This window comes from Companilactobacillus sp. HBUAS59699, from assembly GCF_036913575.1.
Taxonomy (GTDB): domain Bacteria; phylum Bacillota; class Bacilli; order Lactobacillales; family Lactobacillaceae; genus Companilactobacillus.
Genome location: NZ_JAYKTV010000004.1, coordinates 173015 through 230685 on the forward strand (window position 1 = coordinate 173015; position 57671 = coordinate 230685).

Genomic DNA, 57671 nt, shown 5'->3' on the forward strand with positions numbered 1-57671 from the left:
CGAACTCACCAACTTCCAAATCATCCATCGAAAAGGCGGGAGCTAACAATGCAGCAAGTGAGCCGTCAAACTTGTCATAGTATTCCTTTTTCTTAGTATCATAATATCTTTGAAATCTAGTCAGCCATGACTTAGTTGTAATTTCAAAGTCGTGATTCTCAAGACCACTTATAATAGAAGAAACATAACGCTGATTTACATCTCCAGAGCCTGTACCTCCTTTAACAGTAGCGAATGCACCACTTCCATAAAGTGCAATTTTTTTATTGTATAACGGTAAAACTTTATTATTATTTTGCAGCAAGACCATACCATCTTGAGCTGCTTTTTTGGATAATTCTAAATTTTTAATTTCTCGCTGTGACATATTTTGTTCCATCACTGATCACTCCTTCGGTGAAACATCTCAAGTACAATTTTACACTTCTATTTAGTCTTATTCTTAAAAATTCTTCTCAAAACGAATCTATTTAGTAAATAAATCAAAACTATTATAATTATGGCAATAATTATTTCACTAAAAATAAAACTTATCCCAAATGAGTTTTGTAAAAATTGTAGTAACGGATTATTCACAAAAATAATCAACAAAATAGCGACAATTATATCAATAGTTGCTTTATTCATAATTCCTCCTATATAACATTCATTATAATGCAGTGAAACAATGTATAATATAGTATGAAAGAATATGAGGTGACTGTATGTTAAAAGGGAAACACATTACACTTTACGTAACTGGCGGAATTGCCGTCTATAAATCTTTGAATATTGTTCGTGAATTGATCAAAAATCAAGCTGAGGTTCAAGTAGTGATGACTAAAGCCGCACAAGAATTCGTTACACCATTGACCTTTGCGACTTTGAGTCAAAGACCAGTTTTGACCGATAATTTTGTTGCACAATCGGCGCAAGACGACTTCATTCCTCACATCAAACTTGCCCGCTGGACGGATCTAGCAGTGGTGATTCCAGCAACAGCCAATATCATCGCTAAGATGGCTAATGGGATTTCTGACGACTTAGCCTCGACTACTCTACTTGCAACTGACGCACCTAAGCTAGTCTTTCCAGCTATGAATACGACTATGTGGAACAATCCGGCAGTTCAAACTAACATCAGAACCCTCGCTTTGATGGACATTAGATTAGTCGAACCTGATTCTGGCTTCCTTGCTGAAGGTGAATCAGGCAAAGGACGTTTGCCTGACTTACCTACTATTATGGTAGAGATCTTCAAAGCCTTTACTAGACCAGTGCTCGCTGGTACCAATGTCGTTGTAACGGCAGGCGGAACTAAAGAAGCCATCGACCCCGTTAGATTCATCGGTAATAATTCATCCGGAAAAATGGGGATTGCTATGGCTAATGTTGCTGCTGACATGGGGGCACACGTTACTTTAATCACTACTGTTCACGACCAACTCAGTTCACCTAACTTGAATGAAGTTAAAGTGTCTACTGCGCTGGAAATGCAAAAAGAACTTGAGAATCATTTTGACAATACCAATGTCTTAGTTATGGCAGCTGCTGTTTCCGATTTTCGTCCTGTTCATAAAGCTGATCAAAAGATCAAAAAAGATGATGATCAAGACTTATACACAATTCAGCTTAAGAAAAATCCTGATATTTTGAAGGAAATCACTAAAAAAAGAGATAAGCAATTCGTTGTAGGCTTCGCCGCTGAAACTGAAAATCTCATCCCTTATGCTAAGAAAAAATTATACGATAAAAATGTTGATATGATCTTAGCTAACGATGTTTCCAAAGCTAATACCGGCTTCAATGTCGATACTAACCAGATCACCTTGATCCAACGTGATCAAGAACCAATAACTTGGCCGCTAATGTCTAAGAATGATATTGCTGCTAAGTTTTGGGAATATTATCAAAATAATATTAAATAAGTTTAGATCGGTTGGTTGTTAATGGATGCCGCTGGTGATGGTCAACAATTCCTTCTGCCGTGGACCGGCTTAAGTCTTCGTCTTAAGCCTCGCTTGGAAGCCTGTAGTCTTCCAAGTCGTCCTGTGTTCTAAGCGATAAATCGCTAAGAACACTTTTACGGCGGATTCCATTGTTGACCATCGCCAGCTGAGGTTGTATTACTTCTATATTAGTACTCCCCTAGATCCATACTATTTTGATAGTATGTTAATTGACAATCATTATACTTTACCAAGGCAAAAAAATGCGCATCACGAAATTTTATCGTGATGCGCTATTTTTATGTACTAATCAAATGAGCTGGAGGTCAGCAGTAATGGAATCAATAGCGATTGTGGTGTTAATGCGGGTTCTTTCCGCATTTACAGCACGGACGTCTTTCTTGATTTGCGGTTTATGCAAAGCAAGAAAGCGAAGTTCGAGACCGCTCTTTGGCTCGAACTGGTCCCGCTACAGATGGAATTACTGCTGACCGGAAGCAACACCCCACCAATATTACAATCATTGAGGCTTCTCACTATCACTATAATAAATCGGATCAGGCGCATTAAAATCAAAATTACTCAGCCAATTTAGAATTTGCTTGCCCAAATCACTTGCCATACTTCCAGAAACCATAATTTGTTTCTTAGAAATATGATTTACATGTACACCAGCGGTAATCGTACAACTGCCCGGCAATTGCGATTGAATCATTTGCCCAATTCGACGCGCTAACACATCGTCCTTGTGTAGACGTCCATCGTGACTTGGAAAACGCACCGTCTGCATTTCAGTGTTAGCAGTTAGAGTCGTAACGGTTCCAATATGAGGATTATCTCCACCAGTGATCTCAATCACGATATCCTTGCCAATTACTGATACATTTGCTTTCATAGTGTAATTCTCTTTGGTTGTTACAAATTGAGCCATTAGATTCCCTCCCAACGTCCATCTGAATCATTGTCAATTCTCAAAGCATCCAGTATCTTCATTGTTTGATGATCGACCAGATCTTGAATTGTCTGGGGATGATTATAAAAAGCTGGAATTGGTGGGATCATCTGAACTCCCATTCTTGATAACTTAGTCATGTTTTCCAAGTGAATTGTATTCAAAGGGGTTTCGCGTGGAACCATGATTAGTTTTCGTTGTTCCTTCAAAGTAACATCAGCTGCACGTGAGATCAAATTATCACCAATACCAACGGAGATGCTGGCAACGGTCTTCATACTGGCTGGTACGATCACCATACCATCAGTCAAAAATGAACCACTGGCAATAGTGGCACCAAGATCACCATCGTTATAATAAAAATCAAGCATGTTACGAACTTGTTCAAGTGAATAGTCTGTTTCAAGCTGTAAATTTTTCTTAGCCCAAGCGCTAAAGACACCGTGAGTCTCAACATTAGGGATCTTTTGTAATTTCTTGATCAAGTCTATCGCATAAATAGTACCCGAAGCACCAGTTACTCCAATGACAATTTTTTTCTTACGTTCAACCATTAACGTTACTTCCTTTTACTTAAGATATTTTTCCCAGTCGTCAATTTTTTTGAAGCTAGCACGTTTAAATTGATCCTTCATATCAAATGGTACGGTGCCGTCAAAAATTGTCTTTGAACTCATACCACGAAAACGAATTGACTTAGGATCATATTCCGGTCTCTCTGATGGATCTAGCGGATGATTTCTCATTCCAGGCAAGACCATAATATCCTTATCACCTTGGAACCTTGTGTTTAAAGTCCAGATAACATCATTCATATCGAAGATATCCACATCTTCATCAACCAAAATAACTGTCTTCAATTCCTTAAAGGCTGACAAAGCTAAAATTGCGGCTTGTTTTTGAATACCTTCATCCGCTTCAGTTTCCTTGTGGATCTGCATAATGGTCATGAACTTACCACCACCTGCAGGTGGATTGTAGACATTGACGACCTTACCAGGAATTGCACGATCAACTAGTTCTAGAATACTTGCTTCTGTGGGAATACCAGCCATTGAAACGTGCTCTTCACTAGGTCCGATTGTGGTCTGCATAATTGGATTATCTTTTCGATGAGTAATTGCTTTAACTTTGACTACATTAACAGCAGGATTAGCATCCCCATCATATCCAGGGAATTCTGGCATAGCCTTACCAGTATTAGTATTAATATCTTCTTGCATTGTCTGGTTAGGCATGATTTCTGCTTCTACAACGTATTCTGCCCGAGCAATAGCATTTTCATTAACCGCCACACCATCAACGATTTGAACTGGTTGTTGACGCAGTGCACCAGCAACCCATAATTCGTTGTAGCCTAGTGGGGTTGTAGGTGGCTCAAATGTAGCTCCAATAGTGATGGCCGGATCGAGTCCAATATTAATTGTAATGGGCATTGGTTTATTCAGTTTTTCAAATTGCTTTTGGAAATGTCCAATATGACGTCCGCCGGGCATGATGTACATTCCGATGGTATCTTTGTCCTCTAGCACCATTCGATGAATCGTAACATCACTCATTGTCTTGTCAGGGTCCGATCCGAAAACCACTCCCATTGTGATGTAAGGACCAGCATCGTATTCAGTGTTAGTTGGTGCTGGCAAAATTTTTCTGATATCAAAATCTTTATCAGTTGCTAAATGAACCACTTCTTGTGCTGGAGCTTGATCTTTTGAAACCTTAACAGGTTTAACTGGATTTTCAACTGAGTCTTTTAATAGTCTGCCCAAGGTTTTGTAATCATGATGTAGAATCATACCATCACGTTTGCGACTCGCCATAGCACCGATAAGTACTCGCGTACCAGGGAAACCTTTGACATTGTTAAACATCATGGCTGGACCTTCCTTAGTAGGTCTTTCAACTGTACCACCCGCACCAATATAACGGTAAACACCTGATAATTCAGCGTTAGGATCGACCTCTACATCTGTTTCATGGTATTGTCCTGGTTGTTCTTTTAATTCCTCAATAACTCTTCTCAAATCATATGGTTGTTCAGTCATTAAATTACCTCCTTTGAAATTACAAGACAATTATAGGCTGAAATTTGTATGCGAACAATTCAAATTACTAAAAATACCATTCCAAAATGGAATGGTATTAGTTATGCTTCTTAACAAAATTCCAAAACATGTCATTAGCTTCAGAATGCTTGCCCTTCTTACGAAAAAAACTCAGCTTGTTCTCAATATTACTAGTCAATGGAACCAAGACCGTATTTTTATTGCTGAACCCCTTGGCCGTCTTCGCCATCATCAACGATATACCCATATTATTAGCCACCATCTGCACAACTAAATCAACACGGGAACCTTCATAAGTTATCTTCGGTTTAAATCCAGCTTTGTGACACAGATCTAACACTGGTTGATACAAGTTCGTCGTTCGCCCAAGAATCAAAAAATTATCATCTTTTAATTGACCCACATCGATTTTCTTAGCCTTAGCCAATTTATGATGCTTAGGCAACACTGCCACAAAATTATCGCTCTCCATAGATATGTGCTCAAGTTCATCATCATTGAACGAAAAAGTTCTGGCAAAAATTATTTCACACTTATCAGACTTTAGAGCTGTGAATAAATTATTACTCTCTTCTTCTTTCAACTGCATATGAACTTCTGGGTGACGTTTTAGAAATTTAGTAATATACCCAAAGCTGGAATAATTAGGCATGGTGGGAATTGTATACATTTCAACGGTTAGATTCTTAGCATCTTCGTAATCAGCCAGTGTGTGTTGCATCTCAAGATTATCTTGAATTATCTTCTTTGCATATGGAAGAATTAATTTGCCTTCATCACTTAATACGATTGTTCGATGCTCACGTTTAAACAGTGAAACGGACAGTTCTTTTTCCAGTGACAATATTTGTTTGGAGATATTACCTTGAGTGGTGTAAAGATTCTCAGCTGTTTCGGTATAATTAAGAGTTTTTGATAGATCTACAAATATTTCTAAGCGATGAATATTCAAAGTAGTATCCCTCTCATTCCATTTTAAAATAATTATAACCCATTGCCTAATTTTGTGAGTGGATATGTATGGTGGTTGTTCGATGCCGCTGGTGATGGTCAACAATTCCATCTGCCGTGGACCGGCTTAAGTCTTCGTCTTAAGCCTCGCTTTGAAGCCTGTAGTCTTCAAAGTCGTCCAGTGTTCTAAGCGATAAATCGCTAAGAACACTTTTACGGCGGATTCCATTGTTGACCATCGCCAGCTAGGTTTGTATTACTTCATCAGTACTCCTCCTAGACCCATACTATTTTGATAGTACGTTAATTGACAATCATTATATTTTACCAAGGCAAAAAAATGCGCATCACGATAAAATTTCGCGATGCGCTATTTTTATTCTTATGTACTAATCAAATTAGCTGGAGGTCAGCAGTAATGGAATCAGTAGCGATTGTGGTGTTAATGCGGGTGATTTTCCCGCATTTACAGCACGGACGTCTTTCTTGATTTGCGGTTTATGCAAAGCAAGAAAGCGAAGTTCAAGACCGCTCTTTGGCTTGAACTGGTCCCGCTACAGATGGAATTACTGCTGACCGGAAGCGGAAATATCAATCAGTGGCCGGTTTCTTTTCATCTTTTGAGCCACTAGCTGATTTTTTCTTTTTATTTTTCTTAGGCTTTCTAACTCTATGGATTCTCTTCTCATGCCACATCATCAAACTGATCAATGACGATAAGGTCAACGGAAGAATAATTACTAAGATTATCAATCCAAAGATAACACCTAATGCTACCTGAATCAAAGTTGTGACACCTGATGGCATTAAGGCAGCGAATGTACCACTTAGAATAATTGCGGCGGAAATAACAACCGCACCAATTGCTGTGGCAGCATTCAGCATTCTATCCTTTAGATCAGGCATCTGTTCGTCCTTGAATCTGACCATCAAGAAGATACTGTAATCAACTCCAAGTGCCATTAGCATGATGAAGGTAAAGAATGGAGTATTCCAACTCAGCATCGGATCACCTAGAACAAGTTTGGAAACAATTCTAGTAATTCCCAATGAAACCTCATATGCCAACAACAATGTACCGATAATAGTCATTGGTTGCAAAATTGATTCAGTAACAACTATCAAGGCAATACCGATACCAATTGTCATGATCAAAGCAGTTCGACCGAAGTCTCCGTTAGCTAATGTTCTCAAATCATTATTTTGAGAAGTTTCGCCACCAACAGCAACTTTGGCATTCTTCAAAGCTCCATGCTTTAATCTAGCTTTCATATCAGTTTGAATAGTCTTCAATTGCTTGGAAGTTGTTTCACTATTAGGATCACCCTTGAAGACGATCGTTATTTCGGCAATCTTACGATTACTGTCCATATATGCATTTAGAGCTGGTTTGAATTCACTACTCTTAATTGTTTGCTTAGGAAGATAGAACGTATCACCAACGTATGACTTGCGTAATCCATCTAAGTAAGTCTTCATAGTCTTATTACCAGAAGCTAATGAATCCAATCCATCGCTAGCTGAGGACAAACCTGATTCTAGTTGTGTAACTTCAGAACTCATTTGCTTAAGTTGTGTATTCATCTGTTGCACACCACTGTTAACAGTTGCTGCACCACTGGCAACGGTTTGACCGCCACTATTAAGTGTTGAACTAGTTGCATTCAGCGTACTTGTTCCACTTGCCAAGGTCGACATACCAGACGTTAAAGTTGGAATTTGACCTTGTAATTGGCTCATACCTGAAGAAATAGCAGATGATCCACTACTTAGTTGACTGATCGAGCTTTGCAATTGAGATATTTCAGCCGCTGCGGTTGAAGTATCCTGTCCACTGCTTTGCATCAAGGCTAATAATTGACTTGCCTGTGAAGAGATGGAACTTACTTGTGTTTGTAATTGAGATAATCCCGATGACAATTGTTGTGAACTACTTGTCAGTGTGGAAACTCCGCTAGTTAAAGCTGGCATTTGTCCACTGGCACTTTGTAAACCACTATTAACACTCGAAACACCATTAGTATATTGGCTAATACCACTAGATAATTGCTGTGCACCTGATTGTAATTCACTAGTACCATTAGCTAATTCTTGAACCTGTGCTGTACTACCACTAATATTTGCACTCTGAAGTTGTGAACTGGCAGAGCTCAAACCCTTTTTGATTTTCTCGAGACCTTTAGTTGAGGTGGTCAATCCATCAGTAATACTTGTTAATTGATTCTTCAAATACATACTCTTGATCTTACTACCACCTGGTTGAGTGGCAGAAGCAACAGTCTTAACACCTGGTTCTTGTTTTAGATATTGTGTTAGATCATCGACCGCAGCTAGTTTAGCTTGAGTATTTATCTTGGAACTATCTTGAATATAAACTGTGGCTGGAGCAGACATTCCTTTACTGAAATGATCCTGAATAACTTCATAACCTTTTTTGGCTTGATAAGTATTAGGAACTTCATCAGCATTGTTAAAGTTCAATGTCGAATTGGTATTAACTAAGAATGGAACTGCAACGATACCAATAATTGCTAAAATCACAACTGGATATGCCAAACCAGCTCTTGATAATCCATACCACATTCTGCTCTTACCACGACCAGCAGTGACTTTGCTTGGCCAGAACATTTTTGCTCCTAGCGTCTCCATAAAGAACATATTCAAGGTTAAAAGAACTGCCAAAAGTACTAGTACACCAATAGCAACTCCGACCGCGCTTTGATAGAAGGAGAACTTAGCTAACAATAAAACTGAGAAACCAATCAATACTGAAAGACCACTATATAAAATAGTTCTACCACCGTGTCTCTGAGCATCATGAGCAGCTTCAACTGCCGACATTCCCCGAGCAAGCGCTCCTTTGAAGTAATTATATAGTAAGATATTGTAATCAGTTCCGATACCAAATAGAACAACAACTAAGAATACTTGTGTAAAGTTAGAGATTGGAAAATCAAACTTATTGGCAAGATTCATAATGATACTTAACGATGTGACAAAAGCAACACCAACATTAAGTAACGATACTAGAGGAACGATCGGTGAACGGAAGACCAAAATCAAAACAATGAAAATAAATATTACAGCAATAACTTCTGTCTTCTGAATTCCTCTTTCAGTAACTGTTGAGAATTCATCATTCAAAGCATCTGATCCGGTAACATATGTCTTGATCCCCGACATCTTTAATTGTCGTTTAAGTTCATTAACTTGTGGTCCAACTGATCCATTATTTTTAACCGTTATTTGGGCCAATTGTGTGGACTTATCCTTGGCAATCAACTGTTTCTTTGTTTCAGCATTGTCACTCGGACCCATAATTTTTTCGATCTTCAGTGAATTCTTATTTTCCAAATTATTAAGTTTACGAGTAATCTTTCTATTTTGGGAAGCCGTAAACTTATTATCACCATTGTTATTAAAGACTGCAGTATAAGTACGAACCGCCTTGTTGCCATTAGCCTTCTTTTCCATCTTCGAAGCTTTCTGGCTTTCAGTATAACTTGGTAAAGTTATATTTCCCTTATCCCTAACTAATTGCGATACATTAGGCATTGCAATTAATGCAATTACCACAACAATTATCCATCCAATTAGAGCAGGCACATATTTTTTTGTGATCTGCTTCATATTGACATCTCCTCAACTCGTCACGTTTTGTATAATAATTGACAACTGTCAAAATACAACGATAATAATAAAATTAAAGGCAAAATTAGACAAGAGACAATTTATATATATATGTTTTAATTTAGACAGATAAATGGTAAATGTCTAAAAATGTAATGAAAATCATCTATTTTGAATGAAAAAGCCAAGTATACTTGAAAATATAGTTGATTTTCATTGCATTGCTGCACCGTAGTTTTGCACTTGCAAAAATCTATACTTATGTTAATGTCGAATAGATGGGATTATATTTGGGGGCAATGAAATGAAGATCGACGTAACTCAACACCTGACATTAGGTGCTAAGCGAACTCTAAAAGCATTTCGCTTAGCAATGTTCGAATCATTAAGTGAAAAAGAATTCGATAAAATAACCGTTAATGATATTTGTAAAAAAAGCGAATATCCACGCGCTACCTTCTACAATTATTTCGATGATAAATTTGATCTACTACAGTATTTATGGTCATACATCGGTAAGGATATTTTGGATAAGATTCCTAGAGATGGGGACGGAGAAACTGGCATCGTGAAGATATTCAATCTACTATTAGAATTCTTCAATGATCACCAAGAATTACTGGCAAATATTACCAAAAACAATGGTGCCGATTCACACCTTTGGCACAGTATGTCTGGATATTTACGCCACGAAGCTGATATTTTGGTATTCGAATACTGTAAAGAAAACGACCAGGTCAAAGTACCGGTTAAGCTTCTTGCACGTTTTTACAGTGATTTAATTATTGCTGTGTTAGAGTGGTGCTTATTTGAACAACCAGAGATCAACTCGGAGACTGCTGACGAGTATTTGATCAGTTTATTGAATGGTGGATTTAACGTTTAATTTGTGGTTCTATTCCGCTGATGATGCTCAACAATTCCATCTGCCGAAGGACCGGCTTAAGTCTTCGTCTTAAGCCTCGCTCGGAAGCCTGTAGTCTTCCGAGTCGTCCAGTGTACTAAGCGATAAATCGCTAAGTACACTATCACGGCTGATTCCATTGTTGGGAATCATCAGCTAAATATGTGCTACTTCGAATTTAGTGACTGCTTGGCAGTAATATAAAAATTAAATTTCATATTTTAATAAACGAAAACAGCATATCATGACAAGTGGATAGATAATATATCCAAATCGTCATAATATGCTGTTTTTTGTAATAAATATATTTAGCTGGAGGTCAGCAGTAATGGAATCAGTGGCAAAAGTGGTGTTAATGTGGTGGTTTTCCCACATTTACAGCACTGGACGCTTTTCTTGATTTGCGATTTATGCAAAGCAAGAAAGCGAAGTCCTAGACCGCTTTTTGGCTAGGGCTGGTCCCAATTATTGCTAACCGGAAGCGGCATAGGAACTGCAAATTCTAAAATTTAATCAGGTTGCTCCATCAGTAACCACAATACTAAATAAACAATGATCCCTGGAAATGCAGGTGTTAATGATAAAACAACATACAACACTCTACCAACAGCTGGATTCCAGCCATATTTTTCACAGAAACCTGCGATGACTCCTCCGATAACTTGATTAGTTCTTGAACGTTTGATTGGAATATGCATTATTCTTCACCCTCTGTATTATTATTCTGGATTCTCCATTAGTAACCACAATACTAAGTAAGCAATGATACCCGAGATAGGCGTGAAGCTTATGATGACCCATAGGATTCTCGCAATCGCTGGATTCCAGTTGAAATGTTCTGATAGACCACCAACTACCCCAGCCAAAATTTTATTATTACTTGATCGTTTAATTGGAATATGCATAAATGACTCCCCCTTATCTTTACTAATATAATAAAATATTAATGTTTTTTAGTACATTCAAATTACTTACATCCAACTTACAATTTTGTCACTTTACTTAGTATCCACTGAAACTTGGCCAGTATTGCTGTTTATGATCAATTGAGTTGCATGGTTATCATTGTATGAGTTACTTTTTTTAGTACCATTTAATTTGAATGCTCCAGTTTTGACCTTAACTTTTAATCCGGGAATATTCACCTTATCTAATTCAGTTTTTCCATTTTTCTTATTAATTGTTCCGCCATTCTTTAATTTCAAATTATTAATAATGGTAGATCCATTCACATGATCGATTTTCATATTATCAACATTGAGCTTGTGCAGGTTCAATGTACCATTTAGTTGATTGATCTTAATTGAATTCAAGTTTTGCTTCACTCTAATAATAATAACTGGCGACTTACCGATTTCTAATTGATGCTTGTTACTATTTTCTTGTGAGATCTTCAAACTACTTTGGTCATTATCCACAGTTACTTCATGAGAAGTTACGTTTTCTAACGTAACAGAATTAGTATCAGCTTCTTCAATGACGATCTTCGCTGTTCTAACGTTCAAATCAATATTGTTCAGTTCATCCAATTTAATGTTTTTACTTGTTAATTTACTAATCGACATTTGATTGACATTAAATCTCTGATTTGAATTATTGATCCAAAAGATTCCTCCGCCGATCACGCAGGCTAGAATCAAAATAACGACTAAACTCATTAATAATGTATTTTTCATTTTTATTTCTCCTTTTATGAATGAATATTTCAACAATTCATTCATTATTTGACTTAAAAAAATAACTCAATTAACTGAGTTACTTCAAACAGATGGCTAATATACCAGCAATCAAATCATTCAATAATTGAAAATAATCATCTGTTACAATTTCTTTTTGATGAATATCAACTACCGATAAAGCATTGAACATACTGATAATTCGACCTTTTTTGATTCCATCTTTAATTCGATTTTCCTGGTCCCACTTATCGATCAACTTGTTCAAAGTAGCATAGACGACACTGTTCTCAGCCGCATGAGCATTGGCTTTTACAATAATCGAATTGATCTTGGAATTAGAAAACCACTCTTGCAAAATCTGATTATCATTCGTATATGCAAAGATTTGTTTTAAAATTTCACTAATCAAAGCATTAGGTTCCTGATTCATATCGATACTATTAATAATTTGTTGTTTAACAGTTTCATTCTCAAAATTATAAACTTTAACAAAAATATCTTCCTTCGAATCAAAGTAACGATAAAAAGTCCCGACTGCCACGCCAGCTCTCTTTGCAATGCTAGAAATATTAGTTTCCTTAAATCCTTGCTCCAAGAATAAGTCATGCGCTGAATCAAATAATCTTTGTTCCTTATCTTCCATTTTGCACCACCATTTTTATCAATGAATGAATATTATAATAATTCATTCATTTTGTCAAATTAAAATTGCCACTCACTTAATCGCAAAAAAATAACGTATCACGACACAATTGTCGAAATACGTTAATAAATTAATTATTTATTTTTAGATCATCCTATCTAATAGGACATGCTCCACTCTCACAATCAGATTGATCAACAAGTTCAATATCTTTCTTATCGTGATTATCATTCATATCAGCAAATACCTTGGCAACATTGCCACTGATCATCGATTCACGTTCTGTATAAATCTTCTTGTTGATAGGTTCCTTAGGAGCTTGCTTCAACTCACCACCACTATATGGCAACAATGAAGTTGACTTAGTTGTATGTCTGTATTGGTACATCAATGGTGCAATTTCTTTAGCCTCGTCTGGTTGGAATGTTACGGTACAACTTACCGCATTATCTGACCAATATGTTTGTAAGAATGCTTGTGTAGCAAATTGTTCAGCAATTGAAACATTACCAGCTGATGCAAAGTTAGGATTATCTGCATTAACAGCCTTAACTGGGAATTCAACACACATCGTATGCTTTGTATAAATATCAGGTTCAATCTTGTAACCACAGGCCTTCAAGGCTGGAAGCAATGGATCACTATCTTGGAATCTGATTCTTTGAATCAAGTAACCTGCATAGTGGAAGTGCATCCCTTCAGAAACACCTGCCAACTTAGCAACTGTACCTGATGGCTTAACAGTCGTATGTTTGATAGAAGTATTGCAGTTCAATTCATCAGAATAACTTTCATCCGCTTTGACAACTGAATGATACAAATCATCAAATCTCTTAACGATTCTTTGATCATAGATAGGTTTCTTGATGGCAACGCCATCTTGATCCTTGGTATCTTCAAATCCAGTAACAACACGGTTACCAAAAGTGTTTAAGATCCAGTCTTGAATACCTGACATTGAAACACCGATACGACGGTTCTTTTGGATAGCTTTACGTGAAACTTCCCAATCGTAGTTGCTGAATGTAACACGCTTAGTATATCTGGCAGCTAGATTAAAGGCTTCTTCCAACTTCCAGCCTTGTTTTTCGGCAATAACTGGGAAGACCTCGAACAAGTTACATGGTTCACCGTTGCTCAAAGAAATTTCTCCACAAGGATTAGTTCCTTCAACAGCATCATCGATACCAGGTTGATAACCATCGGCAATACGTCCATAGTTACGTGACAATTCCAAGTTAACGATACCTGGCTCACCGTTATGAACGATCGAATCAGCAATTGGTTGATACTTAGTGAATTTAGAATCAACAGAAACACTATTATTAGAAGCCCAACGGTGGTGATACAACTTCTCTTGATCTTGTTTCATAGTAATGAAGTCATTGTCTGTTGCTCCACCAAGAGCTAATTCAGCTGAACGACGAACATTACCAGCAACGACTGTTTTACCGATCAAGTTACCCATATCTGTACAATCAACTGATGTTAGTTGCTTGCCAACAGCGTTGTTCAAAACTTCGTTAATATCAAAAAACATTTCGATCAATGGGACAGGACCTGAGGCAGTACCACCGAATCCCTTGATCTTAGCACCTTTAGGACGAATATCAGTAATATCCAAAACAACATCATTAACGCCTTCAGCATTAGTTGAAGCAAAATGGGCATCAACCATGTTGGCATTACCAATTACCCAACCTTCACGAGTATCAGGAAGCTTGTAAAAACGAACGTCATCAGTGCTGTGGTCTTTTAAGTAATCTTCACGGTCAATTGCACCTGCCGCAATAGAATCTTTGTAAGAAGCGCTAGATTTGCTGATTAGGACCGTTAAATTGATCTTCTTATCAACAACAGGCATCTTCTTCATATTATCAGGAACAACTGAAAAACCAACGCCGCCACCCTTCATCAATTGATCGAACATAAATGAAAATGGCATTGATACAGCAACTTGGTCTTCTGTTAAATAACTAGGAAGAATATGACTGTCACCGTATTTTTGTGGTCTAATGGCAATAAACCAACAATTGTTCAAGGCATCACCGTTACGATCTTGATACTCAGTACCAGAGATCCAGAGATTTCTACCTGATGGAGTAGCTGCTAATCCATAGACTAACTTATATAATTCTTTAGCTTCATTGACTAGTCCTTGATATTGTTCTTCAGTCAATGAATCATCTTTCAAACGAGGGTCAAGATTGATGTTACCTTCGACTACACGTTTAACTGTTTCAGACCAGTTTTCGGTACGTCCTAGTTCTGGAATCCAACGTGCATATGTCCGCTTGTAAGTAACCCAGCCTAGTTCTCCCCAATGTGGTTTAATAGTTTCTTTTACTTCATCTATAAATTCATCGTCTAATTTGATTTTTCTTAATAAGTTCATCATATTGCTTCACTCCATTTATTAATAAATAACACTATATATGGTATCTCAAGTCGAATTATATAACAAGATGTGGTGTTTGTTAAATAAATAAGTGAACCTGATTTTGGCAACGGGAAGCACCGTCAATTACGGTGTTTATAAATTTGCTTACATAAAAAATTTTTTTTGGAATTAAATTTTGATATAACTTAATTCAATTGAGTCATTTTAAATCCGCAACTACCATTCTAATATGCTTATCGCATGATAAGCAATGATAATTTTAATTAGACCTTTTTGACAAATTTCAAGTACTTGACACGAAATTTTTCCAACAAAAAAAGATGAAATCATCTTGACTTCATCTTCCATTATCTGTTATTAGTACTTAACAATTTTAAACTGGTGCAGCATCGCTTACACAAACATATTCATCAGTAGCAACTCTGAAATAACTTATTCCACCAAGGTTGACTACTCTGTCGGTGCGCCAATATGTGCCTGGTGCTAAGGCACGTCCAGTTATTTTTGCACCATCTCTAGTATAAATTGCAGCTGGTTCGGTAGAACTTAAGACACGAACTGTGCCGTCATATGGCGTGTAGGAATAATTTTCGGATTTACCGGCAATATACTCGTCAGTGCCAACTCCAAAGTAATATTTACCACTTATAGGAATGGCTTTTCCTAAACGCCATGAGGTACCAACTGCCAAATATCTTCCTGTTAATTCACCTTGTCGATTATAAATTGGCTCTGGTGACCCGTAAACCGTCATACACTTAACATTTTCTTCAGGATTGATCTCGGCAGCACTAGCTGTGACAGTCCCCAATGAGCTTATTCCCATCAACAATGCTGGAGATAAACCCATCAAACCTATACTTATTGTTTTTAGAAGATTTTTTTTCATTTTTTTATTAGCCTCGGAATCTATTATTTGATTCACGGCTAAAATAGCACCGTGCCAATCTAGGTACAAATATTCAGGGACATATCACATAGACAAAAAGTATAAAAAATAAAATACTACAAAACGTTCGTTTACGAAATAATTACGAAATAACAAGGACACTATGCTACTATATAACAGTAATTCTTTAATAGATTTACAAATGGGGAAAATAAAACAGCTTTATTTTTAAGGCAATTTTAGGGGGAAAATCATCACTAAATTTCAAAATTTTATAAGCAAGTCTATTTTGTCATGTGTAGTAATATTCACTAGTATTGTTTTTTTACTAATGTTGCTAGTTTTTAAACAAAACTACCTTGCTCAAAATTCTGTAAGAAATATCATTATTCTAGTCATAGCTCTTATACTCGTTATAATTGCGGGATACGTCTTAATGACGATCAGAACTGACAATAAGAAGATAAACAATACGGTACTTATTTCGTTATTAATGATCTTCACCATTGTTGCTTTAATGTGGGTCTTGAATGTTCCAAATATCCAATGGAGTGACTTTGGTAACTTTTGGAGTCGTGCACCAGGATATTTTAAAGGTGACAAATTGTATTACTCCGAAGAGGATTATTTTGCTAAGTATGCCTACCAAACAGGATTCATGTTGTACATACTTGGTATCGTCAAGATTTTTGGATATCATGTTTTCGTCATGCAATTTTTAAACATAATTTATCAAGTGCTGACACTTTTTATCACTTACTTAATAGTAAACAAACTATTTAATAACATTAAAATAGCTCGCCTTTCAGTCCTATTATTAATGATCGATCTTGATTGGTTTGCATTAAATAGTCAAGCTGATAATCAATATCTTGGCTCACTATTATATTTGATAACATTTTATCTGCTATTCAAGAACAAGCTTTGGAGCTACATTCTTGCAGGAATAACACTCACTGCCGGATGTCTAATTAGACCGATTGGTCCAGTCATTATTGCGGGAATAATTGTGTTCGCCTTGATCTATGTTTTAATGAAGAAACGTGACTTCAAGGCCTCATCACTATTCTTGTTAACTTTAGTAATTTATTTTGTATTATTCAGTCTTACAGGGGTCGGTCTTAAGGCTTCAGGTATCAACGAACATGGCCTGAGTAATAACGATACAGAATGGAAGTTCTTAACGGGACTACATTATGAATCTAGTGGAACATACTCTAATGATCTAAACGACTTGATCGACTCAAACAAGACTCGTGAACAAAACAGAACTGTTGAGAAAGCAAAAATACGTAGTGAGATAAAATTCTTAAACAAAAATCACGCCTGGCTATCACTGTTCCTTAGTAAAACCAAAATACTTTGGTCTGGTAGAACTATGGCTACTGATTTTACTAACTATTCAAATAATCACTCGCAAAAGACGGTTAATATTGTAAATTATCTGGCATACATTGGTTCAATTATCCTGATCATCTTTTCATGGATCGGATCGATATTATTATTCAAGACCAAATTTGACGATAACTTTTATTTATTATTACTACCACTAATGGCATTTGCGGTTGCTAATTTAATAATTGAGGTACAAGGTCGTTATCGTATTGAATTCTTACCAATCATAGCGATTATGGCCGGATTAGGAGTTTATAAAACTATTAATTGGATCAGCGATATCCGAACTAAAAAATAAAAGAGTACTTATGATGATTTCACATCATGAGTACTCTTTTTTGCTATCAATTAAATCACATAGGTAGAAGCAACCCACTCATTTGTGGCAACTCTGCGATATGTAACACCATTGTATTGTTTGACCTTATCAGTTTGCCAATCGGTATTATTCATCAAGGCACGATTGGTTACTCTGGCAAATGTACCATCATTTCTCATTGCCATAATTGGAACATAAGAACCATTAGGATTATTTACACGTAAGACATTAGCTGAGCTTGCGTTATTACCAGAATTAGTGCTTCCTCCAGTAATATAAACATCACCATATAGTTTTAAGTTGTGGTAAAAAGTTGAGACTAAATCATTGAACTGATCCATATTGTAGCCCATTGAAGCAAAGAAGCCCGTTGGATCAGTATGAGTTGTTTCACCATACATTTTACTTACTTGATAATGTGAAACAACTGTTTGTCCAGGAACATCTGGCAAACCGTATTGTATCAATTTTGCGGCTACATAATAGGCATCATTAGTAACTGATCTAGCAAATGCATCCCGAGTATGTGTTTCACACAATTCAACTTGAATATATTTATTATTGGCAGTTGGACCAGCACCCCAAACACCGTAATCAGCACTGTGAATATTAATGATCTCATTATTATCTACAAATGCATGAACATAGCTTTGAATTGTAGGCCACTCACGATTAAAGAAAGCCACTTCGTTTTCTGCCGTTGCACTATAGTCAGCTGTTTCATGAACAACTACACCTTCAGGCTTGCCGACACCATTTTCATATCCAAACCATTGATTAAAAGTACCTTCACGATATTGAATGGAAACTGGTCTAATCTTATTGTTAATAATATATTCATTGACTGTTTCTGCCTTGACTTCTGTGGAATTAGAAATAACCAACATTCCAAAGAGAATTGAGACTAAACTCAATAAACAGATTACTCCCCTATTTAATTTTGTACGCATGTATCATCATTCCCCCTAGTTTCTCTCGTATCAACTATAAACCCATTAAATGATACATAACACAAAAAAATAGTTACATTTTGGTTACAAAAAAAACAGGCATCTTTCGATGTCTGTTTTTTAAAATCATTACTTGTTGATATATGATTCAACAAGCTTCTTGTTATCTTCATTTGTGATTGATTCGTTAACTGCACGATCAGCTAATTCTTTAAGATCAGCTGTGCTCAACTTCTTCATCAAACTTCTTACACGAAGTACAGATGTAGCAGACATTGAGTATTCATCAAGACCCATACCAAGTAGTAATGGAACCATGATGTTATCACCAGCAGCTTCACCACACATACCGGCCCATTTGCCTTCTGCGTGAGCTGAGTCAATAACATGTTTAACTAATCTCAAGATTGAAGGGTTATATGGTTGGTATAGATATGAAACATGTTCGTTACCACGATCAGCAGCCATTGTGTATTGGATCAAATCATTTGTACCAATACTGAAGAAGTCAACTTCCTTAGCAAATTGGTCTGCTAGAACAGCAGCAGCAGGAACTTCCATCATCATTCCTAATTGAATGTGATCAGAAACTTCTACACCCTTTTCAACTAACTTAGCTTTTTCTTCTTCGAAGATCTTCTTAGCTGATCTGAATTCTGCCAATGTACCGATCATAGGGAACATGATACGTAATTGACCGAATGCTGAGGCACGTAACAAGGCTCTAAGTTGTGTTCTGAAGATTTCTTGTCTATCCAAACTGATACGAATAGCACGGTAACCTAAGAATGGGTTCATTTCTTCTGGAAGTGGTAGGTATGGCAAATGCTTGTCACCACCAATATCCATTGTACGAACAACAACTGGCTTACCTTTCATACCTTCAAGAACTTTCTTGTATGCTTCAAATTGATCATCTTCTGTTGGAAGTTCATCTGATTGCATATACAAGAATTCTGTACGGTAAAGTCCGATACCTTCAGCACCATTGGCAATAACGCCATCTAGGTCATCTGGTGTACCGATATTAGCGGCAATATCAAAGTGTTTGCCATCAGCAGTAACTGTGGCTTCATTCTTTAATTTTTCCCATTCTGCTTTTTGAGCAGCAAAGTCTTTTGCCATCTTGTCATATTTCTTGATATCTTCATCTGAAGGGTCGATAATAGCAGCACCGTTAAGTCCATCAAGGATTACGGTTTGACCATCTTTAACGTCTCCAGTGATTGTGTTAGTACCAACAACAGCTGGTAGTTCCAAAGAACGAGCCATGATAGCTGAGTGAGCAGTACGTCCACCGATATCAGTAACGAAACCTTTAACATACTTCTTATTTAATTGAGCAGTATCACTAGGTGTCAAATCATGAGCAACGATAATTACTTCATGATCGATTAGTGAAGGATTAGGTAATTCAACACCAAGTAAGTGTGCCATTACACGTTTTGTGACATCGCGTACATCGGCAGCACGTTCTTGCATGTAAGGATTGTCTGTCATTCCTTCAAAAATTGCGATAAAGTTCTTTGAAACATCGTCAAGTGCTTGTTCAGCATTAACGGTTTGATCTTTAATTTCTTGTTCGATTGCACCTGTGAATTCTGGATCAGCCAAAATCATTTTGTGTGCATCAAAAACTTGAGCTTCTTCCTCACCAAGTGATTCTTTAGCTACGTCTCTGATTTTTGTTAGTTCAGCATCTGATGTTGCGATTGCATCCTTTAGACGACTAACTTCAGCGTCAGCGTCAGAAATGCTCTTTTTATCGAAAGACAAATCTGGTTGAACTAAAAGGTATGCTTCAGCTGTAGCGATACCGTCACTAGCTGCAATCCCTTTGATAGTTTTAACCATTATTCAGCAAGACCTTCCTTTGTCATTGTGTCTGAAATAGCAACGATAGCTTCGGCAGCGTCATCACCATCGGCTGTGATTGTAACATCAGCACCTTGGCCAACACCTAGTGACATAACACCCATGATTGACTTAAGGTTAACTGACTTGCCATTGAATTCAATGTTGATATCTGAAGCAAACTTGCTAGCAGCTTGTACTAACATAGTAGCTGGACGTGCGTGGATTCCTGTTTCTGCAATAATGTGAAATTCTTTCTTTTCCATAATATAAATACCTCACCATATTTTTAAAATTATTGTAGTATTCTACAAATATTCACTAACTAATTTACCATTATATAGTTTCTTTCACAAGAGTTTTACATAAAAACCTCTCAATGAACCCTTTTATAATAAGCCATGCACCGCTTACATGCAAGCGATTTGAAAACGTATTACTTTTCTCGATAAATTTCTTAATAATTTACATGAGATTTTCAAGACTTAGCACTTGCATTATGCGAGTGCTAATTATATACTACCGTTGTATCCTGTATATGAGACAGAAAGGTGGGGTGTCAGTGCTTTGTCAAAATTGTCACAAAAATGAAGCAACAATTCATTTGTATACAAGTGTTAATGGTCAACGTACAGAAATAAACCTCTGTCAGAATTGCTATCAACAACTACGAAATCAAGCTAACGAAGGTATGAATAATATGGCAGAAAATCCATACGGTTTTTCAAGTTTTGAAGACTTGTTCAATGCCTTGAACAATGGTGGCGCACAAGCTGCTAATGGCATTGGTCAACAAGGTCCACAAACACAGACTGGTGGTAACGGTGGAAACAACCGTGGCCGCAATCGTGGAAATGGTGTGTTAGATCAATATGGTGTTGATTTAACAGAATTGGCTAAAAAAGGCCAAATCGACCCTGTTATCGGTCGTGATAAAGAAATTAACCGTGTAATTGAAATTTTAAATAGAAGAACAAAGAACAATCCCGTCTTAATCGGTGAAGCTGGTGTTGGTAAAACAGCTGTCGTCGAAGGTCTTGCACAAAAGATCGTTGATGGAGATGTTCCAGAAAAACTACAAAACAAACGTGTCGTTCGTCTAGACGTTGTGTCACTAGTTCAGGGAACTGGTGTCCGTGGTCAATTCGAACAACGTATGCAACAATTGATCCAAGAATTACAAAAGAGTAAGGAAATCATCCTATTTATAGATGAGATCCATGAAATCGTCGGTGCTGGTAACGCTGAAGGTGGAATGGACGCTGGTAACGTCTTGAAACCTGCCCTAGCCCGTGGTGATCTTCAATTAGTTGGTGCTACTACTTTGAATGAATACAGAACTATCGAAAAGGACTCAGCTCTAGAACGTCGTCTACAACCTGTTCAAGTTGATGAACCTTCAGTAGAAGAAACTGTTCAAATTCTAAAAGGTATCCAACCTAAGTACGAAGACTATCATCATGTAAAATATTCAAATGAAGCTATCAAGGCAGCTGCAGAATTATCTGCACGTTATATCCAAGATAGATTCTTGCCTGATAAGGCTATCGACTTGATCGATGAAGCTGGCTCTAAGAAGAACCTCCAAATCAATCACGTTGACATGGCTGACTTAGACAATAAGATCTCTGATGCTGAAGTTCAAAAGCAAGCCGCTCTACGTAATGAAGATTACGAAAAGGCTGCTTACTATCGTGATCAAGTAACTAAGTTCCAAGATATGAAGGACAGTGCCAAAGAAAAACCATCTGATGAGAGTGTTATCACCGAAAAGAACATTCAACAAATCGTTGAAGAAAAGACAAACATCCCTGTCGGTGAACTTCAATCAAACGAACAAGTTCAATTGAAGAACTTGGGACCCGACTTGAAGAGTCACGTTATTGGACAAGACGAAGCTGTCGATCAAGTTGCTAAAGCAATTCGTCGTAACAGAGTTGGATTCAATAAGTCTGGTCGTCCAATCGGTAGTTTCCTATTTGTTGGACCTACTGGTGTTGGTAAGACTGAACTTGCTAAACAATTAGCACGTGAGCTATTCGGTACTGAAGATTCAATGATTCGTTTCGATATGTCTGAGTACATGGAGAAACACAGTGTGTCTAAGCTTATCGGTTCACCTCCAGGGTATGTTGGTTACGAAGAAGCTGGTCAATTGACTGAACAAGTTCGTCGTAATCCATACAGTTTGATCCTATTAGATGAAATCGAAAAAGCTCATCCTGACGTAATGCACATGTTCTTACAGATTCTTGATGACGGACGTTTGACAGATTCTCAAGGACGTACAGTCAGCTTCAAAGATACGATCATTATCATGACTTCTAATGCCGGACAAGGTTTGCAAGAAGCAAATGTTGGTTTCGGTGCTGAAGCAAGTGGTCACACACATTCAATCATCAATCGTCTATCAGAATTCTTCAAACCTGAATTCTTGAACAGATTCGACGGTATCGTTGAATTCAATTCATTAACTAAGGCTAACTTGATGAAGATCGTCGACTTGATGCTTGATGATACTAACTCAATGATTGCCGATCAAGGCTTGAGTATTCACGTTACAAGAGATGCTAAGGAAAAGCTTGTTGATCTTGGCTTCAATCCTAAGATGGGTGCTCGTCCATTGAGAAGAGTTATCGAAGAACAAATCGAAGACAAAGTTGCCGATTACTTCTTAGACAACGCTCAAGAAAAAGATCTAGAAGCTAAAATCGTCGATGGTAAGATTACAATTGGTAAGTACAACAGCTCATCAAGTGATCTACCGGCTGACAATTCGTCTACAGAAAACAAATAACTTATTATAATAGGTAAAGATAAATCGAGATGATTACAATCTCGGTTTATTTTTTTGCCCAAATCTACCCCACTCTGTATAATCCTTAAAATTTTCTTTAGTCTTCTTTATATTTCATTTAAATTATCCCCCTAACGGCTTGAGAGCAACTTTTATACTACTTTACTATGTTAGAATTACAATAATTAAAAAGTACATTGAAGGGGTCTAACTATGGGGAAAATAAGAAAAAGAACCAGTTCCCCTAAACACGGGGACATGCATATGAATAATAATTTAGTTTCTTCCAAAGTAAAAAAAATAACTCGTAATGATATAGAGATTACAATCAACTACATTGACTCAGTAGGTAATCAAATTGCCGAACCAGTCACTCTTCAAGGCCATTATATGGACGCACTTGATATGCCTTGGAAAACCATCCCGGGCTATGTTTTATCCTCTGTTCAAAACTTCCAACAGTCATTTATTCCTAATCCAGACGGAATTTATTTGATTTACTTCAAGCAAATTGCTGCTCCAGTTGTTATTTACCATCGTAATACGAACGGTGAACTGATTTCTGATCCGCAATTTTTATATGGTGAATTGAATAAAGATTACCAAGCAAGACCATTAGCTGAAGCTGAGAGATTCTTAGTAGACTATCCTAAAAAAGCCAAGGGGCATTTTTCTAACCAAGTTCAAGAATATGAGTTTGTCTACAATACTATTCCACTAGTTACATACAAAATAGACAAAAACTTATTCATCAAGACCAAAGATAACGTCAATGTCTTCGAAGAACCCGGTAGTAAAACACCTCTGCAACTACCGATCCCCCACGACTCAACTTGGCGTGTCTACAAAGCTTTGAAAGAAACATACAGTAATGTTATTTGGTACAACCTCGGTGGTAGTACTTGGATTCCAAGTTCTGAAAAAATCACACCAGTTATCTTGAAGGAATACACTACTAAACAGATCGAACAACAAAGACAACTGAATAATCCATTGAATGCGACCGCCAATAACATTAGCTATATTTACCAAGTTATCGACAGTCGTGATATCAATCGAACTTCTAAGATTCTTTATTATGAGGATCAAAACGTAACTGCCTGGGAAACACCTTATGGAACGATGGATAACAAACGCTACTACGGTGGACAAGAAGTCTTCGTAACTCGCTTGATCCAACTAGATAATTACAGTGTTTGGGCTGAATTAAAAGACGGTTATTACATTGAAAGCAAATATTTGAACTTATAAAAAACTTCACTCCAATAAAGGGGTGAAGTTTTTTAATTATGTTTTGTCATTAAAGTATGACAATTAAGAATCTACAATACCATCCCACCGACGGCAAACACCAATGGAATAGTAATTAAACTAAGTATCGTGGAAATACTCATCAACGAAATAGCCGGCCCAGCATCCCCGTGCGCTTGTAGTGTAAACAACACGACAATCCCTGCTACTGGACAAGCTGTCATAATTATAGTCGTGTAATAAGCGATCCCAGTTACTCCCAAAAATTTAAGCATAAAGATCATTAAAATCGGAAAAATTAAATTTCTTAATATCAATGTCAAACCTAGGTTCTTGTTCAACATATCCTTGCTCAACTTAATATTAGCAAGACTGTTACCAATAACGATCATCGACAAAGGCGTGTTGATCGATCCGACGTACTTAACAACTTGATTCAAGGTACCTGGTAACCTCAATGAGAACAAGAACATTATCAAACCAATGACAATGGCAAACAAATTAGGATTCAACAAAACTTGCTTATAATCGATCCGTTCCTCATCACTTCTAAACAGTGAAACGCCATGGGTCCAACTAAAAATATTAAAACCCGCTAAGGAAACAACCGCAAAGAAGACACCTGTTGATCCAAACAAGGCGCTAGTCAAGGGAATACCCATGAAGCCAGCATTCGAATAAACACTACCATATTGCGTGATCCGCCGCAGGTTATCATTCTTCAAGCGTCCAAATATCAGTTTTGAAACTATAATGGCGACAATATAAAAAATAAGTATACCGATTGCTACTAAGATAAATTGTTTGATTCGGCTGCTTGAATACTTCTGTTCAAAAGCATTGATGATCAAGCACGGTGATACTACGTAAAGTAATATATTAGTCAAATCATTGGAAGTCTGTGCATGCATGAATTTGAACTTGTTGATAACGACACCAACTAACATCAAGCAAAACATCAAAACTATCTGATTGGTTATTTGTCCTATATTCATATAAGGATTTCCTTCCTCAAAATAAAAAAAGAGTGATCAATTTCACCCTTAATGATTACTATATATTAAATTACGTAATTCTACATGATTTATTTTTAATTAATTCAAAAATCTTGTCTAATATTTTTACCAACCTTGGCAATTTGTTCGAGCGTGATCGTTCCTTCATATAATCCTTTACCAATAATAACATCTGTCAGCCCAAAAGCTTTGAGATGGTGCAAGTCGCGTAAATCACGAATCCCCCCATTGGCAATGAAATTAATTTGTGGCATATCTTGCTTCAATTTGAATAACAAATCTAAATTAGGGCCGGTCATGGTTCCATCACGAGAAACATCGGTAACAATAAAATGTTTAGCACCACTTTCAGCCATAACCTTGATCAGGCTCTCCATTTCAACATTCAATTGTTCTAACCAGCCATTCACCGCAACTTTGCCATTTACACCATCGACACTGATGACGATTCGATCACTACCATATTCTCTCAACAGTGATTTAACAAAAGCAGGTTCCTCGATTGCTGCTGACCCGATAATAATTCGATCTATGCCTAATTCAAGATAATTCTGAGCGGTTTGATAGTTACGAATTCCTCCGCCGGCTTCAATGAAACCAGAAAAATTCTGCCGAATTTCTTTGATTATTTGATAATTTTGCGGTTTTCCGAGTTTAGCGCCATCCAAATCAACAATGTGTAATTGGTTTACCTCATATGAAGCAATTTTTTTGACCTGCTCTAATGGGTCCTTATTGATCAAGGTAACCTGTTTATAATTTCCCTTAAATAAACGAACACTTTGACCGTTGTGTAAATCGATTGCTGGAAAAATCATCCTTCCACCACTCCCTTATTATCCTGAAAAAAATCCTCCTAACAAAACTGTTAAGAGGGCATATTTAATCGCATCAGATTTTATAATTAAAGTAAAATTAATTTCTCTAATAATTATTTAATCTAAAATTAATAATAGGAGTTAGAGACCGCCATGTCAAGCTAAATCAATCGTTTTAACTAAATGTTGTCCTCTCCCAACAGCTTTGATATCGTGAGCATCTGAACCATAGATCATTGGTATTTCTAATCTTTTAGCAATATCAAAAATTTGCTTTCCAGGGTAAAAGTCGTTGCACAATGGCTTATAGAGTCCTGAAAGGTTTAAATCTAATTCTCGATGCTGTTGCTTAACCTCTTGAAGAATGGACGTAATCAATTCAACATTATCTTGGTCCAGATCTTCCGTCAGACCAAAATAGTCCTGAAACTTTCTGATCAAACTCATATGACCGATTCGTTGAGGACGATATGTCCCTAAATCAGCTTCCACGGATTTTTTAACGGTTTGATAATACTGTTTAAAAATACGTTGGGGATCATCCAAGAACTGTTCAAAGCCTTCTTGATAAGTTGCGGTATCAAAATCAATACACCATTGCCTCTGATCCTTCCCCTGCATAAAGTGAACTGACAAAATGCTTTCTTGAGTCTGTGGACCATACTCATTCAAAAAATCTCTAGTAAAGTCCTCAAAGCCTTCCAAATAATCAACTTCAAAACCGATCGAAATCTCTAAATCAGACTGATACTTCTTCTGCAGTCTTTGTGCCTCTTTCAAATAAGCCGGTAAGTCGGTCAAGTCCATAGCTCCTGTACTGAACCCTGACGGATTTCCAGCATAAACATTTTTAAAGTCAGCTGGTAAAGGTGCATGTTCAGTAATACAATATTTTTTCATCCCCAATTGAATAGCACGTAAAACCATTTTTTCCATTGGTTCGCCACTACCATGCTGACAAAATTCCGAATGTGTATGTCCGTCCAAAAGCATTTTATCACCCCTATTTTTTGTTTAAAATTTATCACAAATCAAAAATTTAAACAAAATAAAATTTTCCCTTGACGTGGAACGCGTTCCACACTTTAAGATGCACTTGTAAGATCAATAAAGCAAAAGTGTACCGACGTCGTGACACTCGCTTAATAAGGAGTGTTCTATTATGAAAATCTCAAACGAAAATGTATTCACAAATGTTTATCTACCAAATACCAATGAAATCGATGTACTATCGATCATCTCTAAAGCTATTGCCGGAAAAATAAATATTGATGAGCAGGAAATCAAGAGTGGCTTTTTATCACGTGAAGCCTTGGGTAGTACTGCACTAGGTGGCAAAGTTGCGATTCCTCACGCTAATTCAAGTGATGTCAATGAGATCCAAACTTTCGTCTTTACCTTTGACAATCAAATCGACTGGCGCTCTGAAGATGGCGAACCAGTAAATATCGTAATTGCCTTGATCATGCCTAGAAATAATCATCAAGAGGATTATCAAGAAATTGTTGATGATCTTAGAAATGATCTTAAGGATAATATTTTAGTTGATAAACTGCAAAGCAGTCTCGATGATCCTGATTCTCTGGTAGAATTATTAAGTGAGACAACTGTACAAAAATAGATTCTTTGAGGGGTTAAGATGATCAAGCATATTTTTTCTGACATGGACGGAACGTTACTAAATGATCAAGGTGTTGTTAGTAACGGTAATATTGAAGTAATCAAAAATTGTGGTATACCTTTTACATTGGTCTCAGCTCGTGCGCCAATGGAAATGTTCGATACGATCGACAAATTAGGTTTAACTAGTATTCAAATTGCCTTCAACGGTGGTTTGATCTACAAGCGAGACGGAGATTCAATCGATAAAATATCTGAACATTACCTTGAAATAGGCACTGTTAAAAATATCACTTCTCAAATTCGCAAAATAATGCCGGCTATCAGTATGAGTTTCTATACTGCAAATGATTGGTATACTGACAAAATCGACTATGGAACACGTCTAGAGACTAGTTTGACTGGTCTCAATGCCAAAACTATCAATTATGACAATTGGTTGAACGAGACTAAAGATAATATTTTTAAAATCATGTTTATTGCTCAAAATGACGACCAGTTGGAAAAATTGATCCAGAATCTCAACGATCTCAAACTGTCTAATGTCAGTATTCAACGCTCTGGCAATAACTATCTAGAGATAACCAGTGACAAGGCTAAGAAGTCACACGGAATTCGTTATATTCAAGAGATCAATTCACTCAATAAGTCTGAAATGGCTGCCTTTGGTGATGGTCACAATGACATTCCCATGTTGGAAATGGTCGACACTGCTATCATCATGGACAACGCCATGGAAGAAGTAAAAAAATATGCCACACATCTAACTAAAACTAACGTTGAAGACGGTGTTGCTTACGGTATTAAGAAATTTCTCGAGGTGTAATTATGAATATTCATGATATTGCTAAGATCAGTGGTTATTCTTCATCAACTGTTTCACGCGTTATCAATAATCGTAATTATGTATCTGACAAAGCTCGCCAAGATATTCAAAAAGTCATCAAGGATTTCGATTATGTCCCTAATGACGTAGCGCGTGATCTCAGTAAAGGTAAAACACATAATATCGGTGTCGTCCTACCTCACACCAAACATCCCTACTATACTCAATTAGTCGAAGGAATAATGAGTGCTGCCTTTCCAGCTGGTTATCGAATCGTAATGTTGCCATCAAAGTTCGATGCGGATGTTGAGATGAACTACCTCAATCGCTTGCGCCGTAAAGCATACGATGCCATTATTTTCACCTCGCACGGTATCTCACTAAAAGAACTTTTAAAATACCAAAAATACGGTTCGATTGTTATTTGTCATAATCCTGGTGAATTAAACATTGCCGCTGCTTATACTCATCGGGAAGAATCATACATCGACGCATACAAATGGATCAAATCACAAAATTACCAAAGGATTTCTATCTTATTAAGTCGTGATTATCAAATAAGTGCTACGGCCCAAAAAACAATTCAAGCTTATCGCAAGACGTTTGGTTCAGAACCTGATCACAGGTTACTCAATACTGACGTTACGACTTTTGATGATGGCTATAACGCCGCTGCACAATTCCATCATAATCAGTACGAACCAGATATTTACTTCACCAATGGTGACGATATCGCCGCCGGGGTTAGACAATTTTATTTAGACAATGATCTGAAACTTCCTATGCTAGTAGGTCAGGAAAATCAATTGTCTGGTCGTATTTTAAACATTCCGACTATCAATCATCACTTTCATGAGGTTGGAAAGCTTGCTTGTGAACTGGCAATTAACAATGAAATCAAACAGCTATCGGTTGAATCGGAATTTATATTAAGATGATTCTTTCTCTGTGTTGCTGTTGGCTGTTGAATGCCGCTGGTGGTGATCAACAGCTAGATTTTATTACTCCTCTACTAAATAGATATTAGCCTAATTTAGAAATTGATTCTTCTTCCACAAAACAAAAAGGTACGCTACGACAATTCTGCCGTAACGTACCCTTTTTGCTGTTATGTCTACTTGATAGTTTAGCTGGAGGTCAGCAGTAATGGAATCAGTAGCGATTGTGGTGTTAATGCGGGCGATTTTCCCGCATTTACAGCACGGACGTCTTGACTGATTTGCGTTTTGTGCAAAGCAGGCAAGCGAGTCATGAGACCGGTTTGTGGCTCATACCGGTCCCGCTACAGATGGAATTACTGCTGACCAGAAGCGAACACGACCTCTATCTAAATCATACGATTATTTTTACGCTTACCAGCTGTTGGAATCCCCAATTGCTCACGATATTTAGCAACGGTTCTTCTAGCAACTTTCGAACCATTCTCACCCAATAAATCAGAAATCTTCTGATCACTCAAAGGCTTGTCTTCTTTTTCAATCATTTCCTTGATCTGTTGCTTAACTTGATCAACTGAACGACTCTTAATCCCATCGGCCACTTTACTACGTCTGGAGAAGAAATGCTTCAATGGAAACAAACCAAAGTCAGTTTGGATATACTTGCCATTGATCGCACGACTGACTGTCGATTCACTTAATTGCAATTTTTGTGCAACGTCACGCAGTAACAGTGGCTCAAGGCTATCTGACTCTTGAGTGAAGAACTTGTATTGCTTCTTTACAATTACTCTACCGATCATAGAGATTGTCTTGATACGGCGCTCCAAATTGTATTCTAGAGTTTGATACTGATCATACTTTTGTTTGATGTATTTTTTCACATCATCATCGACCGTCTTAGATAATAAACCGTATGTTTCTTCAGCAAAAATCAATTGTGGTTGACCATATCTTGTCATAGCAAGACTCAATTTACCACCGTTATTTTTGACCTGCAATTCAGGAACAACATATTGCAAATCACTACCGTTATAACGCTCTCCCGGTGCTCCAGACAATGACTTGATATAATCGATATTATTTTCTAAAGTCTCTTGATCAATGTCGAGTTTATGCATGATTTTTTTCCAATCATGAGCTGCGACGAGGTCAAAATACTTATCTAAAATCTCCTCAGCGTATTCTGGTGCATCAGGATCAGCTTGAGCTTGCAAGAATAAACATTCTCGTAGATCATGGGCTCCGACCCCCGGTGGATCCAGTTGTTGTAACAAAGTCTTAGCATCTAATAGTGATATTTTATCAACTTTTAATTCATCCAATATTTCCTTATCGGTCAATGGCAAATAACCATTCGGATCCAATTGTTCAACTAAATAGATAACCAAATCACGAAGCGGTGTCTTTCTCATTGTTAATTGAACTTGATCCAACAAATATTCAAATAACGATTGGTCATTATCCCTTAATTGATAGGATTGATTGTCCCTCGTTCCTTGCATAAATGGGACATCTAAATTGGTATGTACATCGAATAACGGATTTTCCAAACTAATGTCTTTTAAGTATTCACTTAAGTCAATTGCATCTGATTGAAGCATTAAAATAGACTGACGCATCCCTTGAGTCAGTGATAATTTTTGCTCTTGCCTCTGACTCAATCGCTGTCCTTGTGTGAGTTGCATAATAAATTGCCCTCCTTTCGGGTTAAAAATCTTTGCTTTTGAGCTGTCTTCAAAATTAATGATAGCGCTTTTCATTCATTTTGTAATTATCTAATTAAAAATTCACAAACTATTATTACGATTGATGAAAGTCTGTAAACCTGATTTATCCAAACGGATTATTCTGTCCTTGAATTCGTCACGGCTCATTGTCACGTCAGCATTGAATCTTAATCTAAATAACATCATTGTATTGCGGATCATAAAACTAGAACTTATCAACGCATCAGCTTTGCTGACTCGATACGATTCGCTGATTGCTTGTGCTAAAGCTGCAGAAATTTTTGTTTCTACTTTTCGCGATAAAAAACTATATTCATCCGATGTGATCATAAAAGTATAGAACTCACGCGACTTCTCGAAGAAATCAAAAACTTTATCAAAAATAATTCCTGGTTGTGACAGTGTCTTATTCATTGGTCTGACAACTACTATCTTGATCAATTGATCAGCTAATTCATCAACAAATGTATTAGCGAAATCATCGATCGATTCATAATGTAGATAAAATGTCTTTCGGTTAACATCAGCTTTTTTGGTCAATGCTTGCACTGTAATATCGTGATACCTTGTGTCCCTTGCCATTTCACGGAACGCATCTTTCAAAGCAGTAGTTGTTTTTCTAACTCTACGATCTTCACCCATAATAGTTATGCCTCACTAACATCAATTATGTGTATTAATACTCAGATGAGGTCAATTTGGTGTAGTAATCAAAATACTTAAACGTTATTCTTTCTACACAAGTGAGTATTAAATTTACTCACAGTATAATACTTTTTATGAAGTGTGGGTGTAGTTATGTTAAAAGCTGAATGGCAATACATTATAAAACACAAATTTTTATTGGCAGTTCTAATAGTCATCATGTTCATTCCTTCGATTTACTCAGTTACCTTTTTGAAGTCGATGTGGAATCCCTACCAAGAACTGAATAAAATTCCAGTAGCAGTAGTCAATGAAGATAAGTCGGTGAAATATCAAGGAACCGACCTAGCAGTTGGTCACAATCTAACTAATAACTTAAAAAAATCTTCAGCCATGGATTTTCATATTTTAAATAATGAATCCTCTGCGAAAAAAGGACTCAAGAATGGCAAGTACTACATGGTCGTAACGATTCCTAGCAACTTCTCCAAAAACGCGACAACACTATTGAATAAGCAACCACAAAAAATGGTTTTAAAATACGAAACTAGTGCTGGCCACAACTACACGGCTTCTAAAATGACTGCAACTGCGGCCAAACAAGTAACTCAAGAAGTCTCTCAACAAGTCACTAAGACTTACTCTAAGACTATGTTCACCGATATAAAAAAGCTAGGCGACGGTATGAAGACCGCCTCTAATGGTGGTGCAAAATTAGTCACTGGTGATCAGAAACTATCTACTGCCAACCAGACGATTACGACCGGTCTAAATCAATTGGCATCCAGTTCATTAACCCTTTCGAACGGAGCTACAACCTTGAACCAGGGTTTAAACACTTATATTGAAGGCGTCAATCAGCTGGCTAGCGGCAGTAAGAATTTATCTAGTGGAATCGATCAATTGTCGAATAAGTCAACTGGTCTAGTCAGCGGTGTCAGTCAATTAGCCACTGGTTCTTCCAGATTGAACACCAGTATTCAATCATACAAAAATGGTGTTTCACAGCTAGATTCTTCAACTAAAACACTAAGCAGTGGTTCCAATTCTCTCGCCAATGGAACTACTAACTTAAGTAAGAGTTCTAACGAACTTAATTCCGGTATGGGTCAGATCTACTCAGCCAGTTCACAGCTTTCTAGTCAATTGCAAAAAGTCAGTGACGGACTGAACAGCAATTCAACTGACATGAGTAAACTTAATTCATCATTATCTGATCTCAAGAATTCTTTGGCAGACAACACTCAAACATCAACTATCAAAAATGATATTGAATCTCTGCAACAAAGCATCAATAACGACAATACTAATTTGCAAGCCAAATTGTCGAGTGTCGCCGACGAACAAGGCTTGACCGCCGATCAAAAGTCGGCTATTCTGTCCGCCGCTAATGATGCTGATTCTTCAACCATCACTCAGGCAGCCACAACGCTTAATAAAGATCTAGATGGTATTTTAGAAGTTCAAAATAACACCGTTAACAGTATCAGTAGTATTCAAAACAATTTATCATCGAGTTCTCAAACAAATCTTAATACCGTGATTGGCCAATTAGTAGCTGGTTCTCAACAGTTAACTACAAGTATTGGCGCCGCTACATCAGGCATGAATCAACTAAACAGTGGCATTGGACGGTTATCCAATAGTTCCACAGCACTAGCTTCAGGAGCTGATCAACTTGCTTCAGGCACTAATCATTTGGCAAGCAACAGCACTTCACTTATTTCAGGATCAAGTACTCTAACTAATGGTATCAACTCAATGAATGACCAAATGCCTGCCCTACAAAGTGGAATCTCACAACTCAATAGTGGATCTTCTCAATTGAATTCTGGATTTTCCAAGTTGACAAACAATAGCGCTACACTCGTCGATGGATCAAATAAACTAGCAAGCGGTGCTACACAGATTGCTAGTGGGTCCTCAACTCTAGCCTCAGGATCATCACAATTAGGTAACGGTATTTCACAAGTTACATCAGGTGATAGTACCTTAACCACACAATTAGCCAACGGAGCCAAGAAAGCTCAGGTCAATCCAACTGGCTTAACCTATAATCAAATTGCCAAACCCGCTACAACTAAACATACTGAACGTGATGATGCTCCAAACAACGGAACCGGTATGGCACCTTACATGCTATCTGTTTCATTATTTGTCGGGGCACTAGCCTTCAATATGATGTTCGATACTTACTCACCTAGAAAATATCCACGCAATGGGGTCAATTGGTGGTTCAGCAAGGCTTCAGTACAATTAGTCTTCGCTACTTGCGAAACCATAATCGTCTTTGGACTGTTATGTGCGATCGACGGCCTAGCACCGATTCATCTAGGCGCAACTTTCGTCATGATTCTCTGCACTGCATTGGTCTTCATGGCGATAGTTGGATGGTTAAATCTAGTCCTTGGTAAAGTTGGAGCGTTCTTCAGTATGATTCTTCTAGTGCTACAACTAGGTGGATCGGCTGGAACTTATCCAATTCAACTATCGAATGGCTTTTTCAATGCTATTCATCCTTGGCTTCCTATGTCATACAGTGTTGCTGGACTACGTGAAACTTTGATGATCGGCAATTCAGCTATTCCTGATATGTTGGTCTTATTAGGACTAACGGCAGTATTTTCCGGGATGAGCATTCTCTTCTTCATTCGTCGTAGATCAAGAATCAACAAGATTGATTTTACTAAAGAAGCAGCTGAGAACTCTTTAACTTAAAAATTTAGGTTGGGTGCTTTGGGCACTTTGGATGTTTGAATGCCGCTGAAGATGGTCAACAATTCCATCTGCCGTCGGACCGACCTCAGTCTTCGTCTTCGGCCTCGCTCGGAAGCCTGTAGTCTTCCGAGTCGTCCAGTGTACTAAGCGATAAATCGCTAAGTACACTATCACGGCGGATTCCATTGTTGACCATCTTCAGCTAGATTTGTATTAAATTCAGATCGGTAATTATCAAATGAGATTATATTTTACATACTAAAATAGCACGTAAAGTCGAATGGATAGCGAATCACCCTATATTGCTAGATAATAATCTAGCTATTATTAAGGACAATATATCCACATAGATTTTACGTGCTATTTCTATATTACAAAAATTAAGCTGGAGGTCAGCAGTAATAGAATCAGTAGCGCTAGTGGTGTTAATGCGGTGGTTTTCCGTATTTACAGCACGGACGTCTCTCTTGATTTGCGGGTTTGGCAAAGCAAGAGAGCGAGATCTTAGACCGCCTTTTGGCTAAGATCGGTCCCGCTACAGATGGAATTACTGTTGACCGGAAGCGGCATCAGAATCACACACTAAAAGCCTAATATTTCTTAGTAACAGTAAAATTCCGAATAAACTTGTACTTACGACTGCGGCTAGCTGAGTAAAAATAACCAAAGATACTGAAAAAAATAGCACCGATCAAATTAACAAATAAATCCTTCATAGTATCAATTAATCCAATATCTAAATAACCACCTTTAACGACAATTTCTTTATTATCTTCGGTATGAATAACAGTCTTATCAATTTTTTTAACATGTCCAACAGTATTAGGCCGCTTTGACAATTCTACACTATTTACTTTCTGAACGATTCGATCTTTTTGCATGTCAGTATTTAACCATTGATCCGCCGTAAATTCACCAAATTCCCACATCACTCCAATTGTCATCGAAAAACAAAACGAAGTGATTGCAATAAAAATTGGTGTCAAGTGGATAGAAGAGACACCTTCATTCAATAGATAAATTGATGAAAAACCAACTCCGGCTGCTAAAAAACCGTTTAGTGTGTGCAAACCAGTATCCCAAAACGTTAAGTGACCATAGAAATCACTTAATTCACCTAAAATAGTTGAGCTGAAGACAAATGAGATAATGACGAATTCTAAAATGTCTGGAATCATTATTTTAAACTTATTTTCAATGATAGCCGGTATTTCCAATAATATTAAAGTCAATAAAATTATTAATATTCCATTACCGCGCCCCATCCAAATTTGATTCACTAGCATTCCCAAGGCAACCAATCTGTAAAAAATATACACTGCCTTGACAAATTTACTGGCGTCATTTGTAGAATGCTTTAACCATTTGATTATCAACCTCTTGCCCTCACTAACCACTTACTCTAACTTTGTACTACTTGCTTTTTTCAACTGGGATCCATATTTCGGAATAAGCTTCGGTCTCTCCTGATTGAAAATCAGTATACGAAAAATTAGGTAACTCTAGTAAATCATAATCTACCGATGGAAGCCACTCTGAATAAATACGGGCTGTGGTATCTTGCATAGCGCTAGGGAAATTCCCCTGAACCGGAAAAATAGCCCATAAGCTACTAGGAATATTAACCGTCTCCAAATCATCATATTTATTTTTCTTTGTAGTCATCATTCCGATCATATGAGTTAGATTTCCCTTTTCTTGCAAATATCCTTCGTCAAAATCGTAGGACACATTCAAAGGCTTCATTGGTTCTAAATCAGCTAAATCATGCATATGATTCCGTTGTTCTTCAGTAATAGATTGTGCTAACTCTAAAATGGAATTGTTAACTCCTTCAAATTGAATCGGTACTCGCTTGCTGACGCCAACGATACTAAATTGTGGCATTTCTTTAATTCGGTAATCCATTGTGGTTCCTCCTTTAATGTCAATGAAAAAAGTGAATTTAGGCAACGTTTTTTGTGCCTTATTTTTCATTACTTCGGAAGGCAAGAATCCGCTCCAATCTTTAAAAGCTCTTGTAAAGCCATCTATCGATTGATAATTATATTTAAAAGCCACTTCAGTAACCTTTTCTCCAGCCACCAAGTCTTGATTGGCTAATGATAAGCGGCGATTTCTAACGTATTCATTCAGTGTCATCCCTGCCAAATATGAGAACATTCGCCGAAATTGATAACTCGATACTCCTACAATTTGGGTGATTTTTTTATCAGAAATATCTTCTGTTAAGTGCTTTTCGATATAATCCATTAAAATATTGAATTCTTTTAGCATATTAAGCCCTCCATGATTTACATACTAAAGGATTTACCACATGATAACTCGACATTTTATGTACAGCTTTTGTCGAAAAAAATAGCGGAACAAATCTTGTTCCACAGATATGCGCCTTTTACATTCTACTCTTAATCAAACGACCAATATTCTCGGACACCTGTTCAATATTTTTTTGTGAATCTGAGATTGCTTCATCTAGGCTCTGAACACCTGATACACAAGTAAAAATTGCATCGATACCTAATGGATATAATTCAGAGATCTTATCACCGATACTTCCGGCAATGGCAATCACCGTTGCATTCGGATCAACTTCTTTAGTAACTTGACTGACACCGATCGGCGTCTTGCCAAATTTGGTTTGAAAGTCGATCTGACCTTCACCGGTTATTACTACATCAGCATCTTTAACTTGCTCTTTGAGACCCGTGTAGTCAACAACGATATCCACACCTGATTGAAGTTTAGCATTCGTAAAGGCCAATAATCCCGCGCCCAAACCACCAGCTGCACCGGCACCAGGTGTCTGTTTCAAATCTTTACCAAGGTCTCGTTTAATGACCTCGGCATAGTGTGACAATGATCGATCCAAAAATTCGACCATCTCTTCATTAGCACCTTTTTGTGGTCCAAAGACACGTGAAGCACCATTTTTACCAGTTAGTGGATTAGTTACATCCGAGGCTACGATTATTTTTATATCAGTCAATTCAGGCATCAGATCAGTTAGGTCGATCTTAGCTAGTTTGTCTAGCATCGCTCCGCCATACTTCAATTCTTCACCTTGTTCATCAACAAGACTAGCACCAAGTGCTTGAGCCATCCCAGCCCCACCGTCATTAGTAGCAGATCCGCCAATGCCGATGATGATCGTCTTTGCACCACGTTTAATAGCTGACTTCATCAGCTGTCCGGTTCCATAAGTTGTCGTAACATATGGATTCTTGGTGAAATCATTGACGAATTGAATCCCGGAGGCTTCTGCCATCTCGATCACCGCAACTTCGCCATTATCGATCAAACCATAATGAGCCTGTGTTGGCGAGCCCAATGGATTAACGACCGTTTCAGTTACAATTTCACCATCTTTGGCATCAACTAACGACTGAACCGTCCCTTCACCACCATCAGCCATAGGCACTTTAACAAAGTCTGCTTCTGGATAAACTTTTTTTAGACCATCCTGCATTGCTTGCGCAACCTGCTTAGCAGTTAAGGCATTCTTGAACGAATCTGGAGCTAGTACAAATTTCATAATATCCCTCCATTTTAAAAAACGAACAACTTATTGACACATTGTCCTTATACTTTTTTAATATTGGTGTCATTGCCAAAACCTTGCCACAATCACATATTTAACATGATACAACTATTTATTTTTTTAATAAAATCGCCGAATCATGGGTTTTGGATTTACACAGCCTAGATGAAACCTTTAAACTAGAGATGAATTACCTATTCTTTAAAAATATAATTACGTCACTAAATTATAGGAGATCAGATTATGAGACAAATACAATTTAATGGTCAACCAACTTCTATCATCGGCATGGGGACTTGGCGGATGGGAGAATCTTCTGAAAAGAGAGATTCTGAAATCGAAACGATCCGTTACGGATTAGATCACGGAATCAATCTTATCGATACGGCTGAGATGTATGGCGAAGGTGCCGCTGAAACCTTGATCGGTGAAGCTACCAAGTGCTATGACCGTTCTAAATACCAATTGATTTCTAAGTTTTATCCATATCATGCAACACCAGAATTGATCAAAAAAAGTCTGCATGACAGTCTTAACAGACTTCAAACAGACTACTTAGATGTTTACTTGCTACATTGGCGCGGAGATACTCCTCTAGAAGAAACGATTTCTGGATTAGAAGAAGTTAAAAAAGCTGGTTATATCAAGGATTGGGGCGTTTCTAATTTTGATATAGATGACCTGAAAGAACTAGCATCCCTACCCAACGGTGAAAACTGTAAAGTAAATCAAAATCTCTACAATCTCGAGAGTCGTGGCGTCGAATACAGTATCTTGCCATGGCAAAAAGAACACAGCATCTCATTCATGGGATACTCACCATTCGGCTCTGATAAGAATGCCTACTTGCAACCAAAAGAAATCGTCGGAGAACTAGCTGAACAAAAACACATTACCGTCTTCCAATTACTTCTAGCCTGGGCCATTAGAAATAACAACGTTTTAAGTATCCCTAAGACTAGTTCAGTCGAACACTTGAAGAGTAACTTAAAAGCTGTTGACGTGAAATTAACTAGCGATGAGTTAAACATCCTCGACCAATATTATCCTATTCCAACACATGAAGTTCCACTAGATACTATCTAATCTCTTACAGCTTTACTAACAACATAGCCGATTACCAAACCGATCAAGGCCGGAACGATCCAACCTAAGCCGAGATTGGAAAATGGTAAGAGGCTATTTATTTTGATTATTGATTGAATCTGAAATTCTTTGGGCATATTCTCAATTCCCGCAAAAATAGCCGGAAATAGTGTGAATAACAAAGTTATTCCGTATAAAAATTTGGAATGTCCCAATAGTGGTGAAAGAACTGATAACAGAATCAACACAATAGCGATTGGATAGATGAACATCAAGACCGGCGTTGAATACTTGATAATGTTAGTTAAACCAACGTTAGCCATAATGCAAGACAAGATACTAGCAACGATGATCATAACTTGATAATTAGCACGTGGAAACATTTCTACCATTGAATCACCAAAAGCTGAAATAGCTCCGATGGCTGTTTTTAAACAAGCAATGATAACAATGACTGCTAACAATAAACTACCGATTGAGCCAAAGTAATAACTGAAAACTTGTGCCAAAGTAACTCCACCATTATCAGCTAAGTCTAGTTTTCCCAAACTCATTGCACCAATCAGTGCCAAGAGAGCATACAAAACTCCCATCAAAATAATGCTTATTGTACCTGATTTGATAGTTTCTTTAGCAATCTGGGCTGGTTTAGTAATACCCAGATCCTTGATCGAATCGATCACAACGACGCCAAAGGCCAAAGATGCCAAAGCGTCCATCGTATTGTATCCTTCTGTAAAACCTGATAAAACTGGGCTGTGCTTATATGCACCTTGTGGTACAGATGATAAACTTCCCATCGGTTTGACAAAGGCCGTTACGATCAATATTCCTAACAGAATCAAGAATATTGGTGTTAGCCATTTTCCAACATAGGTCATCAGCTTGCTGGGCTTTCTAGCAAACCACCAGGAAACAGCAAAGAAAACAACTGAAAAAATTGCTAAAACAACTTCTTGGTTAGCTACCGGTGTAAATGGTGCTAATCCCATTTGAAACGATGACGTTGCTAATCTCGGAGTCGCAAAGAACGGTCCGATAGTCAAATATAGTAACAATGTAAAAACATAAGCAAACGGTCGATTGACCTTTTCTGATAGTTCAAACACACTATTGGAACGAGTTAATCCCATTCCAGCAACACCTAATAACGGTAATCCAATCCCAGTTATCAGAAATCCAATAATTGCTGGAACAACATTTTGTCCCGCTTGTTGTCCCATGAAAACTGGAAAAATCAGATTTCCAGCGCCAAAGAACAATCCAAACAGCATTGATCCAATAAATAGCGAATTACGCCATGATAATTTTTTATCCATAAAACTCCACCTCATAAATGAGCTAAAAAACTCAACCTAAATATAATAACAAAATTTCTCCACAATTATTCGTAGTTGTTGTAATATTTAGATAATTTATCCGAGAGTGGGTGTCTATCATGAATAATATTGGTACTGTTCCACTAGAAACCAAGCGGCTGCTATTGAGACGTTTAAAACCAGACGATGCACAGTCAATGTATGATAATTGGGCGAGCGACTCTGATGTCACTAAGTATTTGTCGTGGCCAGCTTATGACTCGATCGATCAAGCTCAAGAATTCTTGAATTATCGTGCCGCATCATATGACAATCCCTGCACTTATGACTGGGGTATCGTTGTCAAAGAAGACAACAATCTAATCGGCACTATTTCAGCGGTAGACTTCTCCGATACAGTCGACTCAGTTGAGATAGGCTACGTTATTGGTAAAAACTGGTGGCACAATGGTTATACTACTGAGGCACTTAAGCGCATCATCAAGTTCTTCTTTGAACAAACTGATGTCAATCGAATTGAAGCCTGCCACGACAGTGAGAATCCTAATTCAGGACGTGTTATGCACAAAAGCGGCATGAATTTTGAAGGTGTCCTTCGCAGCAAAGGTTATAACAATAATGGCATCTGCGATGAAGTCGTTTATTCGATTTTACGAAATGAATACTACTAAAAAACTCCCTCTTACGAGGAAGTTTTTTTATAACTTAGAAGTTAATTTTACATCCGGATACTTGCTAGCAAACCAATTTTCCGCAAACTTGTTTTCAAACAAGAATAGTGGTTGATCATCCATATCTTTGACGAGCATATTTCTAGTTGAAGACATTGCTGGATCAAGCTGCTCTGGATCAATCCAACGAGCTGTTCTAGAACCGATTGGATTCATCACAACGTCGCAGTTGTATTCATTCTTCATACGGAATTGGAAGACTTCGAACTGCAATTGACCAACTGCCCCAAGGATGTAGTCGTTAGTTGTGTAAGTCTTATACAATTGAACGGCACCTTCTTGAACTAGTTGTTGCATCCCCTTGTGGAATGACTTCTGCTTCATAACGTTCTTAGCTTGAACTTGCATGAACATTTCAGGTGTAAATTGTGGCAAGTCTTCGAATTGAACTGATTTTTTACCCGAATAGATCGTATCACCAATTTGAAAATTACCAGTATCATACAAGCCCACAATATCACCGGCAACGGCTGTCTTAACTTGTTCTCTTTGATCAGACATGAATTCAGTCGCATTATTCAAACGCATTACTTTGCCGGTTCTTTGAAGTGTAACATCCATTCCCTTATCGAATTCACCGGAACAAATTCTCACAAAGGCGATTCTATCACGATGATTAGGATTCATATTAGCTTGAATCTTGAAGACAAAGGCTGAGAATTCAGGGTCATCAGGTTTAACAACTTCGTCACTATCTTTCACTTTATGTTCAGCCGGAGCCGGTGCCATATCAAGGAAAGCATCCAAGAATGTTTGTACACCAAAGTTTGTCAACGCTGATCCAAAGAAGACTGGTGTTTGTTCACCCTTTTTGATCTTATCAAGATCAAATGTATTACCAGCTTCTTTGATCAAGTCAACTTCACCAACAGCTTGATCATAGACACCCTCGCCTTCTAATTCATTACCAGCAGGTAGTTTACCATCTTTATCCAATGGTAAGAATCTATCGTTACCGTCTTTACGGTATAATTCGACTTGATTGTTAGAAATATCATACAGACCCTTGAGTTCCTTACCCATACCGATTGGCCAATTCATTGCACAGCCTTCGATGTTGAGTAGGTCCTCCAATTCAGCAATCAAGTCCAGTGGATCACGACCATCACGATCCAACTTATTCATAAACGTGAAGATCGGAATACCACGTTTTTTAACAACTTTAAATAATTTCTTTGTCTGTGGCTCAATACCCTTAGCTGAGTCGATTACCATGACTGCAGCATCAACTGCCATCAAAGTACGATAAGTATCTTCAGAGAAGTCCTCATGTCCTGGTGTATCCAAGATGTTAACATCTTTATCACGATAGTGAAATTGCATAACAGAACTAGTTACAGAAATCCCACGTTTCTTTTCGATCTCCATCCAATCACTAGTTGCGAATTGACCAGACTTCTTAGCTTTAACTGTACCAGCGGAACGAATAACTCCACCAAAGTAAAGCATTTGTTCAGTAATTGTAGTCTTACCAGCATCCGGGTGAGAGATGATAGCAAAAGTACGACGTTTACTTACTTCTTGTTCTAATTGTTTTTGATCCATAATATCTCCTAAATATAAATTGCAATAAAAGAAGGCGAAACTAGATGTCGCCTTCAGCTTAATTAACTTTTTTGAATGTGCTTGCCATAACACTCTTCGTCTTAGCGTCAGGAAGTGTTACTAGAACTTGCTCAATTCTTGAACCATTCATCTCGCCTGAAGTCAATACAACTCCATCTTCAAGGGTAAATGACTTAGGATGATTTTCATCCGGTATCTCACCGATATTTGCGATTAAATATCCGGCAATCGTATCAACGTCCTCAGCATCCAACTCTTCCATAAACAAGTCATTGAAATCTTCGAGTGATAAACGACCGATAACAGAATACTTGTTAGCGCTGATACGTTGATAGTTAGTAGTAACTTCATCGTATTCATCATCGATTTCACCGACGATTTCCTCAATGATATCTTCAATAGTAGCTAAGCCAACGATACCACCATATTCATCCACTACCATGGTGATCTGTGTCTGAGTACTACGCATCTTAACCAAGACAGTATCGATGTTAGTTGATTCTTGAACAAAGAGCGGATCCGTCATAATATCTGTTAAATTAATATTTTCAAAACCTGATTCACGAGCTTTCTTTAATAAGTTCTTAATATGAACGATTCCGATGATCGTATCCTTATCTCCACCATAAACTGGAATTCTTGAATAAGGCTGATTTAGAATTGCATCGATATTTTCATCGATAGGATCATTAATATCGATCATAAATGTATCAATTCTAGGTACCATTATTTCACGAATAGTTGTGTCACCGAAACGAACGATTCCTTGCAACATTTGGTATTCTTCAGAGTTGATCGTTCCACTCTGACGAGATTTTTGAATCGTCGCCATCATTTCATTTCGAGTAACCTTATCGTCTTTTTGACTGAAATCGATCGGTGTTATCTTCATCAAAAGCTCGATCGAAACGGTCAATAACCAAACGAATGGTTTCAAAACCTTACCAAAAATCGATACTAGTGGTTCAGTTGCACTCGCCACTTTATAAGGACTGTGTAACGCTATACGCTTAGGATAAAGCTCTCCCAGTACCAATGTGAAGTATGATAAGATAATGGTAATTATAACGATAGACAATTCACGACTACCAGGAAACTTACCCATAACTCCTTCTAGAAGTGAACTTAAACTTGTAGCGGCACTAGCTGATGATAAGAATCCAGCTAAAGTGATTGCGACTTGAATAGTTGATAGAAAATTATTAGGTTGATTAATTGCCTGCAATATCTTAATAGCACGACGATTACCATCCTTTGCCTTCTCCTCTACGGAAGTCTTGTTCACAGAAACAATTGCCATTTCACCGGCAGCAAAAAAAGCATTAAGGAACGTAAGCACGACTATCAAAATCAACTGTCCAGTCAGCGTCGCTCCGGTAGGATCATCACTCATTGAATCTTTCACTCTCTTTCATGTTTTAAAATTAAATAGACAAAAACATTATAGCAGGTGTTATTGGTTTCAACAATAAAGGTTTTTCATGATAGAATATAAGTTAATTGCACACAGGGAGTTTTTATAATGTCTAACAAAAAGATTTCTATTATTTATTTACTATTTTTTATTATCCCCTACATTATTTGTTTACTAGTCGTAGGAATAGCTTATAACGCTTTGGTTCTCCACGCATTGACTTGGAGAGTTGTTGTTGGTGGCTTTATTGGCGCTTTTGGTATGTTTGCTGTCAAAGTAATTGCACAACGACCAGTCCTAATAATGTATCGCAGTACTAAGCAGAAGTTCCTCAAGAGTCTGATCAACTTTTTCATTCTTGAACGAAGTAAATGGGTCATTGGCTTCAACTTGATCATCGACTTTTTCTTATCGATCGGAAGTATTTATTTAGTAGCTAATGTCTTCACCCTTTCACAAATAATTGGTAAGACTCTCGGCTGGTTAGTCTTGATATTAATGGTTTCCTTGACTCTTGCTTCCTACCTAGAATTCGAAACACTTTCGATCTACACTGAAAAAAAGAATAAATAATTCTTGACTTATTTAAAAAATAATAATAATCTTAAGGCAACTTAGTTGATGGAGGTATTCGACATGATGAAAATGAACAATGTTAAAGAAATGCAAGCATGTTGTTGTGTAGTAATTAAAAATTACTATACTTTTTCGACATGTCTAATACCACTCAATTGATAAACAAGTAGTGAAAACTATAAATCTCAAGAGAGCTGACATTAGTCAGCTCTCTTTTTTTTATGCTTACTACCAGAAAGGAGCTAGTTGTGGAACACATTAGAATCGGCATTTTAAACTTGATGAAGAACAAACTTGAAACTAATCAAAATTTTGAACGAGTATTGAACAGTGACGAAGTAGAATTGACCTTTTACTATTCAGCTACTCGTTATGTTGACCGAGAACTTGATCCCCAAATCACTTCAACAATGAAACCTCTAGATTTAAATGAAATCAATCAATTCGACGGTTTCATCATAACCGGAAGTCCTGTTGAAAAGCTTGATTTTGAAGAAGTAACCTACAATCAAGAAATCAATGATTTGTTGGATAAGTTAGATGGATTGAACATCACGCAGCTTTACGTCTGTTGGGGCGCCATGGCTGCCCTTAATCACTTTTATCAAATCAAAAAAAATATTCTACCACATAAAACTTTTGGAGTTTATCAAAACAACATTGTTGATAATTCTTGCTTACTCAAGAATATCGACAATGAATTCCCCGCCCCACATGCAAGATACGCTGAAATGAATCATCGTGACATTAACCAAAATGAAAACTTGGATACGAAAGCAATCAGTGAGAATGGTCTTTTAACTTTGGTGGAATCAAATATTAAACCACAGTCATTTGTCTTCTCACATCTCGAATATCCTCAAAGCGGTCTCGACGATGAACTAAAACGTGAACTGAGCAGCGGCAAAGTGCCAGATGCCAAAAGAGCTGTTAACTACTATTCACCGATCGATGACCATCCTATGTTCACTTGGAAAGAAACACAAAGAGCTTTTTTCCAAAACTGGTTAAACTGCGTTATCGAAAAAAAACTAATTAAAATCTAGAAAGAGAGAATATTTATTATGACTAAAATTGCTGACAATATTACAGAACTAATTGGAAATACACCTATCGTAAAACTAAACAACGTCGTACCTGAGGATGCTGCTGACGTTTATGTAAAACTGGAATTCTTCAATCCTGGTAGTTCGATCAAAGACCGAATCGCCCTAGCAATGATCGAAGATGCCGAAAAATCTGGCAAGATCAAACCTGGTGATACTATCGTTGAACCTACTTCTGGTAACACTGGAATCGGTCTATCACTAGTATCAGCTGCCAAAGGTTATCACCTTATTATTATGATGCCTGACACAATGAGTATTGAACGTCGCAAATTAATGCAAGGTTACGGAACTGAACTTGTTCTTACACCTGGTAGTGAAGGTATGGGCGGTGCCATTAAACGCGCTAGAGCTTTAGCTGAAGAAAAGGGCTACTTCCTACCAATGCAATTTGAGAACCCAGCTAATCCAGCCATCCATGAAAAAACAACTGGTAAAGAAATCGTCGATGCCTTTAGTGACGATAAAGTAGACGCCTTCGTTGCCGGAGTCGGTACTGGTGGTACTCTTTCAGGTGTTAGTCATGCACTTACAAAGGCCTATCCTGATGTCAAAGTATTTGCCCTTGAAGCTGCAGAATCTCCTCTATTAAAGGAAGGAAAAACTGGAGCTCACAAGATTCAAGGAATCAGTGCTGGTATGATCCCTGACACTTTGGACCAAGACTCATATTCAGATATCGTTGAAGTAACTAGTGACGATGCTATCAAGATGGCGCAAGAAGTTAGTCACAAGGAAGGTTTCCTACCTGGTATCTCAGCTGGTGCCAATATCTATGGTGCTATCGAAATCGCCAAGAAACTTGGAAAGGGCAAGAAAGTAGTAACAGTTGCTCCAGATAATGGTGAGAGATATCTATCAACTGATTTATTTAATTTTTAAAAGTCAAATCTTTTCAATCAAACGTAAAGGTATGAGAGAATAGAAAATGATAATTTTATATGGGGAGAGTTTTTAATATGAAGAAAAGAATTATTTTGCTTTTGACAACAATTGCTGCATTGGTATTGATCCTTACCGGATGCTCAAGCAACAGCGATAGTAGTCAAGTAAGCACAAAGACAAAGGGTACATTGACGATCGGACTTGAGGGTACTTATGCACCTTATTCATATCGTGAAGATGGTAAGCTAAAGGGATTTGAGGTTGACCTTGGCAAAGACATCGCTAAAGAATTAGGCTTGAAAGCTAAATTTGTTCCTACAAAGTGGGATTCACTTATTGCTGGTTTGAACTCAAATACATTTGATGTTGTTCTCAACAACGTTGCAATGAACAAATCACGTGAGAAACAATATATTTTCTCAACACCTTACATCTACTCAAGATCAGCATTGATCATGAAAAAAGACAATACTGACATCAAAGACATTACAGATATTAAAGGCAAAAAAGTAGCTGCTGGTACTGGTACTGATAACTACAATAAGGCTGAAAAATTCGGTGCTGACATTGTTCCATCATCAGATTTCCAAACTTCAATGTCGATGATCGATCAAGGACGTGTTGAAGCTGCCGTTAACTCAAAGGAAGCCTTCTTAACATGGAAGAAAGATCACAAGAATACCGATCTTAAGTATCAAGTTATTTCATCTAAGTACATCGCTGCATCTAAGATTGCTCCAATTTACAATAAGAAATCAACTGCACTTCGCGATGACGTCAACAAGGCTATTAAGAAGCTTTACAAAGACGGTACTATGAAGAAATTATCAATGAAGTACTTTGGTGAGGACATCACTAAGAAATAATTATTTTTAATCAATCGATTTTGAGAGGGGTTTTCGTTTCATGTGGCATACTATCGTTTCATCACTGCCGGAAATGATTGGAGCAATGCTTCAATTCACTATTCCACTGGCCATTATTTCGTTCATTTTTGGACTTATCTTGGCTGTTCTTACAGCATTGATCAAGTTTATAGAACCTAGTGAGAATAAGGCACTACGCTATCCTTGGTTGGTCCTCAGAGCAATAGCCAACTTCTACGTTTGGCTATTCCGTTCCACACCATTGCTAGTTCAATTGTTCATCATCTTCTTTGGACTTCCTAGTGTTGGCATTCAACTACCTGCTTTCTTAGCAGCCGTAATTGGATTCTCACTCAATACTGGTGCTTATGCATCTGAAACCATTCGTTCAGCGCTCTTATCTGTTCCGCAGGATCAATGGGATGCAGCTTATACTTTGAATTTTACAACTCGTCAAACTCTGATGAAGATCGTTCTTCCGCAAGCTGTTAGAATCGCATTGCCACCATTATCCAATTCATTCATTGGCTTGGTAAAGGATACTTCATTGGCTAGTTCAATCACTATCTTGGAAATGTTCCAAGTCAGTCAACAGATCACAGCCAAGAATTATCAACCATTATTAATGTACTCATTGGCAGCAGCATTGTATGCCATCGTCTGCACCCTTCTAAGCTGGTTACAACACTACTTAGAACGCCGCACATCCAAATACGTTAAGGGAGGTCAAAACTAGTGATTTCAGCAAAACATATCAACAAGCAATACGAAGGCAAAACCGTTTTGAATGATATTTCGGTTGACTTCCCAGATGGCAAAACTACCGTTATCTTAGGACCATCAGGTTCAGGTAAGTCAACACTGCTTCGTTCATTAGACATGCTAGTTCGTCCAGAGAGCGGAACTGTAAGCTTCCCTGACATCGAGATCGATTACAGCAAGCCTATTTCTAAAAAAGATAGTTTCAATCTCAGACGCAAAACTAGTATGGTGTTCCAAAACTGGAACTTGTTCCCTAACCTAACAGTCTTAGAGAACATTACTACTGCACCAATAACGGTTTTGAAACGTTCTAAGAGTGATTCAGACTTACTCGCTAAACAACTACTAAAGGAAGTTGGACTAGAAGGATTAGAAGATCGCTATCCTAGCCAACTATCCGGTGGACAACAACAACGTATTTCAATTTGTCGAGCTTTAGCAATGCATCCAGAATACATTTTGTTAGATGAGCCGACTAGTGCTCTTGATCCAGAACTAGAGACACAAGTATTGAGAATACTTGAAAAACTCTGTGAACAAGGTCAATCAATGATCATCGTTACCCACAATATGGAGTTTGCTAGACTGGTTTCAGACAAGATCGTCTTCATTGAAGATGGCAATAAGTTATACGATGGCGATACCAAGGACTTCTTCAATCATCCTACACAACGTATCAAAGACTTCTTATCCGGAATTTCTTTGGACGAAGAAACTGACAGTATCAAATAAGTAATTGCTACATTCGAAAAACCCGAAAAAAATAAGCTAAGACTAATTTAAGTCTTAGCTTATTTTTTATTTATCGGACAATCCAATAATTAATGGTGTGACAGTTCTTTATATCTCTGCATCCAAAGATCAACATAAGCCTGAGAAAATGGACCTTTGCCCTTATCAATCCAATCGATCAAAACGTCGACATTGCGATGTAATATCGTATCTATTTCTGGTGGATAGTTCCAATACTTACTGTGTGCAGCATATTCGTCTACATCTAATAAGCGCTTCTCACCATCAGGAAAGACCTTTATATCTAAGTCGTAATCAATATATTTGATGGCCTCTTTGTCTAAAGCAAACGGTGTTGCTAGATTGCAGTAGTATGACACTCCGCTATCCCTTATCATGGTTATAATATTAAACCAGTAATGTTTATGAAAATAAACCAATGCTGGTTCTCTAGTTACCCAACGACGACCGTCTGATTCAGTAACAAGAGTATTCTCATTACAGCCGATTATCTCATTCTCACTTGTCTTCAGCACCATTGTTTCACGCCAAGTACGATGTAAATGACCATCATGCTTATAACTCTGGATTGCCACGTAATCTCCTTCTTTAGGTATCTGCATAAATTACCCGGCTTTCCACTTCTTGTTCACGAAAAATTATAACAGAGCTGTGAAACAATTAAAAGATAATCCGTACTAAAAACACCCTCAATACTTATACAGCATTCTAAATTAGACTTTTACCAAAAATTAATCTTCATCACTCAAAGCCTGCTTAATAGCATCATATCTATAGCCTTTGGTCATCAAATAATTAATCAACTTGGCCGGATTATCGTATCGGTGCTCTACCTTCTTTATCAGCAATTGCAGGTTTTCTTTTTCAGAATCCTCATCACGTTCTAACTCCAGGTCAGCGATTGCCTGATTGACTATCTCACCACTGTATCCTTTTTGATATAAGCTTTGTTTTAGCTTAGTCATCATCTGTTGGAATGACTTACGGCGCTGTTTTCTAACTTGCTTTCCCGCAAATACAGTCGCATTTTCTAACAACTTATCTTGATCGATCGCAGCCAATTTATCTTCAATGATCGTTGCTGGAACTCCCTTTTGGATCATTTTTTGCTGAATAATCTTAGGACCATTAGCGGTCGTATTCAATTGTGTATTAATAAAACTTTGGGCGTAAGATTCATCATCCAAATAATGGAGTTTTTCCAGGCGCTCTATGACTGAATAGACGACTGGTGAACCATATTCTTTCTTATATAAATAATCACGCATTTCTTTTTTAGTACGTAATTCATAACTTAGATAATTTACCGCATCGCCATACGCTTTATTAATATTTTCTCGTGACTTGATCTCTTTGATCTGTTTGTCATCTAATTCCACCCCATTCATCAGCCTGAAATCAACTAATGTAGTCTCACCAACCGGGAAGGCGTATTCGCCGTCAAGATAAACATTATAACGACCTTTACGTTTTTGTGCCTGTATTTTCGTGACTTTTGCCAATATCATTACCTCACATGTTATACTCTAATGTAGTTTATCGCACTTCTAAAAAAAGGAAAAATCAAATGGATAATAATATAACTGAAGAATTACAAGTGGGCGATCGCTTCCCACTAACAATCAAGCGTATCGGTATCAATGGTGAAGGAATCGGCTTTTTCAAGCACGTTATCGTCTTCGTACCCAAAGCGGTACCAGAAGACGTTATCGTCTGTGAAATCACTGAAATTCACCCTAAGTTCTTAAATGGTAAGATTCATAAAATCAGAAAAGCTAGTCCTTACCGTAATCCTGATGTGCCAGAACTGGCTAGCCAAGTCGGTGGCTTGGAATTTGCCCACATCAATTATGAAGATCAATTAAAATTCAAGGCTGACATCTTACGCGAATCACTCGAGAAATATAAGCCTTATGCCTATGAACACTACAACATCAGACCAACTGTAGCTTCTCCACAACAAGAAAAATACCGTAATAAAGCACAATTTCCAATTCAAGAAATCGACGGAAAAATTCTCTGCGGACTCTACAAAAACGGAACTCAAGAATTAGTTGATCTCGAAGAAATGCCAACACAAATGGAACTTACTATGGAAGCTATGCGCAAGATAGTCGGTATTATTAAAGAACTTGGCATTCCTGTATATAACCCTGAAGCCAAATCCGGAATTCTACGGATGATCGTAATTCGTCAATCTGTTGAATTCAACAAACTACAAGTTACTTTCATTACTCGTACAACTAAGTTCCTCAAAGAACGTCAAATAATCGAAAAAATCCAAGAACAAATTCCAGAAGTCAGTTCCATTTCTCAAAATGTTAATACTGACGACAAAGGCAGCGTTTGGGGCGATGACACACGTCTTGTCTGGGGAGATGAATACCTCCAAGAAGACATCAACGGCTATATCTTCAATCTATCACCTCGTGCCTTCTTACAATTGAATTCACTTCAAACTGATAAGCTGTATGACATTGCTACGACAGCCTTAAATCCTGAAGAACGAGACATTTTGTTGGACGCATATTGTGGTGTGGGAACGATCGGTATTACTCTCGCCAATAAAGTTAAACATGTCTACGGAATTGAGATCATCCCTGAAGCAATTGCTGATGCTAAGAAGAATGCTGAATTAAACGATATTGAGAATGCTGATTACTATGTAGGTTCAGTTGACCAAGTTTATCCTGAACTATTGACTGACCACATCAAGCCTAATGCAGTTATCGTTGATCCACCACGTACCGGATTAGACGGCAAACTGATCGATACCTTGTTGAGACATCGACCAGAAAAGTTGGTTTACATCTCATGTAATCCTTCCACATTAGCCAAAGACCTAACTCGTCTAACGAACAAGTACCGTGTTGATTACCTTCAACCAGTCGATATGTTCCCACAAACTCCACACGTTGAAACAGTCGTTAAACTAAGTAGAAGATAATAAGTATGAGAACGTGACAAAACACGTTTTGAGTATAACCGAAAAAGATTTGATATTTACTACGTAAATATCAGATCTTTTTTTGTTAAACAGAAGAAATTGTATTTTGCCATGCGTTTACGTTGTAAATTCATACGACTATCGAATTATGTCACAGTTTTTATATTACTAATAACTTATAATAAGCATAATGCTTTACTGAGTATAAAAATTTTGATAAGCTTAAAAAGTACGCACGGAACAAATGCGTTAAGATCCACCCAACCCCACTTGAAGAAAGCGAGGAATTAGATGGACCAAAAAGCTTATAGAACAGAACTAAAAGAATTACAAAAACAAAATAACATTCAAGATTTTCACAATGGTTTAAGCTCCGCCGAAGCAAGTAAACGCCTTGAAGAACACGGTCGAAACAAATTAGAAACTATTAAAACTCCCAAATGGAAAATGTTTCTGCACCAATTTAATAACATGGTAATTTATGTTTTGATTTTTGCGGCTATCATCACACTATTACTTGGACACTATTCAGATTCAATTATCATTGGATTAGTAGTGATCATCAATTCACTGATCGGTTACTTCCAAGAAGCCAGTGCCTCCAATGCTTTGGAACGTATCAAAGATATGTTATCCATCAATGCCAAAGTTCATCGTGATGGCATCAGAAAGGAAATATCAGCTGAAGAACTAGTTGTCGGTGATGTCGTTTTCTTAGAAGCTGGCGATAATGTACCAGCGGATCTGCGAATTATCAATTCCGATAATCTACGTATCCAAGAATCGTCATTGACTGGAGAGACTAACTCAGTTTCTAAAAATTCACAGATACTCAGTAAAGAAGCCGCCCTAGCCGATCAAACTAATATTGCCTTTGCCTCTACTTCAGTAACTAAGGGTAGTGGTACCGGACTAGTCGTGGCAACTGCTGAAAATACCGAGATCGGTAAAATTTCGACTGAAGTCGGCGCCGTTAAAGCTCGTAAAACACCTCTGATGCAAGTGATCGATAAACTTGGAGCCGGAGTGTCATACTTCATCGTCTTCGCCGCACTGGCAACATTTGCCATCGGCTGGTACTTTGGAGCATATTCGATCTCCGTCCTATCAATGGCAGTAGTATCTATGGTAGTTGGTACTATTCCTGAAGGGTTACCTGCCACAACTTCAGTTATCCTGGCCAAAGGTGTCAACGATATGGCAAAGAATCAAAATACGATCATCAAGACTCTTCCAGCCGTTGAAACATTAGGATCCGTTGATGTAATTGCGACTGACAAAACTGGAACTCTGACTAAGAACGAAATGACTGTTACCGATATCGTCATCGATGATCAAAATTACCAAGTGACAGGAACTGGTTACGACCCTATTGGTAAAATTACGCAAAATAACCAAGAAATAACTATTTCTAAAAAAATGAAATTATTCTTAGAATCAGGTTATCAAGCCAATGATACACATTTGATCAATGAAAACGGCAATTGGAATATCACTGGCGAACCCACTGATGGTGCCTTCTTATCGCTCTATCACAAAGTCTATGATCACAATGAAGAATCCGAATACGAAAAAATCGATATTCTACCATTCGATTCTGACTTCAGATACATTGCTCGACTAGTCAAGAAAAATGACAAGCACTACTTATTCGTCAAGGGTTCTCCTGATAAGCTATTCCAAATGGCAAAACAAATGGATGCAAGTTTTGATGAAGAAACTTGGTCCAAGCGTGTACAAGATTTTTCCGAGCACGGAAAACGAGTTATCGCGGTTGGATACAAGGAAGTTTCAACAAACATTACCAAAATAACGCACAACCTCATCAATAACGGACTGAACTTCTTAGGACTTGCGGCAATTATCGATCCGCCGCGTGAAGAAGTCATTGAAGCATTAAAAGAAATTCGTTCCGCTGGTGTTGAAGTCAAAATGATTACTGGTGATAGTCCGATAACTGCTTCCGCAATCGGCGAGAAATTAGGTTTAGCTGAAAAGATCAGTGCTATCACTGGTCCACAATGGGACCAATTATCTGACAGCGAACGCATTGTGGCAGCTAATGAGAATCAAGTTTTCGCTAGAACTACTCCTAGTAACAAGATTGAAATAATTGAAGCACTGCAAGCTAGTAACAAGGTAACGGCTATGACTGGTGACGGCGTCAACGATGCTCCAGCACTGAAACAGGCTGATATTGGTGTAGCCATGGGAATCAAAGGTACTGATGTGGCTAAAGATTCTGCCGATATGATCTTAACTGACGATAACTTTGCGACTATTTCCAAGGCTATCAAAGAAGGTCGACGAATCTTCGATAACATTAAGAAGAGCATTCTCTATCTTCTGCCGATCTCATTTTCTGAAGGATTGATCATTGCCTATGCCATTTTGACTAAAAGTGACATCCCGTTACACCCTACCCAATTGCTCTGGATCAATATGGTTTCAGCCATCACGATTCAATTTGCATTGACTTTTGAACCGGCTGAAGAAGGCATCATGAACCGTAAGCCTAGAGAAACTGGCGGTAAGTTAATGAGTAAGCACAACATCTTCCAAGTGACCTATGTTTCAATACTAATGGCAATAATTAGTTTGGTCATCGATTCTTACTTACGTGGCAATGGTGTCAGTGCCATTATTTCCAGTACGACCATGGTCAATGTTTTGATCGTTGGTAAGATATTCTACCTATTCAATATCCGTTCTAATAAACCTGTCTTATCTAAGGATTTCTTCTCCAATCCCAAAGCATTTTACTTCATCGGTCTGATGATGATCTTGCAACTGATCCTAACTTACGTTCCATTCATGCAAAACATCTTCTATACTGGATCGATCGGTATTATGGAATGGAGCTTAGCAATTTTAGGTGGGATAATTATTCTGAGTGTTGCCGAATTAGACAAGTATCTTAGAAATTTAAAATTCAGCAAAGCTGAAGAATTATCTTTTGAAGAATAAAAAATATCTGTGAGGAATAAACTTTTTCTCACAGATATTTTTTTATGCTCTCAATTAAATCACTCTATCTCGGCCAAGTAGTTTTTGATAAATTCAATAAATGCTGTAATCGTTGGTGTAAATACTTGTCCCGAATGCCAGGCTAATACTGAATGCAACACTGGTGCATCTTTCAGTGGAATAAACTTCACATTGTCATAATTGGCATCCAGTTTTAAACATATCAATACTCCCATACCGTTTTGGACTAACTTAACATCGTTGTAAATCAAATTATAATTCACAACGTTATTTATGTTTTCTGAACTTTTACCTAGCCAGTTAATTAATTCATGATTAACATTCTCTCTGCCAGGCAGCATGACGAGCTGGTCTTCTAAATCCTCTGGCCGAATATAATCTTTGTTCGCCAGAATTGAATCATTCCTTACACAAACACACCAAGTCTCATCGACATTCATTCTCACAAAATCGTATTTCTCAACATCGACTGGATTCAAAAACAATCCAATATCCAACATTCCTTGATCCATGCGATTTCTAATATTAGTTGTATTTCCACTGAATATATCAAATGTGACCTTGGGATGTTGCTGATGAAACTTCACGATCATTTTTGATAACAAATCAGTACTCTTTAACTCGCCACACCCGATTGCTATTTCACCATCCAAATCACTCTCACGATGAGAAACTTCAGTTACTGTTTTGTCAGCTAATGTAACAATTTCTTGGGCACGCCGTTTCAAAATCATTCCTTCATTAGTCAACTTCATTTTACGTTCAACTTTTTCAAACAACTTAACATTCAGTTCAATCTCTAATTGTTGCATCTGTCTAGACAATGTCGGTTGAGTAATATTCAATGACTTAGCAGCATTCGTAATGTTCTCTTCTCTCGCAACTGCTAAGAAATAATTCAGAGTCCTAATTTCCATAATTGCCTCCCCGCTTTGTTAATTGCTACTACAATTATAGTTTTGAAGCATGATTAACCATTAATTATAAGTATTGTACATCAGTATTCTACTGAATTATGATGTACTTATTAAATTATCAAACTAATTAATCGAAGGAGTTTTATATATGACAGAATTACCATCAGTAGCATTAGGAACATGGGCCTGGGGTTCAGAAGATGTTTTCGGAGATCCACTGACAACAAACGACCTAAAACCAGTAGTTGATACAGCTATGAACAACGACTTAAATCTCTGGGATACAGCTGCCGTATACGGTATGGGAGCCTCAGAAACCTTTGTCGGTGATCTATTAAAAGACTATGACCGCAAAGATTACTTATTATCAACAAAATTCACACCACAAATTGCTGACGACAGCGAGAATGCTATGGCAAATATGCTTGAAGGCAGTCTTAAACGTCTACACACAGATTATATCGATATTTATTGGATCCATAATCCTGCTGATGTCGAAAAATGGACTCCACAACTTATTCCTTTAGTAAAGAGTGGCAAGATCAAACGTGTTGGTGTTTCAAATCATAATCTTGATGAAATCAAACGAGCTAACGAAATTCTCAACGCTGAAAATATTAGTATTTCAGCAGTTCAGAATCATTACAGCTTATTATATCGTTCATCTGAAGAAGCAGGCATCATTGATTACTGCAATGAAAACAATATTGACTTCTTCTCATATATGGTTCTTGAACAAGGTGCATTGAGTGGCAAATACAATACTAAGAATCCACTACCAGCAGGCAGTTCTCGTGCTGACAAATACAACAAGATGTTACCAGAATTAGAGAGCCTCACTAATGAGTTAACAAAAATTGGTCAAAGATACAATGCTTCTGCAGCACAAATTGCTGAAGCTTGGGCAATCAACAAGAACACTCTACCTATCATCGGTGTAACTAAGGAAAAATATATTGCTCAAACTAAGCAAGCTGCTTCTATCAAGTTGACTTCAGACGAGATCAACCGTCTTGAAACACTTGCTGCGGCAACAAATGTTGAAACAAAAGGTTCATGGGAAAAACCAATGAAATAATTTTGCAATTTGTTATTGCTTTAAAGTTAACTTCAAGGTATATGATGTAAATCATCGAAAGGAGGAATTATTTAATGACTAAAATTTTAATCGTTGGTGCACACGGTCAAACAGCAAGAATCGTCACTGATCGTGTACTTAATGAAACAGATAATTCACTAGTTTTGTACTTAAGAAACAGTGATCGATTAAATCAATATAAGGATAACGACCGTG

At 37.5% G+C, this 57671-nt stretch carries 52 protein-coding genes (2 of these 52 running past the window's edge); 21 read left to right on the forward strand and 31 right to left on the reverse strand.

All coding sequences use genetic code 11. The features are described from left to right. Together U8519_RS09240 and U8519_RS09245 are read right to left on the reverse strand one after the other, a co-directional pair. On the reverse strand, positions 1-379 hold the beginning of the coding sequence (locus U8519_RS09240; RefSeq protein WP_334330128.1) for a glycoside hydrolase family 3 protein. 2327 nt of this gene lie to the left of the window's left edge; 379 of the gene's 2706 nt are visible here — the first part of the coding sequence; it begins with the start codon at positions 377-379; the stop codon falls past the left edge of the window. Positions 380-426: 47 nt separating this feature from the next. Next, positions 427-627 (reverse strand): hypothetical protein, encoded by a 201-nt coding sequence (locus U8519_RS09245; protein ID WP_334330039.1) that lies wholly within the window; start codon positions 625-627, stop codon positions 427-429. 77 nt (positions 628-704) lie between these two features. On the opposite strand from U8519_RS09245, the gene coaBC reads away from it, so the two are divergent. Next, a complete protein-coding gene (gene coaBC / locus U8519_RS09250; RefSeq protein ID WP_334330040.1) occupies positions 705-1907 on the forward strand; it encodes a bifunctional phosphopantothenoylcysteine decarboxylase/phosphopantothenate--cysteine ligase CoaBC in 1203 nt (400 codons plus the stop codon). Positions 1908-2448: 541 nt separating this feature from the next. Here the strand turns inward: coaBC and U8519_RS09255 are convergent. The 5 genes from U8519_RS09255 to U8519_RS09275 form a co-directional block, all read right to left on the reverse strand. Next, positions 2449-2859 carry a prenylated flavin chaperone LpdD gene (locus U8519_RS09255; protein ID WP_334330041.1) on the reverse strand — a complete coding sequence of 137 codons (411 nt, stop codon included), beginning with the start codon at positions 2857-2859 and terminating at the stop codon, positions 2449-2451. Further along, a complete protein-coding gene (locus tag U8519_RS09260) occupies positions 2859-3434 on the reverse strand; it encodes a UbiX family flavin prenyltransferase (RefSeq protein WP_334330042.1) in 576 nt (191 codons plus the stop codon). The genes U8519_RS09255 and U8519_RS09260 overlap by 1 nt, the downstream gene beginning before the upstream one ends. A 15-nt stretch (positions 3435-3449) precedes the next feature. Then, a complete protein-coding gene (locus tag U8519_RS09265; protein ID WP_334330043.1) occupies positions 3450-4925 on the reverse strand; it encodes a UbiD family decarboxylase in 1476 nt (491 codons plus the stop codon). 97 nt (positions 4926-5022) lie between these two features. Further along, on the reverse strand, positions 5023-5898 hold the full coding sequence (locus tag U8519_RS09270) for a LysR family transcriptional regulator (RefSeq protein ID WP_334330044.1): 876 nt from the start codon (positions 5896-5898) through the stop codon (positions 5023-5025). A 590-nt stretch (positions 5899-6488) separates the two neighbouring features. Beyond that, the gene (locus tag U8519_RS09275; RefSeq protein ID WP_334330045.1) at positions 6489-9527 is read right to left on the reverse strand and encodes an MMPL family transporter; all 3039 of its coding nucleotides are present in this window, start codon (positions 9525-9527) and stop codon (positions 6489-6491) included. Positions 9528-9831: 304 nt separating this feature from the next. Here U8519_RS09275 and U8519_RS09280 point away from each other — a divergent pair, with 304 nt between their 5' ends. Further along, positions 9832-10413 (forward strand): TetR/AcrR family transcriptional regulator, encoded by a 582-nt coding sequence (locus U8519_RS09280; RefSeq protein ID WP_334330046.1) that lies wholly within the window; start codon positions 9832-9834, stop codon positions 10411-10413. Between the two features lie 527 nt (positions 10414-10940). Here U8519_RS09280 and U8519_RS09285 read toward each other — a convergent pair. The 6 genes from U8519_RS09285 to U8519_RS09310 all read right to left on the reverse strand — a co-directional run bounded on the left by U8519_RS09285 (position 10941) and on the right by U8519_RS09310 (position 16043). After that, a complete protein-coding gene (locus U8519_RS09285; protein ID WP_334330047.1) occupies positions 10941-11129 on the reverse strand; it encodes a PspC domain-containing protein in 189 nt (62 codons plus the stop codon). A gap of 21 nt (positions 11130-11150) precedes the next feature. Next, positions 11151-11336, reverse strand: a complete 186-nt coding sequence (locus tag U8519_RS09290) for a PspC domain-containing protein (RefSeq protein WP_334330048.1) — start codon at positions 11334-11336, stop codon at positions 11151-11153. A 93-nt stretch (positions 11337-11429) separates the two neighbouring features. After that, positions 11430-12107 carry a hypothetical protein gene (locus U8519_RS09295; protein WP_334330049.1) on the reverse strand — a complete coding sequence of 226 codons (678 nt, stop codon included), beginning with the start codon at positions 12105-12107 and terminating at the stop codon, positions 11430-11432. A 79-nt stretch (positions 12108-12186) separates the two neighbouring features. Next, positions 12187-12753, reverse strand: a complete 567-nt coding sequence (locus U8519_RS09300; protein WP_334330050.1) for a TetR/AcrR family transcriptional regulator — start codon at positions 12751-12753, stop codon at positions 12187-12189. Between the two features lie 154 nt (positions 12754-12907). Beyond that, positions 12908-15148, reverse strand: a complete 2241-nt coding sequence (gene nrdJ / locus U8519_RS09305) for a ribonucleoside-triphosphate reductase, adenosylcobalamin-dependent (RefSeq protein WP_334330129.1) — start codon at positions 15146-15148, stop codon at positions 12908-12910. A 379-nt stretch (positions 15149-15527) separates the two neighbouring features. After that, on the reverse strand, positions 15528-16043 hold the full coding sequence (locus tag U8519_RS09310) for an SLAP domain-containing protein (protein ID WP_334330051.1): 516 nt from the start codon (positions 16041-16043) through the stop codon (positions 15528-15530). 436 nt (positions 16044-16479) lie between these two features. Between U8519_RS09310 and U8519_RS09315 the strand changes: the two genes are divergently transcribed. Next, positions 16480-17736 carry an ArnT family glycosyltransferase gene (locus tag U8519_RS09315; protein ID WP_334330052.1) on the forward strand — a complete coding sequence of 419 codons (1257 nt, stop codon included), beginning with the start codon at positions 16480-16482 and terminating at the stop codon, positions 17734-17736. Between the two features lie 50 nt (positions 17737-17786). Here the strand turns inward: U8519_RS09315 and U8519_RS09320 are convergent, their stop codons facing one another. The 3 genes from U8519_RS09320 to U8519_RS09330 all read right to left on the reverse strand — a co-directional run bounded on the left by U8519_RS09320 (position 17787) and on the right by U8519_RS09330 (position 20827). Further along, positions 17787-18707 carry a peptidoglycan recognition protein family protein gene (locus tag U8519_RS09320; RefSeq protein ID WP_334330053.1) on the reverse strand — a complete coding sequence of 307 codons (921 nt, stop codon included), beginning with the start codon at positions 18705-18707 and terminating at the stop codon, positions 17787-17789. A gap of 129 nt (positions 18708-18836) precedes the next feature. Then, positions 18837-20561: a phosphoenolpyruvate--protein phosphotransferase gene (ptsP, locus tag U8519_RS09325; protein ID WP_334330054.1), complete on the reverse strand. Its 1725-nt coding sequence runs from the start codon at positions 20559-20561 to the stop codon at positions 18837-18839. After that, on the reverse strand, positions 20561-20827 hold the full coding sequence (locus U8519_RS09330; RefSeq protein ID WP_334330055.1) for a phosphocarrier protein HPr: 267 nt from the start codon (positions 20825-20827) through the stop codon (positions 20561-20563). Before U8519_RS09330 ends, ptsP begins: the two co-directional genes overlap by 1 nt. 296 nt (positions 20828-21123) lie before the next feature. Here U8519_RS09330 and U8519_RS09335 point away from each other — a divergent pair, with 296 nt between their 5' ends. Continuing rightward, positions 21124-23358 (forward strand): ATP-dependent Clp protease ATP-binding subunit, encoded by a 2235-nt coding sequence (locus tag U8519_RS09335; RefSeq protein WP_334330056.1) that lies wholly within the window; start codon positions 21124-21126, stop codon positions 23356-23358. Positions 23359-23622: 264 nt separating this feature from the next. Then, positions 23623-24609, forward strand: a complete 987-nt coding sequence (locus U8519_RS09340; RefSeq protein ID WP_334330057.1) for a MucBP domain-containing protein — start codon at positions 23623-23625, stop codon at positions 24607-24609. 71 nt (positions 24610-24680) lie between these two features. Here the strand turns inward: U8519_RS09340 and U8519_RS09345 are convergent, their stop codons facing one another. The 3 genes from U8519_RS09345 to hisJ all read right to left on the reverse strand — a co-directional run bounded on the left by U8519_RS09345 (position 24681) and on the right by hisJ (position 27436). Next, positions 24681-25604 carry an AEC family transporter gene (locus U8519_RS09345; RefSeq protein WP_334330058.1) on the reverse strand — a complete coding sequence of 308 codons (924 nt, stop codon included), beginning with the start codon at positions 25602-25604 and terminating at the stop codon, positions 24681-24683. Positions 25605-25708: 104 nt separating this feature from the next. Further along, positions 25709-26443, reverse strand: coding sequence for a 1-(5-phosphoribosyl)-5-[(5-phosphoribosylamino)methylideneamino]imidazole-4-carboxamide isomerase (gene hisA, locus U8519_RS09350; protein ID WP_334330059.1), 735 nt, complete (start codon positions 26441-26443; stop codon positions 25709-25711). 156 nt (positions 26444-26599) lie between these two features. Continuing rightward, complete coding sequence (gene hisJ, locus U8519_RS09355) at positions 26600-27436, reverse strand: histidinol-phosphatase HisJ (RefSeq protein WP_334330060.1); 837 nt, start codon at positions 27434-27436, stop codon at positions 26600-26602. Positions 27437-27605: 169 nt separating this feature from the next. On the opposite strand from hisJ, the gene U8519_RS09360 reads away from it, so the two are divergent. The 3 genes from U8519_RS09360 to U8519_RS09370 are packed head-to-tail and all read left to right on the forward strand — an operon-like array spanning position 27606 to position 29827. Then, a complete protein-coding gene (locus U8519_RS09360; RefSeq protein WP_334330061.1) occupies positions 27606-28064 on the forward strand; it encodes a PTS sugar transporter subunit IIA in 459 nt (152 codons plus the stop codon). Between the two features lie 18 nt (positions 28065-28082). Continuing rightward, positions 28083-28889, forward strand: a complete 807-nt coding sequence (locus U8519_RS09365) for an HAD family hydrolase (RefSeq protein ID WP_334330062.1) — start codon at positions 28083-28085, stop codon at positions 28887-28889. Positions 28890-28891: 2 nt separating this feature from the next. Continuing rightward, positions 28892-29827, forward strand: coding sequence for a LacI family DNA-binding transcriptional regulator (locus U8519_RS09370; protein ID WP_334330063.1), 936 nt, complete (start codon positions 28892-28894; stop codon positions 29825-29827). Between the two features lie 389 nt (positions 29828-30216). Here U8519_RS09370 and rpoN read toward each other — a convergent pair whose 3' ends face one another. Then, complete coding sequence (gene rpoN / locus U8519_RS09375; RefSeq protein ID WP_334330064.1) at positions 30217-31515, reverse strand: RNA polymerase factor sigma-54; 1299 nt, start codon at positions 31513-31515, stop codon at positions 30217-30219. Positions 31516-31617: 102 nt separating this feature from the next. Beyond that, a complete protein-coding gene (locus U8519_RS09380; protein ID WP_334330065.1) occupies positions 31618-32199 on the reverse strand; it encodes a TetR/AcrR family transcriptional regulator in 582 nt (193 codons plus the stop codon). 156 nt (positions 32200-32355) lie between these two features. Between U8519_RS09380 and U8519_RS09385 the strand changes: the two genes are divergently transcribed. Then, on the forward strand, positions 32356-34920 hold the full coding sequence (locus tag U8519_RS09385) for a YhgE/Pip domain-containing protein (protein ID WP_334330066.1): 2565 nt from the start codon (positions 32356-32358) through the stop codon (positions 34918-34920). On the opposite strand, the gene U8519_RS09390 is transcribed toward U8519_RS09385, so the two are convergent. The 4 genes from U8519_RS09390 to U8519_RS09405 all read right to left on the reverse strand — a co-directional run bounded on the left by U8519_RS09390 (position 34912) and on the right by U8519_RS09405 (position 38455). Next, positions 34912-35106: a hypothetical protein gene (locus tag U8519_RS09390; protein ID WP_334330067.1), complete on the reverse strand. Its 195-nt coding sequence runs from the start codon at positions 35104-35106 to the stop codon at positions 34912-34914. The genes U8519_RS09385 and U8519_RS09390 overlap by 9 nt on opposite strands. Positions 35107-35510: 404 nt before the next feature. Then, positions 35511-36290, reverse strand: coding sequence for a hypothetical protein (locus U8519_RS09395; protein WP_442892144.1), 780 nt, complete (start codon positions 36288-36290; stop codon positions 35511-35513). 43 nt (positions 36291-36333) lie between these two features. After that, on the reverse strand, positions 36334-37197 hold the full coding sequence (locus U8519_RS09400; RefSeq protein ID WP_334330069.1) for an AraC family transcriptional regulator: 864 nt from the start codon (positions 37195-37197) through the stop codon (positions 36334-36336). Between the two features lie 118 nt (positions 37198-37315). Then, complete coding sequence (locus U8519_RS09405) at positions 37316-38455, reverse strand: glycerate kinase family protein (protein WP_334330070.1); 1140 nt, start codon at positions 38453-38455, stop codon at positions 37316-37318. Between the two features lie 249 nt (positions 38456-38704). Here U8519_RS09405 and U8519_RS09410 point away from each other — a divergent pair, with 249 nt between their 5' ends. Further along, on the forward strand, positions 38705-39547 hold the full coding sequence (locus tag U8519_RS09410) for an aldo/keto reductase (RefSeq protein ID WP_334330071.1): 843 nt from the start codon (positions 38705-38707) through the stop codon (positions 39545-39547). On the opposite strand, the gene brnQ is transcribed toward U8519_RS09410, so the two are convergent. Continuing rightward, positions 39544-40866, reverse strand: coding sequence for a branched-chain amino acid transport system II carrier protein (gene brnQ / locus U8519_RS09415; protein WP_334330072.1), 1323 nt, complete (start codon positions 40864-40866; stop codon positions 39544-39546). The two genes, U8519_RS09410 and brnQ, sit on opposite strands and share 4 nt — an antisense overlap. A gap of 119 nt (positions 40867-40985) precedes the next feature. On the opposite strand from brnQ, the gene U8519_RS09420 reads away from it, so the two are divergent. Further along, entirely contained in the window at positions 40986-41537 is a 552-nt protein-coding gene (locus U8519_RS09420; protein WP_334330073.1) for a GNAT family N-acetyltransferase, read from the forward strand. Positions 41538-41564: 27 nt separating this feature from the next. On the opposite strand, the gene U8519_RS09425 is transcribed toward U8519_RS09420, so the two are convergent. Both U8519_RS09425 and U8519_RS09430 read right to left on the reverse strand, forming a co-directional pair. Continuing rightward, on the reverse strand, positions 41565-43142 hold the full coding sequence (locus U8519_RS09425) for a peptide chain release factor 3 (RefSeq protein ID WP_334330074.1): 1578 nt from the start codon (positions 43140-43142) through the stop codon (positions 41565-41567). A 58-nt stretch (positions 43143-43200) separates the two neighbouring features. Beyond that, complete coding sequence (locus U8519_RS09430; RefSeq protein ID WP_334330075.1) at positions 43201-44568, reverse strand: hemolysin family protein; 1368 nt, start codon at positions 44566-44568, stop codon at positions 43201-43203. Between the two features lie 117 nt (positions 44569-44685). Between U8519_RS09430 and U8519_RS09435 the strand changes: the two genes are divergently transcribed. The 6 genes from U8519_RS09435 (at position 44686) to U8519_RS09460 (ending at position 49504) form a co-directional block, all read left to right on the forward strand. After that, entirely contained in the window at positions 44686-45150 is a 465-nt protein-coding gene (locus tag U8519_RS09435; protein WP_334330076.1) for a hypothetical protein, read from the forward strand. 251 nt (positions 45151-45401) lie between these two features. Then, a complete protein-coding gene (locus tag U8519_RS09440) occupies positions 45402-46199 on the forward strand; it encodes a homoserine O-acetyltransferase/O-succinyltransferase family protein (protein ID WP_334330077.1) in 798 nt (265 codons plus the stop codon). An 18-nt stretch (positions 46200-46217) separates the two neighbouring features. Further along, positions 46218-47141, forward strand: a complete 924-nt coding sequence (gene cysK / locus U8519_RS09445; RefSeq protein ID WP_334330078.1) for a cysteine synthase A — start codon at positions 46218-46220, stop codon at positions 47139-47141. 77 nt (positions 47142-47218) lie between these two features. Further along, positions 47219-48010, forward strand: a complete 792-nt coding sequence (locus U8519_RS09450; protein WP_334330079.1) for a transporter substrate-binding domain-containing protein — start codon at positions 47219-47221, stop codon at positions 48008-48010. A gap of 40 nt (positions 48011-48050) precedes the next feature. After that, positions 48051-48746, forward strand: a complete 696-nt coding sequence (locus U8519_RS09455; RefSeq protein WP_334330080.1) for an amino acid ABC transporter permease — start codon at positions 48051-48053, stop codon at positions 48744-48746. Beyond that, the gene (locus U8519_RS09460; protein WP_334330081.1) at positions 48746-49504 is read left to right on the forward strand and encodes an amino acid ABC transporter ATP-binding protein; all 759 of its coding nucleotides are present in this window, start codon (positions 48746-48748) and stop codon (positions 49502-49504) included. Before U8519_RS09455 ends, U8519_RS09460 begins: the two co-directional genes overlap by 1 nt. 89 nt (positions 49505-49593) lie before the next feature. Here the strand turns inward: U8519_RS09460 and ntdP are convergent, their stop codons facing one another. Together ntdP and recX are read right to left on the reverse strand one after the other, a co-directional pair. Further along, positions 49594-50127 (reverse strand): nucleoside tri-diphosphate phosphatase, encoded by a 534-nt coding sequence (gene ntdP, locus U8519_RS09465; RefSeq protein WP_334330082.1) that lies wholly within the window; start codon positions 50125-50127, stop codon positions 49594-49596. Positions 50128-50256: 129 nt separating this feature from the next. Continuing rightward, the gene (recX, locus tag U8519_RS09470) at positions 50257-51033 is read right to left on the reverse strand and encodes a recombination regulator RecX (RefSeq protein ID WP_334330083.1); all 777 of its coding nucleotides are present in this window, start codon (positions 51031-51033) and stop codon (positions 50257-50259) included. Between the two features lie 59 nt (positions 51034-51092). On the opposite strand from recX, the gene rlmD reads away from it, so the two are divergent. Continuing rightward, positions 51093-52472, forward strand: a complete 1380-nt coding sequence (gene rlmD, locus U8519_RS09475; protein WP_334330084.1) for a 23S rRNA (uracil(1939)-C(5))-methyltransferase RlmD — start codon at positions 51093-51095, stop codon at positions 52470-52472. 291 nt (positions 52473-52763) lie between these two features. Then, positions 52764-55439, forward strand: a complete 2676-nt coding sequence (locus U8519_RS09480) for an HAD-IC family P-type ATPase (protein ID WP_334330085.1) — start codon at positions 52764-52766, stop codon at positions 55437-55439. Between the two features lie 59 nt (positions 55440-55498). On the opposite strand, the gene U8519_RS09485 is transcribed toward U8519_RS09480, so the two are convergent. Then, on the reverse strand, positions 55499-56377 hold the full coding sequence (locus tag U8519_RS09485) for a LysR family transcriptional regulator (RefSeq protein WP_334330086.1): 879 nt from the start codon (positions 56375-56377) through the stop codon (positions 55499-55501). A gap of 148 nt (positions 56378-56525) precedes the next feature. On the opposite strand from U8519_RS09485, the gene U8519_RS09490 reads away from it, so the two are divergent. Together U8519_RS09490 and U8519_RS09495 are read left to right on the forward strand one after the other, a co-directional pair. Continuing rightward, the gene (locus U8519_RS09490; RefSeq protein WP_334330087.1) at positions 56526-57455 is read left to right on the forward strand and encodes an aldo/keto reductase; all 930 of its coding nucleotides are present in this window, start codon (positions 56526-56528) and stop codon (positions 57453-57455) included. 74 nt (positions 57456-57529) lie between these two features. Then, positions 57530-57671, forward strand: the 5' portion of a protein-coding gene (locus U8519_RS09495; RefSeq protein WP_334330088.1) for an SDR family oxidoreductase. It continues 500 nt past the right edge of the window; the window shows 142 of its 642 coding nt (coding positions 1-142); it begins with the start codon at positions 57530-57532; its stop codon lies beyond the right edge, outside the window.

What these genes read in the sequence shown, in the direction of transcription:
- U8519_RS09245 (WP_334330039.1), bottom strand. Translation starts at nt 627, where the DNA reads ATGAATAAAGCAACTATTGATATAATTGTCGCTATTTTGTTGATTATT.
- coaBC (WP_334330040.1), top strand. Translation starts at nt 705, where the DNA reads ATGTTAAAAGGGAAACACATTACACTTTACGTAACTGGCGGAATTGCC.
- U8519_RS09255 (WP_334330041.1), bottom strand. Translation starts at nt 2,859, where the DNA reads ATGGCTCAATTTGTAACAACCAAAGAGAATTACACTATGAAAGCAAAT.
- U8519_RS09260 (WP_334330042.1), bottom strand. Translation starts at nt 3,434, where the DNA reads ATGGTTGAACGTAAGAAAAAAATTGTCATTGGAGTAACTGGTGCTTCG.
- U8519_RS09265 (WP_334330043.1), bottom strand. Translation starts at nt 4,925, where the DNA reads ATGACTGAACAACCATATGATTTGAGAAGAGTTATTGAGGAATTAAAA.
- U8519_RS09275 (WP_334330045.1), bottom strand. Translation starts at nt 9,527, where the DNA reads ATGAAGCAGATCACAAAAAAATATGTGCCTGCTCTAATTGGATGGATA.
- U8519_RS09280 (WP_334330046.1), top strand. Translation starts at nt 9,832, where the DNA reads ATGAAGATCGACGTAACTCAACACCTGACATTAGGTGCTAAGCGAACT.
- U8519_RS09285 (WP_334330047.1), bottom strand. Translation starts at nt 11,129, where the DNA reads ATGCATATTCCAATCAAACGTTCAAGAACTAATCAAGTTATCGGAGGA.
- U8519_RS09290 (WP_334330048.1), bottom strand. Translation starts at nt 11,336, where the DNA reads ATGCATATTCCAATTAAACGATCAAGTAATAATAAAATTTTGGCTGGG.
- U8519_RS09295 (WP_334330049.1), bottom strand. Translation starts at nt 12,107, where the DNA reads ATGAAAAATACATTATTAATGAGTTTAGTCGTTATTTTGATTCTAGCC.
- U8519_RS09300 (WP_334330050.1), bottom strand. Translation starts at nt 12,753, where the DNA reads ATGGAAGATAAGGAACAAAGATTATTTGATTCAGCGCATGACTTATTC.
- nrdJ (WP_334330129.1), bottom strand. Translation starts at nt 15,148, where the DNA reads ATGAACTTATTAAGAAAAATCAAATTAGACGATGAATTTATAGATGAA.
- U8519_RS09310 (WP_334330051.1), bottom strand. Translation starts at nt 16,043, where the DNA reads ATGAAAAAAAATCTTCTAAAAACAATAAGTATAGGTTTGATGGGTTTA.
- U8519_RS09315 (WP_334330052.1), top strand. Translation starts at nt 16,480, where the DNA reads ATGACGATCAGAACTGACAATAAGAAGATAAACAATACGGTACTTATT.
- U8519_RS09320 (WP_334330053.1), bottom strand. Translation starts at nt 18,707, where the DNA reads ATGCGTACAAAATTAAATAGGGGAGTAATCTGTTTATTGAGTTTAGTC.
- ptsP (WP_334330054.1), bottom strand. Translation starts at nt 20,561, where the DNA reads ATGGTTAAAACTATCAAAGGGATTGCAGCTAGTGACGGTATCGCTACA.
- U8519_RS09330 (WP_334330055.1), bottom strand. Translation starts at nt 20,827, where the DNA reads ATGGAAAAGAAAGAATTTCACATTATTGCAGAAACAGGAATCCACGCA.
- U8519_RS09340 (WP_334330057.1), top strand. Translation starts at nt 23,623, where the DNA reads ATGAATAATAATTTAGTTTCTTCCAAAGTAAAAAAAATAACTCGTAAT.
- U8519_RS09345 (WP_334330058.1), bottom strand. Translation starts at nt 25,604, where the DNA reads ATGAATATAGGACAAATAACCAATCAGATAGTTTTGATGTTTTGCTTG.
- hisA (WP_334330059.1), bottom strand. Translation starts at nt 26,443, where the DNA reads ATGATTTTTCCAGCAATCGATTTACACAACGGTCAAAGTGTTCGTTTA.
- hisJ (WP_334330060.1), bottom strand. Translation starts at nt 27,436, where the DNA reads ATGCTTTTGGACGGACATACACATTCGGAATTTTGTCAGCATGGTAGT.
- U8519_RS09360 (WP_334330061.1), top strand. Translation starts at nt 27,606, where the DNA reads ATGAAAATCTCAAACGAAAATGTATTCACAAATGTTTATCTACCAAAT.
- U8519_RS09365 (WP_334330062.1), top strand. Translation starts at nt 28,083, where the DNA reads ATGATCAAGCATATTTTTTCTGACATGGACGGAACGTTACTAAATGAT.
- U8519_RS09370 (WP_334330063.1), top strand. Translation starts at nt 28,892, where the DNA reads ATGAATATTCATGATATTGCTAAGATCAGTGGTTATTCTTCATCAACT.
- rpoN (WP_334330064.1), bottom strand. Translation starts at nt 31,515, where the DNA reads ATGCAACTCACACAAGGACAGCGATTGAGTCAGAGGCAAGAGCAAAAA.
- U8519_RS09380 (WP_334330065.1), bottom strand. Translation starts at nt 32,199, where the DNA reads ATGGGTGAAGATCGTAGAGTTAGAAAAACAACTACTGCTTTGAAAGAT.
- U8519_RS09385 (WP_334330066.1), top strand. Translation starts at nt 32,356, where the DNA reads ATGTTAAAAGCTGAATGGCAATACATTATAAAACACAAATTTTTATTG.
- U8519_RS09390 (WP_334330067.1), bottom strand. Translation starts at nt 35,106, where the DNA reads ATGGAATCCGCCGTGATAGTGTACTTAGCGATTTATCGCTTAGTACAC.
- U8519_RS09400 (WP_334330069.1), bottom strand. Translation starts at nt 37,197, where the DNA reads ATGCTAAAAGAATTCAATATTTTAATGGATTATATCGAAAAGCACTTA.
- U8519_RS09405 (WP_334330070.1), bottom strand. Translation starts at nt 38,455, where the DNA reads ATGAAATTTGTACTAGCTCCAGATTCGTTCAAGAATGCCTTAACTGCT.
- U8519_RS09410 (WP_334330071.1), top strand. Translation starts at nt 38,705, where the DNA reads ATGAGACAAATACAATTTAATGGTCAACCAACTTCTATCATCGGCATG.
- brnQ (WP_334330072.1), bottom strand. Translation starts at nt 40,866, where the DNA reads ATGGATAAAAAATTATCATGGCGTAATTCGCTATTTATTGGATCAATG.
- U8519_RS09420 (WP_334330073.1), top strand. Translation starts at nt 40,986, where the DNA reads ATGAATAATATTGGTACTGTTCCACTAGAAACCAAGCGGCTGCTATTG.
- U8519_RS09425 (WP_334330074.1), bottom strand. Translation starts at nt 43,142, where the DNA reads ATGGATCAAAAACAATTAGAACAAGAAGTAAGTAAACGTCGTACTTTT.
- U8519_RS09435 (WP_334330076.1), top strand. Translation starts at nt 44,686, where the DNA reads ATGTCTAACAAAAAGATTTCTATTATTTATTTACTATTTTTTATTATC.
- cysK (WP_334330078.1), top strand. Translation starts at nt 46,218, where the DNA reads ATGACTAAAATTGCTGACAATATTACAGAACTAATTGGAAATACACCT.
- U8519_RS09450 (WP_334330079.1), top strand. Translation starts at nt 47,219, where the DNA reads ATGAAGAAAAGAATTATTTTGCTTTTGACAACAATTGCTGCATTGGTA.
- U8519_RS09455 (WP_334330080.1), top strand. Translation starts at nt 48,051, where the DNA reads ATGTGGCATACTATCGTTTCATCACTGCCGGAAATGATTGGAGCAATG.
- ntdP (WP_334330082.1), bottom strand. Translation starts at nt 50,127, where the DNA reads ATGCAGATACCTAAAGAAGGAGATTACGTGGCAATCCAGAGTTATAAG.
- recX (WP_334330083.1), bottom strand. Translation starts at nt 51,033, where the DNA reads ATGATATTGGCAAAAGTCACGAAAATACAGGCACAAAAACGTAAAGGT.
- rlmD (WP_334330084.1), top strand. Translation starts at nt 51,093, where the DNA reads ATGGATAATAATATAACTGAAGAATTACAAGTGGGCGATCGCTTCCCA.
- U8519_RS09480 (WP_334330085.1), top strand. Translation starts at nt 52,764, where the DNA reads ATGGACCAAAAAGCTTATAGAACAGAACTAAAAGAATTACAAAAACAA.
- U8519_RS09485 (WP_334330086.1), bottom strand. Translation starts at nt 56,377, where the DNA reads ATGGAAATTAGGACTCTGAATTATTTCTTAGCAGTTGCGAGAGAAGAG.
- U8519_RS09490 (WP_334330087.1), top strand. Translation starts at nt 56,526, where the DNA reads ATGACAGAATTACCATCAGTAGCATTAGGAACATGGGCCTGGGGTTCA.